Genomic DNA, 57,671 nt, shown 5'->3' on the forward strand with positions numbered 1-57,671 from the left:
TTACCCGTGAGACCTCCAGAGAGAAACATGATGCCAAGTTTACATTTGAACAAATTATTGGGGAGTCATCTGCAATTAAAGAGGTTGTTCATAACGCACAACGCGCAGCAAGGACGTCATCATCTGTCCTCATCTCTGGCGAAACTGGTACTGGAAAAGAATTATTTGCCCAAAGCATTCATAATGGTAGCCATAGATCAGCAAAGCCGTTTATTAGTCAAAACTGTGCCGCTCTACCTGATTCCTTAATTGAAGGTATCTTATTCGGGTCTGTAAAAGGCGCTTTCACTGGTGCTACTGACCATCCTGGTTTATTTGAACAAGCAGATGGCGGGACGTTAATGCTTGACGAAATTAACTCATTGAACGCATCATTACAAGCAAAACTACTGCGAGCCATCCAAGAAAAATCCATTAGACGAATAGGTGACACTAAGAATCGAATGATAGATGTTCGAATTATCGCCACAGTGAATGAAGACCCTTTGCTCTCTCTTGAAAAGAACCGTCTACGAGAAGATCTATACTATCGTCTAAGCGTCGTATCACTGACAGTACCACCTCTAAGGAAACGAAAAGAAGACATCTCATTATTAGCCGACCATTTTGTCCAAAAGTACAATCATCGCTTCCAATTACATGTTCCAGGGCTCGCAGATGAAGTTAGCCACTTTTTTAAACAATACGATTGGCCTGGGAATGTCCGGGAATTAGAACATATGATTGAAGGGGCCATGAATTTAATTGATTACGACGAACCGATTCACACCATCCATTTGCCTGTTCACGTGCGCAAAAAATTCCCACTCCCTGCTAATGATATGACAATAGGCGATTCAAACTCACTTAAACAGAAAGGAGTGGAAGCGGCTGTCAAACCTCTTCATGCTTATATAGAAGAAGTTGAAAAAATGTATCTCGCTAACGTCCTTTCTATCTATAACGGTAACATTAGCCAAGCGGCTGAAAAATTAGGTATTAAACGTCAAAGTTTACAGTATCGGCGAAGAAAATATAATTTATAGAACGACATTCAACATACAAATGACATCTGCAAAAAATAATTTATACCTTGAACTTCTGGTATAGGCGGAGGCCTTCTTGAGGGGGAGCCTAAGGGGCCATTGACGTAAAATCACCCATTCAGGGAAGCAATTGATTTTAAGTTACTTGGATATCATCCTTATTGGAAAGCCATCCGTTTCCTCCAGACCCTCTTTAACCTGACATAATAAAGGCTGTTAAGAGGATTCCTCTCAACAGCCAAAGTGGCACTTTCTTATAGTAGGTTTCTTTTAATTGTCAGTTTCAAACTATAAGCCATACCATCCATTGATTAACTTAATTTTCTCCCATATCATACGTGATAGTGTCTCCACTATCTACGTTGATAATTTCCAGTGAATCAAGGGTAAAGGATTTAGCGGTTAGCTTGAGTGCTTCAAAAAACAGGTGAAGTTTTTCTTCTTCTACGTCTCCATCTTCGATAATACGGTAACCAACTCTAGCTGTATCACCAGGAATCGTTACACTTGTGACTTCAACAGGTGCAGGAATAGCTGATTCATACCAACCTTCCTCTTCTTCTGTCGTAGCCATTTTTTCCACCGTTTGTTCAAATGTTAATGGCGTCCCATCTTCTCTCATGACTTCTCCTGCCATTCTAGCGCTTATTAAACCTACCTCATTATTTTCTTCAACGAGATAATAACCTCTGTTATGTGTCGTCACATCGAGAGACTGCGCCATTCCTCGGGGACCAAAAATGAGACCAGGCTCTTCATCAACAAGAAATTCTACTTCATTGTAACCGTATAATGGGACAATTTCTTGAAACATTTCTTCGATAAAAGCATATTCTTGTGAACTTAATGCTTGGAGGGCTTCTGTATCCGTAAAGTGAAGCTGGACTGTGTCACCACTCGACGTCACATCCTGTAGACTATTTAAGTAGTGACCTGATGTTGTATCGCTCTCTTTAACTGAAGTAAGCAATGCCTTCTCTCTATTAACCGACTCATCTAGTTCATATTCTTCCACCGTAATATAGTGGTTAGCACTACTTCCCTCTCCAACAGAGTAGCTCTTTGCAATATAAGCAACGCTAGCAACCCTTGCCGGTTTAGTCATCACTTGTGCTGGCTCATCATGTTCATTGAGCATTTCGTTATCATCATCTTCTATAGATGGTGTTTCAGGGGCTTCTGGAAGTTCTTCCTCGTTGTTATTAACAGCCACCTCGTGAGAGTCAAGATCAGTATCATTTAAATCATTGTTTTCAACAGGAGCTGTTTCGTTCAAATTTGCCTCTTCTTGATTCATATTATCGGTCGTCAGTTGATTATCACTTGTAAAGAATGGAGGAATAATAAGAATAGCTAAAAGTACTGCTGCCGCAGAAGCCATTGCCGGAAAGACCCAGGGCTTCTTTTTCCGCGGTGAAAAGCGTGTGGGCAATTCTTTTTCTGTCCTACTCGCTATCGCCTGGAAAAGGTCATCCTTAGTTTGTCTATCTTGGACGGGAGGAAGCTTTGTCAACGTTTTCTCTACATCTTCTTCCGACCACTTTTTGTTGTTCATTTACTTACCTCCTTCTCACCCATCGCAGCATCAGCCTCTTCCAAATGTCTTTTCAATGCTTTAATCGCACGGTGTTGAGTCGTTTTCACTTTACTTTCAGTCCAACCTAATATATCAGCTGCTTCAGCTATAGAAAGGGATTGAATATAGCGGAGTAAAACGACTTGTTGTTGATCTTGACTACACTTTTCTAGCATTTTATAAATGTGCTGCACTTCTTCTTTTTGAACAACGATTTCTTCAGGTAAAGGGTCGTTGTCTTCTATTTCAAACTCGCGTTCACTCCATTCGTACTCTTTACCTTCTGATTTACGCTTTTTACGGGACTGCTTTCTTATCCAGTCGATAGCCACATGCTTCGCAATGGAGTAAAGCCAAGTCTTCTCACTGCTTTTCCCTTCAAACGTTTCGTAAGAATTTAAAACTTTTATATAAACCTCTTGCACGAGTTCTTCCGCTGTTTCTCGGTTCCGTACAAGGTAAAAGAGGTATTGGAAAAGTTGGTGGTGATAGGTTTGATATAACCGCTCAAACTCCTCTCTCACATTGTTCCCTCCCTGACTAATATATTGGTCGACATTTCGCTCTTTCTGTTACATATCAATTTGAGAAAAAAATTTATGAGAGAAGCTGGCATTTACCTTGTGAATGCCCATACCCAGTAAAGTGCCCCTCCTATAAATCCTATTACAAGTAAAACAAATGCTAATTGCCAATTTTTAAGCTTCATTTTGTCACCTTTTCATTGAATAGAGTCTCATCACATTATATAGAAAAATAAAAAGCTTAGCTATAACATGCGGGAACATTCTCCATAGAAACCATAATAATAGAGAATTGTCGATAAAAGTCGTGTGAATATTGCTATAAGATAAAATGGACTATTAAACATCCCACTACTCGTTACTATTAGTGTGGTTAAAATTCTCCTTTATCATTAGTTCTTTGGTGTGAATCACATCAAAAAACACTTATTTCATCCACTATGCAGATGAAATAAGTGTTTTTTTACAATAACAGGTGTTATTTACCGTTATTCTGAGGCACGCTTTGCCACATCAATCGCCCGATTTGTTCCCTCTACCGCTTGTTTTAAAGCTTCTTCTGGACTAGTTCCTTGATACAATGCTTCGAGTGACGTCACGACCTGTTCCCGCGATTCAGGAAAAACAGTAATCAAAGCTCCCTGAGTAGCTGACGAAGGAATCGTATCTTGCAATTGAGCGATAGGGACTGTTAACTGTGGGTATTTTTCATGTTCTTCATGGACGATCGTTTCTTCATAGGCATCAGGATTTGTTGAGAAATAACCTGTATTCACGTGCCACTCTGCTTGCACTTCAGGCTCATTAAACCATTTCATAAAATCCCACGCCGCCTCTTGCTGTTCATCACTAATGCCACTCCCCATCCATACAGATGCACCACCGATGACGACTCCGTGTCGCTCGACTTCATCAGCGTGTGGCATATAAGCTACCCCGACTTCAAAGCTTGCGTTATCTACCATTTCTTTCGTCCCTGCGGAAGAGTCCATATACATAGCGACATTTTCCGTCTGAAATGCGGCACGTAAATCATCCCAATCACGGCCATAATAATTAAATACTTCTGAGTCATTCATATTCGCCAGCCATTCAAATGCTCGCAGCCCTTCTTCTCCACCGAAGAGTGCTTCGTTCGCATCTCCTTCTCGGCCGTTCTCTTCATCCACGTAATCTGCCCCTTGTGTTGAGATGAGCTGTTCAAAAAACCAACCATGCCCAAGCATAGAAAAGCCATAAGTATCATCATTTGTTAATAATTCTGCTGCTTCAGCTACTTCACTAAACGTACTCGGAGGGTTTTCAGGATCTAACCCCACTTCTTCAAACATCTCTTTATTGTAAAAAAGAGCTGGGGTCGAAGAATTAAATGGCATTGAGTACAACTGGTCATCGACCATATAATAGCTTAAAATATTTTCTTCTAACTGAGTAATATCATAATTATCACGGTCAATCCATTCTTGAACAGGGATAATATAATTACTCTCAATCATATATTTGGTGCCAACTTCAAACATTTGTATCAGGCCTGGAGCTGTGTCAGTTCCTCCTACTGTTCTGAACTGTGTTAAAAGTTCTTCATAGGACCCTTGATATTCAGGGGTAATGTGATAATCCGATTGTGAAGCATTATAATCACTAATTAATGCTTCCAACGTATCACCAAGTCCTCCCCCCATCGCATGCCAAAATTCAATCTCAATCACGTCGTCTTGTTCGTTAGTTTCCATATTTGAATCATTGTTTTCTTCTTGCTCTACTGTAGATTCATCCGCAGTCACTTCTTCATCATCATTAGTTTGACAACCTGTCACCACTGTTAACATTAACGCCAAAGTCAAAAACCACTTAGTCCTCTTTTTCATATCATCAACTCCCAGTATCATTATTTAAGTGCCCCTTTTGTTAAACCTTTTTGTAACTGTTTTTGGCCAATCATAAGTAAAATTAATGTAGGTAAAATAACAATGACAACACCCGCCATCACAATTCCCCAATTAGTTGCCACTTCATCTGCCTGCAGACGCCTCAATCCAATTTGCACAGTGCGAACAGAATCATTAGTCGTCACGAGTAATGGCCATAAATACATGTTCCACGTTGTTAAAAATCCAAAAATACCCAAAGTCACAAAACTCGTCTTAGCGTATGGGATCACCACCTTATAAAAAATTTGAAACGTGGATAACCCTTCCACTTGAGCCGCTTCATAAAGTTCTTGAGGGACCGTCTTAAAATGCTGCCTTAACAAAAATATCCCGAAGGCAAGGGCGAAAAAAGGCACTGTGAGGGCAAGGTAATGATTCATCCATCCGAACGATTGGATCGTTAAAAAATTAGGAATCATCGTGGCTTCCCATGGGATAAGGAGCGTTGAAATAACTAATATGAACACTCCTCCTCGCCCTTTAAACGGCACGAACGCAAAGACAAATGCAGCTAGTGCACTAACACACAACATACCGAGTGTAGTCACTGTAGCCACTATAAAACTATTTAATAAATAATGACCAATAGGCACTGATGCAAACATATCTACATAATTTTGAAAGGTTGGATTCGTAGGGACCAAAGAACGTTGCAAAATATCATCACTCGTCATAAAACTAACTGAGAAAGCATACATGATTGGAAAAAATAGGGCCAAGCCAGAAATACTTAGAAGGACATATAACATGCCTTTTCTCATCACTGGTAATGCACCTTCCTTTCTCCAAACTTAAATTGTAGGAGTGTCAACACGAGAACCGCTAAAAATAGAACAACGACTTGCGCACTAGCTGGTCCAAATTGATAGTAAACAAACGCTTCACGATAAATGGAGTAAATAATAAGGTTTGTTGCTTCCGCTGGACCGCCACCCGTTAAAATATCCACTTGTCCAAAGGATTGAAAAGAATTAATAAATGTAATGGTAATAATAAAGAAGAGGGTAGGCGACAGCATAGGTACTGTAATTCTACCCAGTTGATAAAAATAGCCAGCACCATCGATCCTAGCACTTTCATATAAATGATCATCAATGTTTTGCAAGCCACCTAGCAGGATTAGAAAAGCAAAACCGGTATTCATCCACACTGTTGTTAAAGCAACTGAAACAAGCGCCATTGTTGAATCCTGAAGCCAAGAAACGGACGGTAAATTAATTGCTCCCAAAAAAGCATTTAATATTCCCGCTGTAGGGTGAAACATAAACAGCCAAATAACAGCTGAAGCGGCTACACTCATTCCCAAGGTGGAGGCAAAAATAGTTCTAAAAAAGCTGATGCCTCGTAGCTTTTCATTTGCAATAATAGCCAAAAATAAAGATATAATCACACTTGTTGGCACTGTATATAAAACGAATAATAACGTTACCTTCATACTTTGTCTGAACGTCTCGGATTGAAATAAATATGTATAATTTTCAAAACCTACAAAGGCCGTTGCTTCACCCTGAGCATCAGTGAAAAAAAAGCTAAGAAAAAGTGAATTAAGCATGGGATAAAACATAAATAAACCAAACAGTATAAAGGATGGGAGTAAATATAGAGCAGCGGTCCGGTAATTTTTCGAACGTTCCCATCGTGATAATGTCGTCTTCACACCATGCTTTTTTACCGCCTCCGATACTGTGAGCGGTTGCTTAACACCCTCTGAGTCATAACTCGTTGCCTCACTCACTTATTTCCACCTCCTATGAATATAAAGTTGATGCTACAGCCAAATCATTTACAGCCTTAACTGTTAACAGCTTAGACGTCTCCATATGAAATAATTGTATGTCCTTTTCATGAACATAAAAACGGATGCTCTCTCCTTTATTAACTGGCCACTGTCCAGACACTTTTGACTTCCACACAGTGTCACCACAATCAAATGTCACAATAGTTTCATCTCCCAAAAGTTCCACTTGGCGTATCTTCCCTAACAGACTGATATAATGTGTGTCGTCTACTGGTACCTCTATTAATAGTTTTTCAGGCCTGATGCCTACGCGCACTTGCGTTTCTAATAATGATGTTTTTGCCCCAATCACTTTTGTACTAAAGCCATCTTTAACAATTAATCTCCCTCCCTGAGTTAGATCACCAATAGCCATGTTCATTGGAGGTGCTCCGATAAACTCAGCAACAAACGTATTAGCAGGGGCATTATATATATCCATAGGACGCCCGATTTGTTGAACTTCCCCTTCTTTCAATACCATAATTCGATCTCCCATTGTCATCGCTTCTACCTGATCGTGTGTCACATAAATCATCGTAATGCCTAACTCTTGCTGCAACTGACGAATTTCAGCACGCATTTGCCCACGAAGTTTAGCATCAAGGTTAGACAAAGGCTCATCCATAAGACAAATAGGCATATGACTGACCACGGCTCTAGCTAACGCTACACGTTGTCTTTGCCCACCTGATAATTCCCTTGGCTTCCTTTTTAAATACTCTGTCATACCAAGCATCTCTACTGCCTCAAGACAGCGCCGCTTCCGCTCGCTTTTAGATACCTTCCTTACCTTTAGTCCAAATAAAATATTCTCTTCAACTGTTAAATGAGGATATAATGCATAATTTTGAAAAACCATGGATAACTGCCGCTTATTTGGCGGCATATCATTAGCTAACTCATCGCCTATCTCTAGACGGCCTGCCGTTATTTTCTCAAGTCCGGCCATCATACGTAATAATGTACTTTTCCCACACCCTGAAGGCCCTACTAGAACAAAGAACTCACCTGGCTCTATCGTGACACTAGCGTTTTTAACTGCAAATGTTGTACCATCGTAGCTTTTACTCACGTTTTTCAACTGTACACGGGCATCCGTCATTTACGCATTCACTCCTTATTAATTCACTTTCCCTCTCACCTGACTCTCTCCAAAGGATAAAACACAAGTATTAACTGCTTATTAAGAACACTTATAGTTAACATGACAAACATTAAGTGGACTTTAATTTTATGACATACTATTAAGGTAATCGTGATATGAGATAGGAATGGTGACTGGAAATTTATCTATAATGAATAACAAAAAACTGGTGGGTGTCTTAATACGACACCCACCAGTTTAATTTCCAATATAAGTATCTTGTTACAGCGTATCTGTTGCTTCTTTTTTAGGAATAATATCGAAAATATCACCTGTCTCAAAAAGGGCAATGACATCATTCAGCCAGTCATAATAAGCTTCTGCTTTTCCAAGCTTCATTAAATCCTGCTTTATTGTCTCTTTGATATCATCATGACTTGTCCGTTCACATAACTCTGTCAACATATGCTTCGTATCTTTAATAGCGGTCATATTCATTTCCGTAGCGTGCCGCCAACGGGTAATAAAAACGTTAGAAAACGATTTATACCAATCATCTTCGGTTTTGTAGAGGTCCTTTCTAACACCCCGTTCCCATACTTGTTCAACCATATTTGCCTCTGATAAGGCTCTAATTCCTGTACTCATACTTGTTTTGCTCATTCCTAATGCGTCACTCATCTCATCTAACGTCATCGGTTTATCAGCAAAAAACACGGTTCCATAAAGCCTGCCAACGGACGGTGTAATGTTATATAAATGAATATTCTTAGCAATTTCTGAAATAAAGCGGTTTCTCGCATTCTCTAATTGAGCATAATCTAGCTCTAAATCAGTATTATGTCGCATTTGTGGTCCCCTCCATCTGTCATGTCATGTATGATGTTAGCAAAATATACTGAAAAAAAGATAGTAGTGTTTCATATATCATACGGCAGTATTTTAACGTATTTAACAGATACACCTATGTAATGTTCGTACAGTTTTTTCTGTACAAACTTTTACAACAAAATAGAGAGTATATGCAGTTTGAACATCTATATTTTAAACGGTATAGTAAGAAAGGTCGAGCAATCATAATAAAAAGGTACCTTTATGTAGCGCTTTCTTTACATCTATTACCAAACAAAACTGAGGTGTCTAATGTGGCAAAAATTAAAGTAGAGGGTCTGACTAAGATTTTCGGTAAACGTCCGAAGCAAGGTCTTAAGCTCTTGAAAGATGGAAAAACAAAAAATGATATATTAAAAGAAACAGGTTTGACCGTTGGGGTTAATCAAGCTTCCTTCGAAGTACAAGAAGCGGAAGTCTTCGTTATCATGGGGCTGTCTGGGAGTGGTAAATCAACTCTCGTTCGTCTTCTTAACCGTCTTATTGAACCGACAGATGGCCAAGTTTGGATCGATGGGGAAGATTTAGCTCAAATGAACGAAAAGCAACTTCGTGATGTACGGAGGAAGAAACTTAGTATGGTCTTTCAGAAGTTTGGTTTATTCCCTTTTAGAACCATCCTTTCTAACGTTGAATACGGCTTGGAAGTTCAAGGTATAGCAGAGGACGTCCGCCGACAAAAAGCGATGGAATCATTAGAGTTAGTCGGATTAAAAGGATATGAGAACCAATATCCTGATCAATTATCAGGTGGTATGCAACAACGTGTTGGATTAGCTCGGGCTTTGGCCAATGATCCAAGCGTTCTATTGATGGATGAAGCTTTCTCGGCTTTAGACCCTTTAATTAGAAAAGACATGCAGGACGAGCTGCTTGATTTGCAAGAAAAAATGCAAAAAACAATTATTTTTATTACGCATGACTTAGATGAAGCATTACGAATCGGTGACCGTATTACGATTATGAAAGATGGTGAGATCGTTCAAATTGGTACCCCTGAGGATATTCTCACAAATCCAGCTGACGATTACGTGGAACGCTTCGTTGAAGATGTGGACCGCTCTAAGGTTTTCACTGCTGAAAACATTATGGTACGCCCAGAGACGGTGAATGTTGAAAAAGATGGCCCACGTGTTGCTTTACAACGTATGAAAGATGCTGGTATCTCAAGTATTTACGTGATTAAACGTAATCGAGAGTTACTTGGAATTGTTCATGCTGACCAAGTATCTAAAGCGGTGAAGGAAAATGCAAAAGACCTAAAGCCACTTATTCAATCAGATATTCCAACTGTAAAACCAGATACACCAATGCATGACTTATTTGACGTTGTATCTACGTCACCGATTCCAATGGCAGTCGTCGGTGAAGATAAACGATTACTAGGTATCATTATTCGCAGTACAATTCTTTCTGCTCTTTCTGGAAATGAGGTGAACGGGCATGATAGCTGACTTATGGCGTAATTTTATTCAATGGATCGCAAACATAACTGAACCTGTTTATGATTTCTTTGATGGTCTTTTAGCTTTTTTACCCGCAATTGGATTTGGTGATTGGGTGGCATCCTTTGTTGACTGGCTTCGAAATGATGCGCCTCTATCTGAGCCATTTTTCGATGGCTTGCGTAGCTTTATCGCATTTGTTGCAGACGATATTTTCTTAAGTATCTTTCAGCTCATTCCGCCCATTATCTTTATTTTAGCATTAACCTTTCTAGCATACAGGTTGATGCCTCGGTCTTACGGGTTACCGATACTTGTCTTTTTCGGGTTACTTTTAATCCAAAGTATCGGCTACTGGAATGACATGCTTATTACGCTGTCACTCGTCTTAACAGCAACCTTAATTTCAATTATTATTGGGATTCCAATCGGGATATGGATGGCCCGTAACGACACAGTGCGCGCTATCGTTACACCGGTTTTAGACTTTATGCAAACAATGCCGGCATTCGTATACCTTATTCCGGCCGTTGCATTTTTCTCAATTGGTATCGTGTCAGGTGTTGTGGCGTCAGTGATTTTCGCCATGCCCCCTACAGTGAGACTGACAAACCTTGGTATTCGCCAAGTACCGACTGAGTTGATTGAAGCATCTGATTCTTTCGGATCAACACCGAAGCAAAAATTGTATAAAGTTCAATTACCAATGGCTAAAACGACTATTATGGCTGGTGTGAACCAAACGATCATGCTTGCTTTATCAATGGTTGTTATTGCCGCAATGATTGGAACTGACGGTATTGGACGTCAAGTGTATTATGCCGTAGGACGAAATGATATCTCTATGGGATTTGAAGCAGGTATCTGCCTCGTTATTCTTGCAATTATTCTCGATCGGTTAACACAAGCTTTTAACAAACCAAAGAATGCTTAACAGCGAGTTTTAAGATTTTCGATCTTTTTAAAAGGCCCTGTCTATGATATGTGTTGATTTAAACTTCTAAGATTTTCACACCACTCCACTGTCTAGCTGGCCTTTAATAAAAGGTTACACATAAAACTATTCTTAAAAGGAGAGGTCATGTATGAAAATGAAAAAACTTGGCGTATTAGCCGGAATGTCATTAGCATTAATTGCCGCAGGTTGTGGAACAAACGATGGCAATAACACAGAAAATAACAATAATAACGAAGGTGCTGGGGCTGACGTAGGGGAAGAACTTAACTACACGATTACAGGTATCGATGCAGGCGCCGGAATTATGGGAGCTGCTGAAGAAGCTCTTGACGTTTACGATCTTGATGAATGGCAAGTTCAAGCAAGTTCTGATGCTGCTATGACACAAGCACTTGGCGATGCTTATGACAATGAAGAGCCTATCATTGTGACTGGGTGGACACCTCACTGGAAGTTTGCTGCTTATGACTTGAAATACCTTGAGGATCCAGAAGGCGTTTTCGGTGAAGCTGAAGATATTCACACTTTCGTACGTGAAGGTCTTGAAGAAGATATGCCTGAAGCTTATCAAGTATTAGATAACTTCCAATGGACTGAAGAAGACATGGGAGAAATCATGATGGACATCCAAGAAGGTACTGATGATCGTGAAGCAGCCCGTGCATGGGTTGAAGAGAATGAAGATAAAGTTAATGAATGGACTGAAGGGGTCGATCCAGTTGACGGTGAAACCATCGACCTTGTGTTCGTAGCATGGGATTCTGAAATTGCGTCTACTAACATGATCGCTGTTGTTCTTGAAGACCTTGGTTATGAAGTCAACATGGACCCACTTGAAGCAAACTTTATGTTCCAAGCAGTTGCAGAAGGTGAAGCTGATGCAATGGTGGCGGCATGGTTACCTGGTACGCATTCACACCTTTTAGAAGATTACGGTGATGACATGGTTGACCTTGGTGCAAACCTTGAAGGCGCTGCTATCGGCCTTGTTGTTCCTGAATATATGGACATCGATTCAATTGAAGATCTACAATAATAAACATTAATAAAATGCGGAGGGGCGTTCAAAAGTAACTTTTGAACGCCCCTCTCTTATCATAACTCCTCAAACGAGGCACACTACTGATTGACTTCTATACTGCCATTGCTCGTTCTGCTTTCAATCATATGTGTTCCATTCCCTATGACGGCTTCACCTCTCGTCCCCTTTTCTTGCCCTTCCCAAGCAAGATTTCCATGAACTCGGCCATTCGAGGTGCTACCACGGAAGGTCACATGACTGTCTTCTGGTAAGCTAAGAGTGATTTTTCCATTTGAAGTACTTAAATCCCAATCACCACCGATAACCGTACTTTCAGCTGTTATGGCACCATTTGTCGTTTTCAGTGACGCATCTTTCATCATGTCTTCTCCCGTTATTTTCCCATTGGACGTGGAAACATCAACATTGCCGTCAATAGTTGTGAGTTCAATGTGTCCGTTTGTATTTCGAACATAAAGATCCCCAGTTATATTTGCCACTTTAACATGACCGTTTCTCGTCTCTATGACAACATCATTTGCCACATTATCTACCTGTACAGCACCACTCATCAACTCTGTCCGAACAATAACATGATCAGGGACGTTTATGACAATATCAGCTTTGAGATTTTCATCTGTGGGAAACCAACTGTTTTCCGTCTCAATCTTATAACTAAAAATGCCCCCATCTTCCTCAGCGATTCTCTCACTATTAAAGTGACGCTCTAATTCAGATTCGGTAGAGCTATTTCCTGTCACTGTACCTTCAATGACTATGTCATCACTCTCCGTCCCTTCTATGCGTACCTTCCCTGCCGGTAGTTCCACATAAATTTCTTTAATCGTATTGCTGAGAGGATAGTTTTCTTGAATGGTAATACTTTCGCCTCGTTCTAATAATTGAAAGAGAGCAGACCATCCGTTTTCATTCTCCGCATAGCTTTGATAAAAATTACCGATTATGATCACAATAATCAACAACGTTATAGATCCTTTATCAAACGTAAGTCTATCCTCTTCTTCTCTTTTTTTATAAAAAAAGATGATTTCTAGTAAAAATGAGATAATGAGTAATGGCCATACATAATCAAACACATGACTATAAGGGAGTCCTGTCCAACGTTCTGTTAACAGCAAGATACCGAACAACACGATACATAAGCCTAACGTTCTTCTGCCAATTCTAGTTATCATCACTTTTCCTCCGATCTTTCCCATGTTATTTTACTGTATTAATTTCAGAAGAGGAACCGCCTTACGGAATATTTCATATAAGACTTTAGACGGAATGTTGTGTCAATAGAAGGCCTCGTCTGCTTATAAATTTAATCTCCTTTTTAAACTATGGTATAGTGGCAGTTGTGCAAGAAAATTTGGACAAAAACAGCTCATATTTATGTAACTTTCAAAAATCGACAGCGTCTAACTTTATGAACTAATACAAATTTAAAGGGGTTTTAAATATGAAAAAGTTAACAGGGTTATGTCTTGCGATAAGTTTCATTATCGTATTGGCTGCATGTAATCAAAATGAGAACACGACTGGTAATGAAAACAATACGTTAAATGACACTAATGACGTGACGAATCACGAAGAGAATGCCAATAATGACGAAAATGCTAATAACGAAAACGATACGACTGTCAATAACAGTTCGGTTGAAGAAGAAGCAAATAATGAAGCTAAAAACGCTGCCACTGAAGAAGTCGATACTATTGACAACCTGACCCTCTATTTTTCCGATGATCAACTCATGCATACGTATCGCGTAGAATCAGGTGTGAGTGTTGCTGCTAACGAAGCTGGGGCATTAGAAGCTATGCAGTTATGGGCAGCAGGTCCAACGCATGAAGATTTATATCCTCTTTTACCTGCAGGAACAACAGTCGATTCTGTTGAATTCAATGACGATGTCGCCCATGTCTCTTTCTCAGTTGAGATTAATGAAGCTAACTTCGGCTCAGGCGGTGAAGTTATGATGACAGAGCAAGTCGCCATGATGATGGAACAGTTCGGCTATGATGAAACAGTTATCCTTATCGATGGCCAAGAGCCAGGTGAAATTTTAAGTCATATGGAATATTCTGAACCGATTCCTGCTAATGACCCTGAAGATTATGAATGGATAGATTAATTAAAAAAGAGACTTTCCAACCTTAACTCTTTTATGGAAAGTTAGTTCTCTGAAAACTTTTCGCTTCTAGCTTAAGATGTCTCAAAAAGCGCAGGATTACTGCCTTTATGAGACATCTTTTCTTTATTTTCTGAAATGATGATGTCACATTTAAAGTTCATGGAGGAGATAGGTGATTACTTCATAATTTTTAAAATGAGAGGTGCTGGCCAATTTTGAGTCGTCCTATGTTCCATTTATTTAGGGGGTACCATTAAAGGATTTCATTTAAATCAAGATGCACCGTACTATTAGTATTTTAGCAAATACTCTCCTTAAGGTGAGGGAGGCTAAATGATCTTAATAGAGATGCTCAGTTATTGTAAAAATTTGATTGACAAATTTAAGAATGTTATTAAACTAAAACATAGTTCTACCTCAGACTTCTCTTTAAATTTCTTCTAGACCTCGTTTTCTTTTCAATTCTTTTTTTACTCGCATTAAGACCCGAAAAAATAACCTTTCCAAAGTTCAAATAAATTAATACTCAAGATGGCATACGTATGAAGATTAAAGGGGTTATTTTGGGCCATTGCCGTTATTCTTTTTAAAGTAAATATTAGGAAAAGATCGTTCCGTGACTGAAGTTAACACTAGACTTTGATAGTGGAAGAGATTGGGGAAAGAACAGTAGTTTAGCCCGCTAGTTTTGTCTAAATGATTTATCATTAAGTGCCTTGTAAAAGGCATGATCATCGATAGGAGGATGATGTTATGGGATTTTCAGAAGACTATCAGACCTTTATGCATACTCACTTGCAGGCAAGAACCGGTGAACGATTGCGACGCTTACAAGAAGGGCACAAACATGCTGAAAGGTTGTTTTTAAAGCAAGTGTGGTGGCCATTATTCCATCAATTTAGTTATCTGTATCCAGAGTATGAAGTCCATGATTTTAAGGACGGTCAAAGATTTTTGGATTTTGCTTATATTCGTCCCGGCATCCGTATTTGCCTTGAGATTGACGGCTACGGCCCTCACTTAAAGAACATAAGCAGATGGCAATTTTCCGACAGTCTAGAACGTCAAAACCAGCTAGTAATTGACGGATGGACCGTGATCCGCTTTTCATATGACCAAGTTAAAGAGAAACCTCGTCGATGCCAACAAATTGTTCAGCAAGTGATCGCCCGCTGGCTAGGAGATGAGTTGGACCAGACCAGTCTCTCTTTAGTAGAAAAGGAAGTGCTGCGACTAGCAATTCGAAAAGGAGAAGTCATAAAGTCATAACCCCTATAGAAGTCCAAAAGCATTTAAATCTAAGTGACAAGACCGTAAAAAAGGTGCTTTCTCAACTACTCGAAAAAAAGATGCTGCTTCCTGCATCTGGGATCATGAGAATCCGCTCTTATCGATTGGGAGAGCAGATTAAGAACCCGATCTGAGAAATAAAGCTAAGCTTCCATTAGTGGGGATTTTACTGCTCCTTAAAGAGTGAGATAAGCGGAAAAAATTCTCTTAAATAGGCATTAGCCATGATAATCGCTTAAATAGACGGAGAGATTCCGCTAATGATCCGAAAAATCTGAGAAATGGGGCGTTTTGCTTTGCATAACCGGAAAAATTCCCCCTATATTCCCCAAATTGAGCTCTCTTCTGTATCTAACCGAAAAATATCCGCTTATTTTACTCTCACTAAAAGACTCTAATCTAAATAAAGAGGTGAACAGGTCCATAAAAGATTTTTACGCCTAGCCTACTATATGAGGATTGCACTTGTCTTTTTGTCCCTAATGCAATGCTTTCAGACATGGTAAGTAATGATGGCGAGCGAACGTTATAAAATTGATTCGAATGGCATTTATGTCACAACAGCTTGTAAAAACAATACTCATCCACAGGTTCTCCATCAATAATTAACGACTGTTTTCTATCTCCTTCTATAATAAAACCCATTTTTTTGTACAAATTAACGGCCTTGCTATTATCTTTTATGGCTGTTAATTCCAACCGTGTCAATCGCTTTTCTTTTGCCCAATTAAATAACCTTTTAAATAATTGTGACGCAACACCTTTCCCCCGATGCTCTGAACTAACACCCAAAACTATGTAAGCCCCATGCCTTGTACGATTAACAGTTCCTCCAAAAGCTCCTATGTAGCCAATAAGCGCCTCTTTTTCTTCACATACAAAAATGGTTGAGTTTTGTTGAGCTATTATTTTCTCCAATTGTTTTTCTTGTTCCGCTACCGTTGTTTTTCTTTCCCCTGGTTCATATAACATCCATCCTGACTCATCTATTTCATTGCATAAATTAAGAAATGCATGAGCATCTTCCACTTTAATCGGTCTGATTAACATGTTCGTCACCTCACTCTTTTTCATTTATTCTATCATTATACTTTCGATTGTGTGTCTTAATAGATTCAAAATAATGTTACATCATTATGATCGTTTCTTTTAAAGAGTGCAAGACTGTTAAATGTTAATTATAATTAAGAACATGATTGGAAAAAATGGGAGGTTATTTTCAATACTAAAAAGTACATCTCAATTAGTATTACACAGCTACCCTGGACTCATTGCACTCGTCACAGCCAAACATGATTCTCATGCAAATATGATGGCGGCTGGTTGGCATTCTTACATGTCCGTAGCACCCCCAATATACGGGGTAGCAATAGGAAAAGAACGATTTACATATGAGCTTATTCAAAAAAGCGGTTCCTTTGCTATTAACTTTGTATCTGCAGAATATGCTCACTACATTGAAGTTTCTGGTAAAACAAGTGGACGAGACGGGGATAAGCTGGAAAAAATGATGGCAAAGTGGCAGGCTGGTGAAGCGACTGGTGCGCCTATTCTCGAAAATGCCTATGTGGCTTACGAATGTACTGTAAGGGACTGTAAAACATATGGGGACCATGATTGGATGAGTGGTGATATAAAACGGTTTTACAAAAATAACGATTTGTTTGAGGAAAATGGGTTACCGAATTTCACAAAACTGCAAATCCCACTTTTTCTCGGTCAGTCTCATTATTTAATTGCAGATAATGGCACAACGACGAAACACATTCAGCTTGAACCTGAAAACACTAAATCGGAATAGGCGACTCTCTGACTTTAAAACATAGCCGTTTTTATTCATCATTAACGCTAATAGTGGCTTTCCACTCAGGGAGAGAGCGTGAAAGGCTAAGAGAGCAGTATGGACACTGCTCCCTTAGCCTTCTTTTATTTTTTTAAAAGTCGTAAGCTATTCAGTGTGACAAGTAAGGTTGCTCCCATATCTGCCATAATGGCGATCCATAAGGTCAACCATCCGAAAGGAACGAGCATAAGGGCTAGTAACTTCAATCCGAGTGAGAACGCAATGTTCTGCTTTATAATAGTTAATGTTTTTCTACTTAACTTAATAAGATAAGGAATTTTTTTCAAGTCATCACTCATAAGGGCGATATCAGCAGTCTCTAATGCCGTATCAGTTCCTGTCCCACCCATCGCTATACCTAAGTCTGCCCTAGCTAATGCAGGCGCATCATTCATGCCGTCACCTACCATAGCAATCGTCTTTCCCTTCTTTTTTAAACTTTTAATCTCCAGTAGCTTCTCGTCAGGAAGGAGATTAGACATCACACGAATCCCTCCTGCTTCCTGACCAATCGCTTCAGCAGTGTAGCGCTGATCACCAGTAAGCATCACCAATTCCGAAACCCCTAGCTGCTTCAAAGCAGAAACGACCACTCTTGCTTCCTCTCTCACATCATCTCTGAGTGCCGCCAGTCCATAAAGGCGTGAGGATGTCCCAATGACAACTGTTGTTTTCCCTTGTTGTTCAAGACGTTGAAGCTTATGTTGCATCACCTCGCTAAGTGTGTGAGGGTGATACTCTTGTACATAGGAGGGACTGGCTGCAAAGACGGTTTCCCCATTGATATCTGCCTTTACCCCTTTTCCTGTTATAGCCTCAACATTGGCTATTGGAAGATCTTTTAGCCTTTCCAAATGCTCAGAAGCGTAAGAGACTAATGTCTTTGCTAGTGGGTGATTCGATTGCTTTTCAACGTGATAAATAATCATTAATAAGTCATCTCCAGACACGCCATCCTCAGGCAAAATATTTGTAACTGCCGGCATCCCCTTAGTCAAGGTCCCTGTTTTATCAAAGGCTAGCGAATTCAACTTACCTGCTTTTTCAAGGTAAACGCCACCTTTTATAAGAATACCTTGTTTTGCGCTGTTACCGATCGCTGTCACGATCGCCACAGGTGTGGAAATTACTAATGCACACGGACATCCAACAACGAGTGTGGCAAGCCCAAGATAAATCCATTCCTCCCAAGGAGCATTCAGCAAGAGTGGTGGGCCAATCATGAGAAGAAATGCCAGTAACATAATGGCTGGTGTGTAATAAGACGCAAATTTATCAATAAATTGTTGTGCAGGGGCTCTTTCACCTTGAGCTTCTTCTACAAGATGTATAATTTTCGCTAACGTCGTATCTTTCACATATTTTGTGACGCGAATTGTTAATAGACCTTCTTCATTTAATGTTCCTGCATAAACTGGGTCATCGATCGTTTTATCTACAGGTATACTTTCTCCTGTAATAGCCGCCTCGTTTAGTGTGGAGGTCCCAGCGATGATATCACCGTCCAACGGAATTTTTTCCCCTGGTCGTACACTGATCTCTGTTCCTATCCTCACATCTTCAACTAACACCATCTCTTCTTGACCATTAGTTATAACTCTTGCTTCTTTAGGACCTTTCTCAACTAAAGATCGTATAGATTTTCTTGCTTTGTCCATCGAATACGTTTCTAAAGCTTCACTAATAGCAAATAACACGACGACAACAGCGGCTTCCCCCCATTCCCCAATTAAGGCGGCCCCTATAATGGCAATGGTCATGAGCGTCTTCATATCAAAAACGAGCTGACGTATATTTTTTAACCCTTGCCAAAACATGGCATAACCACCAACGATGATACTTATTAAAAATAATGTGACAGGAAGCACATGCTGGTCGTGTAATATAAAGTGAAAAGTCCACCCAAACGCAGCTAGTATAGCTGATAAAGACACTTGTAATCGATTTTTATGCCAAAAAGAACGGCGTTCCTTCGTTTCTTCCTCATCAGTTGATCTTACCTTTAAATTTTCAAATGCCCCTGCTTGCTCAAGTTCTGAAACGGATACCTCACCATCTATGACAATTTTTTCAGCAGGAAAATTTACTTGTGCATCTTTTACACCTGGGAGATTTTTCACGTTCCTTTCAAACCGAGCGGCGCAGTTTGCACATGAAAAACCATCTATTTTAAATTGTTGTTCATTAGACATCCGCTTTACCTTCTTTTTCATGCTCGACTGCGGTCCGAATAAGTTGGATCACATGTTCATCATCTAACCTGTAATAAGCAAGCTTGCCTTCTTTACGGAATTGTGCAAGTCCTTGCTTTTTTAACGCGCGTAAATGGTGAGACGCTGTAGCTGTAGAGCTTCCAATAACTTGAGCGACATCACATACACACAATTCCTTTTGTATCGTCAATGCATAAGCAACTTTTAATCGAGTGTCATCTGCCAAAACCTTAAAAATTCTGCTCGTTCCTTGAACGATCGTATCATCAATTGCAGCTTTAATATCAGCTACTTTACTTTCATCTACACAATAGATATCACACGTATCTTTCATCCGTTATGTCCTCTCCTTCATTATTAGACATTCAAATATCTGTTTGACTAATAATTATTATACGGGTGACTACTGTTTTATTCAAATATTTGTTTGAATGTTCATATACCTGTCATATTGCTACCTAATGAATACTTCATGCTCTTCCCATCTTCACATATCATCATTCTCCCCCTCCCGAATGAGTCTGGGATAAAATGGATAGATGAAGCAGAACGGTGTTTATTTGGCTAGGAGTAAATTTTCTAAAGAAGAAAAATCGAGGCATTAAAGCTGTTTTTAAAGATGGAAAAGACATAGGTGAATGTAGTCTGTCATGCTAATCGGTAGTGAAGTGGATTCTTTTGATGAAGGTATTAAGCAGAAGTTGTAGAAGATATTAACTAACTAGTTCATCGCTAGTTAGTCATTTTATCATAGATAACCGTTGATAAAACTCCCGGCTCAAAATAGAGAGGAGAGCGAACGCTATTTAGGCGGGAGGTCACGCTTATGTCCTGATTCACTCTAAAATCAGTGAGAGAAGAACAAAAACAGTCATTGATTGAAAGCCGTTTTATAGGAGGGTTAACATGTCGATTTATGTATTTGCGATTTTAGGATATATTGTGTTATTTTTAACAGCCATTGTATTGATAAGATCCCTATTTAGTTATTTTAGAAAAAAATTTACTAGTCGTGATAATAATTAAGTTCAACATTAATAAAACAAGATAAAAAATTAGAAAGCTGTCTTTAAAGAAACACCAAGACTTTTTGGACTGTCCTCAGGGCAGTTTTTTTCTTAAAAGTAAGATCAAGGCGTTTATTAGCTATTTGGGGATACCATCATCTCTAATAAATCCCTAAACGCTTCCTCTGAGTCTATACCGGCTGCTTTCCTAACACTTAGATCATAATATCCCCCGCCATTAAGCCAGTTTGCCCGCCATTGACGGCCATCATGAATAACCATGACAGTCGTACCATCCACCTCCCAAGTTTCCGTTTCTTCAAAATCTGTCAGCACATTTAAAAATCCATTCGTACTTATTATCAATCTGGCATATTCTTCATCCGAAGTATGATAATATAATTGACGATGGGTCCCTTCATTTAACGCTTGTTCTCGATTATATTGATCAATCATCTTATCTGTTATTAGGTTTTCTGTGGCATTTCTACCAAAGTTAAATTCATACCGATAAGGGATCCCTGCATATTGATGGTTCTCCGGATCTTCGTCTCTGTATGTCAGTCTCACACGTGATGAGATCGCCGTTACATTCCACGATTCAGGGAAAGCAAATCCCCCATATTTAAAACCCTCTACGATATAATTGTAAGGGAATGGTTCCTCCGAATCAGCTGCTTCTCCGAAGGTACAGGCAGATAATAAGCATAACGCTGATAATGTAAGAAATAGTCGTTTAAATTTAGCCATTCTGTTTCCCCTCCCTCCTCATCATTATATGTTAGCCATCGCTATTTTTCACTATAAAGGACGTTTTATGCCATATCGTGCAAAATGGTCGCATATGTAGGTATGTTATTTTAGGGTTTTGTGAATCAATGTTACACTATATAAGAAAGTTATTTATAAGGGAGATTAACGCTCATGACCCACCAACAACCATTCTCAGAACATGACTTTTTAGCTAGAAGTGACGATATCCAACCTCTTATTGCAACTAATGTCACTTATTATTTTAACAAATGGCATGCATCGCCCGCTCCTTTTTCATTTAGTGGATGGAATTGGGCTGCTTTTCTCTTAGCACCATTCTGGCTTGCCTATAGACACATGTATGGAAGTCTACTTATCACTTCTCTCATCTATTTTATGTGTCAACTTCTCGTTACGTATCTACCGTTAACGACTTATTTAGGTTTAAGCCAAGAGCTTAGTGACACTCTCACCGTTGTCTGGCAAATCAGTTATCTTATTATGATCCATCTTTTTTTCGGTTGGAAAGGAAATGCGCTTTATGCCCGTAGAATAGCCATGCTCGCTCAATGGAAAAAGGGGCTACGTGACAAGCCGCTAGCACCTTTATTTTCTAAGTCAGGTACGTCAATGGTCACTGCCATCATCATACCTTTCTTGTTATTACTGGGCGGAAGCCTCTCCTTATTTGCGGTAAAAGATGCGCTGACGCCATCCCTTCCGCCTGGTGTGTATATCTTTTCTGATAGTGAGCCGTCCCCATCAGACATGAGAAATACCACATTAAATCCGTCTTTTGAAAAATATTCTGCGAGAATTAACTTCGTTTATATTGGGGAAGAACCTGTAGAAGGGCGACCGTTCACTATACGCCTTTATCATAAAGCTGATGAGGGGATGGAGTGGGTGCTTGAAAGAGAAAGAGAATATGACATTTTCACATCTAATCGCGTTGTACTAGATGTGGTGGATGCCGAAGATCCTGCTGTTAAAACAGGGCGTTATCGTTTGATCATCTACGTGGAAGATGAGGTAGAAGCAGAAGAACAATTCACCATTGTGCCTCCTAGTCAATGATCATGTTTAAGGTGGAAAGGTCAACATGACCTCTGTATAAAACGGACCTTCTATCAGTGGAAGTTTTCGTTCTTTTCCCACTGCTTGGTAGTTGATTAATCAGGACATTAGCATCCGTTATCTCCCGCCTGAATAGATTTATCTCTACTCTCTATTTTGAGGCGGGAATTTTACGGACGGTTATCTGTGATAAGCATTTTGCGCTGCCCCTGCTTCGAACATACACATCATTTTCTTCAGGCGGCTGACAAGTTTTCCATGTTGAGAGAGAATAGGCTTCTCTCTCAACTGTCAAGATATATAAACAATATATAATCATTTGCAGTTGACCATGACTGACACTTTTTGTCTCAGCCTCACTTTCTTTGACCTAGACACTGTTTCATCATTTACTCCGTATCTTTAAGCAGGTCACTTACTGACAATGGCGATATAGTGCCTTGGTGAAAATAAAGTTGCCATATCCCATCAACCTGCTTCCATATAGAACTGCGCCATGTGTTACGATTTCTCGTTTTATCTACTATAAAATAAGTTGATAAAACGAACCTTCAATCAGGGGGAGGTTCGTTCTTTTTCCACTGATTGGTAGTGGAGTCAATCAGGACATTAGCGTCCGTTAGTTCCCGCCTAAATAGAGTTACCTCTCCTGTCTATTTTAAGCCCGGAGGTTTACGGACGCTTATCTGTGATAAAACGACATCGGGTGCTAACGGATAAAGTTCATACTGATGTAGTGACATCTCCGACAATACAACTCCAGTTTCAAGACACTCTTTTTTATCATACCTATACCCTGAACTCCCTATTTCAAAGAACTGGTCTGCCAGAATTGCCTCTAGTTTTTCACGATTATGGCGAACAGCTAGGTTTATGTGGCTTTCCTCTAACTCTTTTAAATGTTCCTTTAACGCCATATCCACTTCTGCAACACCTTACTTTCCTTATGTCTCCAGAACCATCTGTTATTTTATAATAATTCTTTATTTTTCTTGTAAGAACGTTTTAAAGAAATATAACTCGATAAAAACCATACTAAGCTAACACTTATTAATAATCCTAACAATTCAATACCTTCAGTTAGACTTGTAAGTCCATTCATGAAAATAATATATAACGATAGGAAAATAACAACAAAACCCATTGTTCTTATGACTATCAATCTGAACGCTTTTCTATACGTCTCTTCTGTTGCAACATCCGTATATTCGATACCTGATACTATATATCTTCCACACACGTAAAAGAGGAAGAGTGCAATAGATGCCAATAAGATTACTTCTATATTCACATTAAAATACCTGTTGCCGACAGTCATTACGATAAGAAAAAGAAAGAGCATTATGGCGCCTTCTGCGAAAAAATATAACATCTTGAGTTTCTTATATTCATCATTTGGTAATAAGAAAGAGATCCAAGAGTCCATTAAGCTTCTACCTCTATCCCTCTCTTCAACTAATCTTAGTGCCATTAGGAACTTTCCCATCTACATTTAACAAGATAACATCCCCTTTTTCCGGAATTCCTCCCATGACAAGCACTTCTGATGAAAATCCAGCGATCTTCATTGGTGGAAAGTTAACGACAGCCACTACCTGCCTGCCAATAAGTTCTTTCGGGCTATATCGTTTTGTAATTTGAGCACTTGATTGTTTCACCCCAAGTTCAGCACCGAAATCAACCTTTAATTTAATAGCAGGGACACGTGCTTCAGGGAAGGGCTGTGCTTCTATAACTGTTCCAACTCTCATATCTAGCTTTTGAAAATCGTCAATGGTTGCCATACCTATCACCTCTATCATTATTTGTGTAAGATTATTCTCTCATACAACCAAGCTACACATTAGAAACAACATTTTTTTAGTGTGCTCTATTAATTAATTCTTAAGAGTTGCCTGTTTCCCTTCAAAACCGTGACATTTTTCTAAATTTTATACGTTGCTGTCCCGTCTAGGATCAAATTTGATGACACATGTCCGCTCAAATGACATCACTATCCCACAGTCATTTTGCTCTTTTTCTTGGGTGATATTTCCCAAACCTACATAATAATAATGGTGTTTCACTTGATAAATAAACGGGAAAGTGTAGTTATTATCGCCAGTGTCATTTATCTATTATTGGTCTACATAACGGAAGGAGGATCATCCAATTGGATGCCATCTACTATGGAAAAATACGAATATAAAACAAAAAAACCAAACATCGTCTTTTACGTTTCAGCACCACTCGTAGCATTATTTGTGCTGTGGGGGGCAATAGGACCTGGCTCATTAGCAAGCATATCAGAAAGTGCCCTTATATTTACATTGGATAATTTCGGCTGGTTTTACATGTTATCTACCGCTTTTTTTATCGCCTTTGTTTTATTTTTGGCCATTAGCCCTTTTGGCAAGTTAAAGCTTGGCAAACAGCACGAAAAACCCGAATATAAATTTTTCACATGGCTCGGCATGCTATTTTCTGCAGGGATTGGCGTCGGTTTCGTCTTCTGGGGTGTCGCAGAACCCGTGTTGTATTATTTTGACCCACACCCTGACTATGTTAATGCTTCAGACGGTGTGAGAGCTGCTGCTGGCTTACGCTATGGCGTCTTTCATTGGGCGCTCCATCCATGGGCAATCTTTTCTCTCGTCGCTTTAACGTTGGCATATGTGCAATTTCGTAAGGACCAGCCTGCGTTAATTAGCTCAGCGTTTCATCCTATTTTAGGAGATAAAGCTTACGGAACTTTCGGTAAAGGGATCGACACGTTAGCTGTCCTTGCTACCTCAACTGGTGTGGCAACCACCTTCGGGTTGAGTGCCCTCCAAATATCCGGTGGCCTCTCTTATCTTATTGAAGGGATACATAACACTGCCACAACCCAATTTACGATTATTGCAATCGTAACGGTTTTATTTATATTTTCTGCTGCTACAGGTGTAAATAAAGGAATCAAAATTTTAAGTACGATTAACTTAAGTATCGCTGCTTTACTGTTACTTTTTGTGATTATCGTAGGACCCACATTATTTATTGCACAAAATTTCGTAACGACGCTAGGTGGCTACATAGCAAATGTCACGCAAATGAGCCTAGATCTTGACCCTTTCGGTGATGGGGAATGGTTAGGAAACAACACGATTTTCTTTTGGGCTTGGCATATTTCATGGGCACCTTTTATGGGAATCTTTATCGCTCGCATCTCACGAGGACGTACAATTCGTGAATTTGTAGCTGGTGTGTTAATTGTTCCGTCTGTTTTAGCAGCCATTTGGTTCACATCTTTCGGAGGTTCTGCACTTGATATGATTTTAGCAGGTAATGAGCAGATCGGGATCCTTGTAATGGAGGAAGTGGAAGTTGCCTTGTTCACCACTTTAGGCCATTTACCACTTAGCTTCATAACGAGTCTTCTCGCTGTCTTATTGATCATTATCTTTTTTATTACCTCCGCAGACTCTGCTTCTTATGTTCTTGGAGCTATGACCAGTTCCGGTAGCCTCAACCCGAAATTGAGTATAAAAATTATTTGGGGGTTTCTTATCGCTGGTACGGCCAGTGTTTTATTAATAAGTGGCGGACTAGAAGGTTTACAAACAGCCTCCATTGTCGCGGCTCTACCATTTGCTTTTATCATGCTCGTGATGATGTTCTCTCTCCTAATTATGATGGGAAAAGATTTAAGAATGGATAAGCTGCGAAAATCAAAGCGCGAACGAAGGAAAGTGAAAGAAGAAGTGTACAGTGGTATGAAGGATACGATTTATGATGATTTCAAAGAAGAGGCTTATGAAGAAATTAAAGAGGACATGTATGAGCAAATGAAAGACGACGTGTATGATGACTTTAAAGACGATGCGAGTAGCACACTAAAAACTAAAGTGTATGAACAAGTTAAAGAAGACGTCTATGAAGATTTTAAAGAGGAAGCTTATGAGGAGATTAAAGAGGAAGTCTACGAACAAGTCAAAGACGATGTTTACAACGAGATTAAACAAGAAGTTTATGAACAATTTAAAGATAAAATATATGAAGATTTACGAGAAGACACAGGCGATCAGTTACCGAGTAATGAAAATGACCAGAAAAAAGGTGAAGACGTCATTCGTAAAAAGAATAAAAGAACAGATAACGACCATTAATCTTACTATTCTCTCCAGCCAGAGGACTGATCTAGTCTCTCTGGCTGTAGACATTCATATCCGTTAACTCTTTTTAACCTGCCGTAATCAGCATGGCGAGAACGAAACACATAATACTTCCTATAATAGAGCTACCAACATATAAAGCACAATCCCGCCATTTCTTTTTTCTGATAAGAGTAGAGGTTTCTATACTAAACGTTGAGAACGTTGTAAACGCACCAAAAAAACCAACACCAATAAATAAATACCGAAGATCATCATAAACCATTGAGGGCACTTCCCGATAGACCCATCCGAAAAACAAACCGAGTCCGAATGCACCAAGAATATTAACGATAAGCATCGCGGTAGGAATACGTCTCTCCTTCGTCCTAGCTTTTATTAAATTTCCAAGTAAATATCTCGAAACCGCCCCTAGGCCTCCCCCTACTGCAACTAATAAAACCGTCATAATAAATCACCTGCTTTTTGCCGTCTTGATGCTACCTCTTCACCTGCTTTTAACCCGGCTAACGCAAGGATGACACCTCCGAAAAGGGAGATGATTATGTAAACAGCAGCTGCCATAAGAGAGCGTTCACCGCCTATAAATACAGTATCAGCCGCTAGTGTTGACATGGTCGTAAATCCGCCACAAAAACCGACACCTATCCCCTCTTTCCAAGCACCCGGGAGCACTTTTACAGCTCCCCATCCTGTGAGAGCGCCAAGTAAGAAGCTTCCTAGTAAATTTTCTAAAATAGTTCCTAATGGGAATAGCAAGTTTATCGTTTGTAAATTAATTGCATAACGCAGTAGAGTACCCAGAACCCCCCCAATAAAAATAGATAGTAGAATCGCTAACTGCTGTTTCATTAAAATCACCTTTATCTTAAACATCATCAATTGCTTTATCACTATTATAAGTCATCCCTATGTATTATAAAAGTTTCGCCCTATTACCGGCCTATGCTTATAGACTTATTTATGTTTTAATAGTTTTCATCACTTCGAAAATAAGGTACAATGTAAGTATAAATATTCTATAAATTTACAATCTTTTAGATATTAATAATGGATTTATTATTATTTTATGTGAACTTGTTATTCACTAAAAAGAATAACGCGTGGCGGAAATTTTACATAAAATAACTTCACTCACTATTAAATAGAGGGGCGGTGATTGCTTTGAAAGATGCTCTTATGTTTCAAGGCAAAAGTGTTGAATCAGCTATAGAAAAGGCGCTAAATGAACTACAATTGGAGAAAGACGATGTTTATATTGAAATTATTGAGGAAAGCTCTCAGAAGCTATTTGGCTTAGCTAGATCCAAAGCAAAGATAATGGTTTCTAAAATAGATAAACCAGAAGTTGAAAGCGTAACCACCGATTGGGAAGAGTGGCTTATAAATGAGATGAAAGAAAACCCTTCTTTTGATTTGCGACAATCTGCCTTACCCACTGACATTATCAACACGTGGGAAGGCAAGGCGTGGATTAAAGACAGTAATTTGTATTACCAAGATTCTGAGACAAAAAAGCCTGTGGTTGAATTAACAGATGGCATCACTTTAATGAAAAATGGTGAAAAGGTTGAAAATCAGACGACCCTTACTAAAGGTGATCAACTGGAAATTGATTTTGAAACGACTATCGTGGAAACCGAATGGTCCATTGAAGTAAATGAAGAGAAACAACAGGCCATTCTCAGTGTAACGCCTGGCTATTATCTTGTTGCTTATTTAGAAGACCATCCCCCATCAGAGAAAATAGTCTTAAAGCCAAACCACCGTAAACAACCTAACAATCAATTAACTGTGGAAGATGTCTATCAACAACTTGAAACAATGGGCATAAATACAGGTATAAACAAGGCAATGATCCAAGAAGCTTGTATCACCTTAAAAACGGAAACATTTATTATAGCTGAAGGTGTACTTCCTAAGCATGGTGATGATGGTAAAGTACACTTCGAAATAGACCTAAAAGAACGTACAAAAGCGTTTGCCGAAAAGCATGACGGGACAATCGATTTCCGCGAATCCATTTATATCCCCTCTATTGAAAAAGGAGAGCTATTAGGAACAGTAGAAGATCCGACTCCAGGTGAAGATGGCGTAAGTGTATTCGGTGAAACATTAAAGGCGGAAGCTGGGGACCCTATTCTTCTAAAACCCGGACAAGGGGTTACATTTTTAGAAGAAGAAAATAAAATCATCGCTGTAGAAAATGGCCGACCTAAAGTGGATCGAACAGGTCAAATGCTCAAAGTATATATTCTACCAAAACTCCAGCACCGTGGAGACTTAAACTTAGAGGATGGTAACATTCATTTCGTAGGTGATGTTGAAATTTCAGGCCACGTTAATGAACATATGGTTGTAAATGCTGAGGGATCAGCATGGATTCACAAAAGTGTTCTTCACAGCTCCGTTCAAACACGAAATAAGATTACCGTTGGAGCAAATGCCATCAAAAGCTCGTTAGTCGCCGGTAAAAACAGTTTAGTATTCGAAGAGATGACTAAAAAATTAGCTCCGTTTATGGAAGTACTTACGCCATTTACGCAAGTGGTTAAACAGCTTGTCCAGACTGAAAACTTCCAACAAACTTATGCCATTAACCAAAGTCTTGGACCTGTGATCAAACTGCTGACTGAATCCAAATTTAAAACGCTTATTCCGCTTGCAAAGGATTTATTAAATACCATTAATACGAAACAAAATGTGTTAGATAAGAGCTGGCAAAGTTTTGCTGTTTCCTTATACAAAGGTATCCTCATCTATCACCACAACCAATTTAAAACGATAAAGGATTTAGAAAAGTTTGTGCATGCCGGGGCTAAATTATTAGAAGTATGTCAAAGCCCACTTCAAAATCACTCTTCTATCGTTGTTCAATACGCCATGAACAGTGAACTTCATTGTAATGGAGATATTCATATTCAAGGTAAAGGTTGTGTTCATACAATCATTCACTCAGATGGAAATGTTCAAATTGATGGACAGATGATTGGGGGAAAACTATTCGCTAAAGAAGGTGTGGAGATCGGTGTGGCAGGATCTGCTGGTGGTGTTAAAACATTGATTGAAGTTCCTTACGATCAAACAATTAAAATAAAAGAAGTTCACCCTGATGTCACCCTAAAAATAGGTGATCGGCAATATGTCTTTACTAAGAGCCATTCAATGGTTCGAGCAAGGCTCGATGCTGATGACGTTGTGACCTTATATTAGCAGGCTCAAACGAACCTTCAATCAGTGGGCGTTTCGCCTTCTCCCACTGATTGGTCGTTGAGTCAATCAGGACTTTACCGACTGTTAGCCTCGTCTAAATAAAATTACCCTTCCTCTCTATGTTGAGCCGCAAGCTTTATACACTAAAAGCACTTTGCAAAATTCGCTTTAAGCGAGCTAATGTAAAGTGCTTTTATTTGCCAAAAAATTATTGACGTTTGATGTAAAAATCCCTCCTCTATAACCTACTGTTATAGGCGACAGTCACTTCTATCCTTTTTGTCAAAGCTTAATTAAAGATAGTAAAAAGACGCTACAATTAAAAAGCTGTTCCAAAATTTCCTTTTGGAACAGCTTGATGTCAGTTCTTAACCATCAATAGACTCTTTAATTTTATCATTGAATCCAAACATCCACGTTAGGATAAAAGCAACGCCAAGTGCAATCACATTGGTAATAACGTAAAGAAGAAGGCTTGGCAGTTCATAAATGTATAACAGTGATCCCGGGATAACCGTTATAGCCATTCCTGATGCTTGTAAGTTGAACAATGCTGCAAAGAAACCACCGGCTGCGCCACCAATCAGCCCCATAATGAATGGTTTGATGTATCGTAGGTTTACACCGAAAATAGCTGGCTCTGTAATACCTAAGAAAGCTGAAAAAGATGATGGCAATGCCAAAGCTTTTAATTTTTTCGACTTTGTCTTCAGACCGACCGCAAGTGCTGCTCCACCTTGCGCAGCAATACCTGCGGTAATAAGAGCATTAAATGGATTTAAATCATACTGATTTAGTAGTTGAATCTCAAACAAATTAAAGATATGGTGCACCCCGGTAATAACGATCACTTGGTGAAGTCCACCGACAATCAATCCGCTTAAGCCAAGTGGCAGTTCAAGTACTACAAGAGTTCCTGTCATGATACCGCTTTCTACCAATGAAAAGATTGGTCCTATAACAAACAACGCAGCAGTGATCATAATTAACAACGTAAGAAACGGTGTAAGAATTAAGTCTAAAGCTTCTGGAACTCGTTGTCTTAACCATTTTTCTAATTTCGCTCCCACTATACCTGCGATAAATGCCGGTAAAACTGATCCTTGATACCCAACAACCGGGATGAATCCTAGAAACATGAGTGGGTCAGCATCTCCTGAACCTACCGCATACGCATTTGGCAATACAGGGTTCACGAGCATAAGACCGAGTACAATCCCTATAACAGGACTTCCTCCAAATACCCGAAACGTTGACCAAGCAATAAGTGCTGGTAAGAATGCAAATGCTGTATCCGTTAACACTTCAGTAAACAATAAAAAGTTTGCTGGAATATCCTCAGGGGTCATTCCGAATAATCCGAGAACTTCTGGTTGGGTAATTAACCCTCTCAACCCCATGAATAAACCGGTTGCTACAAGAACTGGAATAATTGGTACAAAGATATCCCCGAACGTTCGTAACATACGCTGAATCTTTGTTCCTTGTTGCTTAGCTTCATTTTTTTGCTCTGATGTTGATGACTCTGGTGCTCCTAAATTAATGACTTGTTCATAGATACGGTTAACCGTACCCGTTCCAAAAATGATTTGAAATTGTCCAGAGTTATAGAAAGCACCTTTAACTTTATCCACACTTTCTACTTTTTCTTGATCAATTTTCTCTTTGTCTTTCAACATGATCCGAAGTCTTGTGGCACAGTGGGCAACTGATGAAATGTTGTCCTGTCCTCCGATAGCTTCTATAATTTCTTTTGCAATTTGACGATTTTCATCAGACATTGAAAAACACTCCTCTCATAATAATTATCTACAAGAAAATAAAAATAATGCATTTAGACTATGGAATCGATTCCACATTATAAAAAAAGAAGATAAACACCAATGTAACCGATTCCACCTCTATAATAAACTATCTCTTTCAATAAGTCTATAGTCCATAGAAATTTTTTTTGTAGAAACCTCCTTTGTCCTAATTTGAGTTAGCATGAGCTTTGCTGTTTCTCTTCCAGCCTTCTCATGAAAATAATTCACTGTTGCTAGCGGTGGTGTGACATACTCAGATAAATCAGATGCTCCAATACTCATAACAGACATAGTATCTGGAACAGCGACTCCTTCTTGTTTTAGTGTTTGCATCGCACCTACTGCTAAGCGATCTGTCACCGCAAAAACGGCCGTAGGTTGTCTGTCTGATTTTTTCAACATACGTTCCATCGCCGCAGCACCTGAATCAATATTAAACACACCTTTTTGAACCCAGCCTTCTTCCACTTCCAATCCTGCTTTCTTCATGCAATCATAGTAAGCTTTTTTCCTTTCTATTCCAACAGCCGGGTCCGCTTCATCCACACCTATAAAACCAATACGTGTATGCCCTTTTTTTATGAGCAATGAGACAACATCGTAAGCTGCTTCATAATCTTTATAAAGAACACACGACACACCTGGAATATCTTGCCCTAATGCTGTAACAGGTATAGTCAAACTTTGAATCATCTTAACTAACTCATCATTTGTATTTGTCGCTACTAAGATAATCCCTTCTACACGCCTGCTCTGTAACAGCTGCAAATGCTCTAATTCTTTTGCTGCCACTAAATTAGCGCTGGCAAGTAAAATATGGTAGCCATTCTCACTTAATACATACTCGATTCCCTCCACAATACGACTGATTGTTTCCGTACTTACTTTTGGTAAAAGGACACCGATAACCTTCGTTTTCTTCGTTCGTAATGACTTAGCATGCTCACTAGGAACATAGCCTGTTTGTTCGATTACCTTTAATACTTTTTTCCTTGCCTTCTCGCTCACATAACCAGAACTATTTAAAACACGTGAGACTGTCGTTCGTGAAACTCCTGCTAAATCTGCAATATCATTTATCGTTACCATCTCGTCCATCTCATTCACCTCGTTCACGCCAACAAAGTAGCGCCTCCTCGATCATCCGTTAAGTCATTGCTCCACCATATTATCAAATATAAGCGTTTTAAACGACATATATAGGCCATTTTATTTCGCAATCATGTAAAAAACCTGCCCCCTCATATGAGCGGAGCAGGTACGTATGTGTTAGACAATTAATTAGAGTTTAACAACGTTAGAAGCTTGTGGCCCACGATTTCCTTCGACGATTTCGAATTCTACCTCTTGACCTTCTTCTAAAGTTTTAAATCCTTCATCTTGGATAGCTGAGAAGTGAACGAATACGTCATCTCCATCTTCACGCTCGATAAATCCAAAACCTTTTTCTGAGTTAAACCATTTTACTTTGCCTGTCATAATAACGGCCTCCTTAAATAAAATCTTTGAATACCGCAAAACGTTTCATGCCTTACAAAATACTTAGTTGAGGCCGAAATGTGTTTTTCGAATTCAAATAAAACTTACTGCTTAACTTTATCATACAATCCAATTAAAGGCAAGGATGAAGAGGTTTATTTTCAAAAGAAATCCTTTAAGTATCAATACGTTATGCGTTTTCACTCCATCGCTTTCCCAATGACTAATCACCATTTCCTTGAATGTCTATTGTTTGAATTTTAAAATGCCCATACTCTGGTGGCATATTTTCTTCAGGCCATTCCCCTATATGCATAAAATATTCGGCTGTGAGATACACATCATAAATCCCCGGTTCAACAGTCAGTTCTATCGTAAATCCACCCCGTTCATCTTCATGTCCCAATGTGGTTTTCTGATCAACATCCACTGGCTCACCTTCATACTGATAGATAATCTCGTCTTCCTGCTCCACTTTATCTATCCATGCTATACTACTACCGAACTGAAAGGTTGCTTCTTCTTCTCCCTCATAAACAACATACGGTGTTAAGTACAATGTGCCACCTGAATAAACAGAATCTAACCCTAATGTCACATCATCATGCGGATTTAAATCATCACAGCTTCGAAATGTGATGACGGATAGTAGCATGACAACTAATGATAGTGATTTCATCATAAACACCTGCTTTTATTTTTAAATGGAAAGCATATGTTTATTGTACACTAAATTAGCACTATTTTTATACTGTTAGTCCGGTTAAGACGGGCTTCAACCACTTAAAATTTCGGTGATTATTTCAAACTTAGACGGATGAGAAAGTACGTGTGACACCACTTAATGCCGCTTCATCTGCGATAACTGTTAAATGTGGATGACCTTGTAAAGCAGTGGCAGGTATGTCTTCCGATTGATCACCTTCTATCAATGCTTTAACCGCCTCTGCTTTTTCCTTACCAGACGCTAAGAGTAGAATTTGTCTGCTTTTCATAATGGTTTTAATGCCCATCGTGATTGCTTGTCGTGGAACATCATTTTTTGAAGAAAAATAACGAGCATTCGCTTCAATAGTAGAAGGTGCTAAATCAACGATTCTTGTCCGTCCATTAAAGGGGCTACCAGGCTCATTAAACCCGATATGACCGTTCTGTCCAATCCCAAGCAGCTGTAAATCTACTCCTCCAAGGCTTTCAATTAACTCTTCATATCTTGTACATTCCTCCACCACATCATCAACATATCCATTTGGTAGGTGTGTATTCTCTTTTGGAATTGGGATATGTTTAAAGAATATATCCTGCATATAATAATGATAACTTGCTGGTGAATCAGCGGGTAAACCGATATATTCATCTAAATTTACAGTATGAAGATGATTGAGCGATAGCGCCTTTTCGTTGATTTTCTCGCGTAAAATCTGGTATAGGCCTTCAGGTGTTCCTCCTGTAGCCAACCCGAGAACGTTCAATCGCTTCTTTATTAGTTGTGTTAAAATATGATCTGCCCCTTCAATACTCATCGCCTCATAGTTTGCTACCTTTATAATTTTCATACTTTTTTCCTCCCTTTCTTTTAGCCAAATACCTTCTCTCCCATCACATACGTTTGTAGTACTGTCATATCCGGAGATAATACAGTAAAGTCTGCATCTTTCCCAGCTGCTAGACTGCCTTTTCGATCATCGATACGGAGTTGTCTAGCAGGATTTAATGTAGCCATTTGCACTGCCTCTTCCAACGAACAGCCAGTAAATATCATCATATTTTTTATAGCGTCATTCATTTTCAAAACACTTCCTGCCAATGTCCCATCTTCTAAAGTGGCTCTATCGTGCTTCACGGATACTTTTTGTCCTCCTAGAGTGGACTCCCCTTCAGCCAATCCTTTTGCTCTCATAGCATCCGTAATTAAAATAAGCTTATCCGGCCCTTTTGATTTGTACGCAAGCTTAACCACGGGAGGAGAAACATGAATACCATCTACAATTAGTTCCGTGTTTAACTCATCATGCAACAGAGCAGCACCTGCCACACCTAAATCTCGATGATGAACCCCTTTCATCCCATTAAAGAGGTGAGTGACATGATTCATCCCTTTCTCGATAGCCTCGACCATCTCATCATAAGTGGCATCCGAATGACCTATTGAAGCAATGATTTGTTGATCACATAGAAGAGAGATCAACTTGCCACTTGGATCCTCTTCAGGTGCCATCGTCACAAGCTTAATATAATGGCCACTAGCTTCCTGAAATGCTTGAAAAGGCGCTGTATCAGCTTGCTGAATAAATTCAGCTGGCTGGGCTCCGGCACGCTTTTTAGAAATAAACGGTCCTTCCAGATGAACACCTAGAATCTCGGCTCCTCGTTTATCTTGTTGGAGGATAACCTCTTTTACAACCTTTAGTGCCTTTAGCTTGGCCTCTGGTTGTTGCGTAATGGTCGTCGCTAAAAAAGAAGTAGTGCCTTCTGCTGGAAGGGCGTGTCTCATTGTTTGTAAAGCCCCCGCTTCTCCATCCATGACATCAGCACCTGCAGCCCCGTGTATATGTATATCAATGAAGCCTGGCACGATCGCTACAGGCTCAGATTCATTAAATCTAACTTCCTCATCGATGGAAGCAACCTCCGACTTGGTTTTAATGGACACAATTTGGCTGTTTTTAATTGAGATGACTGGCTCTTTTATTTTCCCTGCTTCACTATATAAAATGGCATTATTAAAACAAATTGATTTCATATATCTTCTTCCTTTCCTCATGTAAGAGGGTAATTAACCTTCCCCATCTTAACGAGATCACTATAAAAAGTGTATCACACATATGTTTAGTTGTCTATACCACTAAACGTAATGTATGCTCTTGCACCACTTGACGTTTAATTTCTTTAGATTTTTAATACAAGCAGCTTAGATTTGCTTTTCTCTAATATGCCTATAAAATATTCAACTAAGCATTGTTAATCCTTATAAACAATTTTGGGGCTGTTTTTTTCACATACACATAACACGATACACATACCAAATGAGCACAAGTTTAACGATGACCAATCGCCTCAGAAAGTCTCCACGTCACTCCCTTGCAATGATGACATCGTTAAACCCTGTAACTTCACTATTGGAGACTAAGCGAGTTTTGGATTGGTAGTGTGTTTTAGGCTGAAAAAGATGTAAGAATATGCTTTTCGATAAAGTCAGCCAGCCCATCATCCTCACAAGGAAGCGCAATAAAATCTGCTACCGCTTTTACACCATTTCCAGCATTCCCCATAGCCACACCTGTGCCAGCTTCTTTAAGCATTTCCATATCATTAGGTCCATCACCGATGGCGATCACGTCATGTTTTGTAAGTCGGTATTTATTCATAACATACTGTATCCCAGTCCACTTTGACACACCTTTTGGTCCTATTTCGATTCCGTCCTGCCACCTAATGATGTCATTCTTATGTTGAATAACCTGATCGAGTGAACGATCAAGTGAGCGAGCCATCACACTATATTTCAGAGCATTTTCACATCTAATTTTTGTTAAGTCGCCTACATAAACGGGGCCTTTATGCCCTTCTTGTACCCATCTTTGCACCACACTGTCTAACTCTTTACAATACATACCATGTGTAGTGTGAATAATAACGTTACCAGAGGAATTTACAACTATATCATGTAATGTTTTTTCAAGCCAGAATGTTCTAAGGATTAATGGGTCTAACGAAAATGACTCATAAATAGCTGCTCCATTAAGGCATATCATTGGTGTCTTAAGACCTAGCATCTGATGATATGGTACAGTAATGTCCATTTGTCTACCTGTGGCAAGAAAAACGTAAACACCTTGTTGTTTTAAATGATGAATAACTTGTAAATTTCGCGGTGAAATAACATGATCATGTGTTAATAAAGTGCCATCCATATCAATAAACACTGCCTTAATTTTCATTTGTTTTCCTTCCTTTCCGTTTATCCTCTCCTTTTTCATTATAATGTCCTTTTATTAACCTCATTTTAATGGTATGTTTGCATAATATGTCATACATTAAAATCTTGTAAATCTCCCCCCACTTATTAACACCTTCCGTCTAATAGTAAAATCTGACGAGAGATCGCCAGGCGAGAGAACTATTCCATTGCTTGTAAAGTGACTCTATCAGATTTGTTCTTTAAATAACGCGTTAGGAGCTCAGCACATAAAATCATGGCGAAAATAACGAGTGTAATTCCGAGCACCTCATCGTAAGCCATGATACGGGAAGCTCGGACTAGCTCCCAACCAATCCCCCCTGCTCCTACGACCCCTAATACAGCAGCATATCGAATATTAATGTCAAATCTAAAGATGGACCATGAAATAATAATTGACATGACACTTGGCATGACCCCTTGCATAATGACCTGGAACTTAGAGGCTCCCGTCGCTTTTAGTGCTTCAATGACGCCTTGATCGATTTCTTCTATTGCTTCAGCGTATACCTTCAACAGCATACCAATACTGTTGACAGCAAGAGCTAATATGCCAGGAGTCGGTCCAAGGCCTATAGCTACGATAAAGAGTAACGCCCATATTAATGCAGGAACCGCTCTAACGAAGGCAGCAAATGCTTTCACTCCGTAACTAATACTTATATGAGGTGCCACATTTTTAGCAGCAAACATCGCTAATACAATGGAAAAAACAATTCCCCATAACGTACCCATTACAGCTACTTGTAGAGATTCAATAGCGGCTCCAGCAATGTCAATCGGCTCAGAAATAGCCGGAGGAAACATACCAATCAGTAAAGATTCCACCCTTGATGGCGCTTCAAAGAGTCGTCTATCTAAAATGCCAACTTGTACGAGACTAAATATAAAAATGATAAGAAATAAACCGCTATATATCACTTTTGTCAGCTGTTTTTTTTGATTCACATAAGGTGTCATAATAACTTCTCCCTTATTTTAGCTGTGGTAAATTCAACACTCAGAATGAGCACAAAGATCATGATAATGCCGACACTCGCTTGTTTATATTGAAACAAATTGATATTCCCTTGCAGGGTATAGCCAATGCCCCCTGCCCCTATTAAGCCTAAAACAGCCGCTTCGCGAATATTTAAATCCATTTTATAGAGAGACCATGCCACAAACCCTGTTTTAAACTGAGGCCACACACCTTGACCCATTGTTTGAAACCAGGAAGCACCAGTGGCTTTTACTGCTTCCACTTGGGCGCTATCAATCTCTTCTAGAACATCAGCAAATGCTTTTCCTAAAACGCCAATGCCTGAAAGTCCTAAAGCAAGGGTTCCCGCCAGTGAACCGATCCCAAACGCAACGACCAGTGTCATCCCCCAAATGATGGCGGGAATGGCTCTTAAAAAAGCAATAAATGCCCTTGAACTAAACGCTAATACAGGATGAAATGACGTATTTTTCGCAGCCATAAATCCAAGTACGAGTGAAAAAACAACAGCAAATATCATGCCTACGAAGCTCATATATAAGGTTTGGAGAGCTGGCTGGATATAACGACCGGCAGCTGAAAAATCTGGTGGTAGTAATTCCGTAAATATGAACGCGGTCATATTTGCTGCACCTGTATATATAAATGAAAGACTAAACCCTGTGCCATGCCAAGCCCATACTATTAAAGCTGTTATGATTGTCAAAATAACTAACCGGTTTTGTAAGACCATTTTCCTTCGCCGCTTTAATTCGGGCATTAAGTCACGCTTCGTTGTTTTATTTAATGGCTGAGTAAGTTGTTTTGCTAAAGAGCTCATGTCTTGTCTTACCCTCCTTACGCGGAATAATAAAGATAGTCAGTGATGCCATCAGTTAGTTCTCTTGGCGTGCCATCAAACACTATTTCTCCTGCCTTCACACCAATAATTCTATCTGCAAATTGCTTCGCAAAATCTACTTGGTGAAGATTTACGATTGACGTCAGGCCATCTTCCTGACAGACACTTTTTAAATAGGCCATGACATTTTCAGAAGAAGATGGATCAAGACTTGCAATCGGTTCATCAGCCAATAGTAATGAGGGTGATTGCGCAATTGCTCGTGCTATCCCCACCCGTTGCTGTTGACCTCCAGATAATTCGTCCGCCCGTTTAAACGCCTGATCTTCCAAACCAACCCGTCGTAAGATCTCTAATGCTCCCCGCGTATCTGCTTCAGAAAACCGTCCTAAACCGCCTTTAATTGTTGATACATAACCGAGACGTCCATGCAAAACATTTAAATAAGCTGGAGAGCGTTTAACGAGATTGAAATGCTGAAAGACCATGCCAATCCTTCTGCGAATGTGTCGTAACTGTCGCCCTTTAGCAGCAATCACATCTTCTCCTTCAAATGAAATACTGCCATCGGTCGGCTTATTAAGGAGATTGAGAGACCTCATAAGTGTGCTTTTCCCGGCCCCACTTGGCCCGATAATTGAAACAAGCTCACCCTTTTTTATTGTAAAGTTAATGCCTTTTAATGCTTCAGTGCCATCTGGAAAAACCATGGTGACGTTCTTTACCTCTAATAGTGTTTCTTGCATCGCGCCATCTTCCTTTCTAAATCTACATGTCTAAACAGGGGAAGCATTATTCCAACAATTCTTCCGGACTCATCCCTAGAGCTTCTGCTGTTTCTTGAACAACATCGTATGTGTCATGATCGATTTCAAAAAAGCCGCCATGATACTCATTTGCTTCAAGAAATTCTTGTCCTACTTCACTGTCTCCCATCGTTAAAAAGGCTTCCTTAACCGCTTGTTTAAAAGAATCAGGTAAATCTCCTTGAATCACATAAGGGCCGCCTGGAATTGGTTCTGACTCATGAAAAACTTTTAATTGATCAAAGTTTTCATGGTCTTCAACTCTTTCAAATACGAGTTCTATGCATGTGCTACACACGCCAGCAGCTTTTACATCTCCATTCAAGACAGAGTATAATGACGCTTCATGACTTCCTGAGAACACCACATCAGAAGGGAACTCATCCACATTATCTAAGGTTAAACCTAGTTCATTAATTAACATCGCTTTTGGAAATAGATGACCAGATGCTGATGCAGGATCGGCATATGCTAATGATTGACCTTCAATGTCTGCTAGAGCGTCAATGTTATGTTCCTCCAAGGTAATCATTTGCGCATAGTAATAAATATCTTCTGCCGTTCCTCCTTCTTCATTTACAGGAATAGCAAAGGCTTCACCATTCGCTCTTTCATGCGCTACTAGATATGAGAAAGGCCCGAAGGTAGAGGCATGCAGATGACCATTTGCCATCGCCTCAATGAGAGCTGTATAGCTCGTAGCATTGTAAAATTCCACATCGATACCTAGCTCATCTTCTAAATAACTGATTAACGGCTCATGACGCTTCATTAACTCTCCTTGATCTTCTATCGGCAAAAGACCAAAAATGAACGTTTCTGGCCATCCTTCTCGCTCATCACTTGCTGCCTCCACAGCATCATTATTTCCCTCACTGCTTTCTGTTTCGTCAGCAGAAGGTTCAGAGTTCTCTCCACACGCAGACATGACTATTAACATGATAAAAGCAGTTAAACTTAAATAAACCTTTGACATAATTGCAAATCTCCTCCTTGTTTTCGTTTAAATACGATCAATTGCTACGCTCCTTATCGTATCGAAAACGTGTTAACAGAAGTTTGAGAGAATGTATGGTTTAGGTGAAAATATTGGAGCTAGTGTTAAGATATATAAATAAATTGTCATAATACATATGTCATTTCAATGAACAGATGACTTATTAAGCGAAAAACGAAGTTAAAGAGAGAATAAGTGAGATGATACACGATTACATGGCATTTTGTGTTTTTCAGAAAACCTGTTAAACTTCTCTTGTTCTTGCCGACCGAGCTTCTTACGGAGAAGCTCACCTATTTTTAACTAAAAACAATTGAAAGAGGTGCACGTGTGAGTTACGTAGAAAAACTGAAAAATGAATGGCTTGGAAATGTGAGAGGTGATGTCCTTGCAGGGATCGTTGTTGCTCTCGCCCTTATTCCTGAAGCTATTGCCTTCTCAATCATTGCGGGGGTCGACCCGATGGTAGGTTTGTATGCAGCATTTTGTATCGCTGTTGTTATTGCGTTTATAGGAGGGAGACCTGGGATGATTTCCGGGGCTACTGGGGCCATGGCTTTGCTAATGACTACCCTTGTGGCAGATCACGGGCTGGAATATTTATTGGCCGCCACTATTTTAACAGGAATTATTCAATTGTTATTCGGAGTATTTAAACTTTCCGTTTTTATGAAATTCATTCCTCGTTCCGTGATGATCGGCTTTGTTAATGCACTAGCAATTTTAATTTTCACAGCACAATTGCAGCATTTTGTTGGAGAAACATGGATTATGTATGCGTTAGTGGCGTTAACGCTAGCGATTATATATATCCTCCCACGATTTACAAAGGCGGTTCCGTCAACATTGGTCGCTATTATCATTGTGACAGCCATCGCTATCACAATGAATATGGGTATTCGTACAGTAGGAGATATGGGAACGTTAACCCAGTCTTTACCTATGTTTGCTTTTCCAACTATTCCATTAAACGTTGAAACACTTATGATTATTCTTCCTTATTCTATTGCTTTAGCCATTGTTGGCTTACTAGAGTCTTTGTTAACAGCTTCCATTGTGGATGATATGACAGATACTGAGAGTAATAAAAACAAGGAAAGCCGTGGGCAAGGTATAGCCAATATTATTACTGGATGTTTTGGTGGGATGGCAGGTTGCGCTATGATCGGTCAGTCTGTTATTAACGTAAAGTCCGGTGGAAGCGGGCGGTTATCATCACTCGTTGCTGGCGGGTTCTTAATGTTTCTTATCATCGTACTCGGTGGTGTTGTGGTGCAAATTCCGATGGCGGCACTCGCCGGTGTCATGATCATGGTATCCATAGGTACTTTTGACTGGTCATCAGTGAAAAACATTCACAAGATCCCACGTACCGATGCCGTGGTCATGATCGTCACTGTTAGTACAGTCGTTTATACACATGACCTATCTATCGGTGTACTAGCCGGTGTTGTATTAAGTGCCTTTTTCTTTGCATGGAAGGTATCTAAAATTCGTGTGGAAACGTTTTTGAATTCAGAGAAAAACGTTAGAACGTATCATATTCACGGTCAATTGTTTTTTGCCTCTGTGACAGATTTCCTGGAAAAAATCGATTATAATGATAATGTAGATAAAGTTGTGCTTGATATTTCCAATGCCCACTTATGGGATGATTCTGCGGTCGGTGCCATCGACAAAATTGAAAGTAAATTTGAGCAACGAAACATTGCCGTAGAATTAATAGGTATGAACAAAGAAAGTAACGATTTAATCAACCGTATCGGTGGCTTAAGTAAAGCGTCAGGGCATTAAAACGGGGGGAAAACGATGTTTAAGAACTTATTACTAGCGATTGATGGCTCTGACCACTCTATACGGGCTGCGGATAAAGCCATTTCTCTCGCTCTATTAGAAGAAAATGCATCAATTGAGATTCTTTACGTTGTAGCAGGTAGTAAATCGAAGACAGATGTGTTACACTACGGTGATTCAGACAGCGCGTCTCGTAAACGGCAGGAAATGCTTCAACCATTTGAAAACAAGATCAGAGAAGCTGGAATTGCTACTAAAACGACAATTTTACACGGTAGCAATGGCGCAGCCGAATCCATTATTGCGCACGCGAACAATGGCGATTATGACGCTTTAGTTATTGGGAGCCGAGGTCTTGGGACAGTGCAAACGATGGTTTTAGGCAGTGTCAGCCATAAAGTGATTAAGCACGTTAAAGCCCCTGTTCTCATGGTGAAATAACGCGCTATATGACATAATCAATCCCGGTACAGATCAGCCTGTACCGGGATTTTATAGTTTATTAATCAACGCGTTTACTGTCGTTTAACAAATCTATGTTCAGTTAAGATAAAAAGAAGATTTAGTGTGGCGAATTTGGTTTCCTCTCACTATCCTTCTAACGCTTTTTCTATAATAGACTAGTAAATAGTGCGACGACAAACAGTACTTCAAACAAAGTATTAGCTTAGCTTCTGCAAATGACTCCTGCCATTAATAACCCTCTCAATTTGATTAAAGTGATGACGATCATGGTCCGCTAAGTAGCTCAAATAGTCATACAATGATAGCGATTTATCACCCAACAAAAACGTGGCACTTAATTGACTATCAGGTATTTCCTTAATCACTTTATAAATGCCTTTTCTATTAAGAATAAACTTATCAATCGTGACTTGCTGCGGCTCAGCTCTACTAATAGAAGCTGCCATAGTATTTGTTATTTGTGGGTCTGGTGCTTCCGGCAGGGCTTTTTCTAAAAATATATAGGGTAATCGCTGATAGAGCACGAATTCATCCCATGGCTTAAAATGCCCGATGATTTCAGCGATCGTCCATTTACCTTCGCTAATTTCACTTCTCCATAATTCGTCCCTTAAAGCTCGTAAAGAGTTAACAAATTTGATTGCCTCTAACTGATGGTTGATCATTTCCCTTTTATGCTTTTGCATGAAAATCAACTCTTTTCTTAGATGTCAATGTTGAAAATAGGCTTTCTTCTAATCAACTGCACTAACTAGGAAACCCATCAGTTTAAAGGCTGATGGATTAGGAACTATTCGTACACCTTCATTAATCTCAATCTCTTTACTAGGTCTATCTTTTCACATACACTTGTTTAGCCGTGTGAGTTCAGGAAGACGCCGGCTGCTTATTTTCAAATGCTATCTCTTCTTCCCCCCCGGTAAAGAAGAGCTTACGGTCTTTATACATAAAGAAAATTGAAAGAGCAAATGCCAATATATCCGCTAAAGGAAAGGCAATAAACACACCCCAAACCCCGAAAAACTGCGGTAAGATTAAGACGAGAGGCACTAAGAACAAAATCTGACGGGCCATCGACAATATAAGAGCTGGCTTTGCTTTCCCCAACGCCTGATATAAACCACCACTTACAACTTGCGCCCCTATTAAGAAGGCGCACGCAAATATAATGCGCATTCCTATTGATCCTGTCTCAATAACTGCTGTATCAGCAGTAAACACTCTCATTAACACATTTGGAAAAGCCATCATAATAATAAAAACAGCAATGGAAAAAACGGTCACGACTTTAAATCCTACTAAGATCGTTTCTCGCATGCGCTCTAATTGTTTCGCCCCAAAATTGTACCCGACAATTGGTTGCATTCCTTGAAGTATCCCCATCATCGGCATAAGAGCAAACATGGAAACCCTCTGCACGATACCGAAAACGCCAACATAAAATTCACTGCCATGAATGATTAGCATACTGTTGATGGCTACCATCATCACACTGCCGGCCACTTGGCGGACAAACGCTGGCATGCCAATAACCACCACTTCTTTCGTAATCGACCAACGAGGCAGCATTTCTTTCACGACAATCAACAATGAGCTTTTACCACTTAAGAAGTACCATAAGACTATAAATGAAATACTTGCCTGTGCCAAAACGGTGGCGATTGCGGCACCTTGAACCCCCATATCCAACCAGATGATAAAAATCGGGTCGAGAATAATATTAAGGACAGCCGGCACGATCATCGTCATCATCGCAAATTTCGAATTTCCTTCTGAACGAATAATGGCGTTGGTAGCGAACGCAAACGAGAAAAAGACGGTACCTAACATAATTGGAAAAATATAATCATGAGCACCTTGCATAAGCTCTGGGGTAGCCCCAAACATGCGGAGGATAGGCTCCAAGATGGTAAATGAGCTTATAACCCCGGCCATACTCACTATAACAACTAATGATATGACAGTGTTGAACACACGGTTTGCCTCTGCTTCTCGTTGTTCACCTAGTCTTCGAGAAATGAGTGAAGCCCCCCCGATACCGAGTGCGGCAGCTACAGCCATTACTATTAGCATAATTGGAAAAGCAATGGTGACTGCAGCGACACCATCAATCCCTACTGCGTAGGAAATAAAAATAGTATCAACCACATTATAAATAGACATAACAAGCATGCCAATAATTGCGGGAATAGATAATTTTCTAAGCAACTTAGGAATAGGTTCTGTTCCTAACTGCATACTTTGATCACTTTGTTTCATGGGTGTTCCCTTCTTTCTTAACAGCCTGTGACGAGACATCGTCTGTCATCGCTTGTAAATTTTGCTTCATTAATTTTAGCCAATTTATCAGCATGCTCTTTTCTTCTTCTGAAAAACCTGTTAGTAACTGCTTTTCAACACGTTTAATTTCATTAGCTAAATCTTTTTCTAATTTTTTTCCCTTATTTGTAAGACTAATCACTTTAGTGCGTCGATCAGCTTCGCTAGCATCCTTTTTAATAAGCATGTTCTTTAACAACGACTCTACTATCCCATTCATTGTTGATGCTTGGATGTAAAGGCGTTTTTGCAAGTCAGATTGTGTTAAGTCGCCGTGCTTTGCTAATAAATAAAGAGCTTTCGCCTGTGCTCTTGTAACGCCATAGTCCGCTAGATAACGATTATGTTGATTATGGATAAAATGTGAGACAACACTCAGCTGATAGCCTGCAAAATCCTCTATCTTTTGATCCATTAGTTAGCCCCCTAAGTAATTGACTTACTTACTATATCAAATGGTTTATGAGAAGTGCAATAAATTTCACCCTATTTAACATAGTTCTTTTTCATTCCCTTCTAAAAAATATCATTCATAAGCTTTCATTAAACTAAGTAGGAGAATAGGAGTGAGGTAAGTAAGGGATAATAGATGAACCATCACCTCTTACTCTTAGCCTTGTTAAATGACTGTGTTTAATGGTCACAACCATAGGGAAATAAATGAGTAAATATGTTAACGATTTTTTCCTCATCAATATTCCTTATTTATAATAATTATTATTTGATTTTATTTTTAATTTGATATATACTATTAAATATAAAAGAGATAATAAAAGGATAACAACTAAAGGAGTGCTTTAACTATGGCAAACAAAAATTTAACACAAGAAATGAATAAGCAATTAGCGAATTGGAATGTATTAAACACAAAGCTCCACAATTACCACTGGTATGTTACTGGTCCAAGCTTTTTTACACTTCATGAGAAATTTGAAGCTTTTTACAACGAAGCTGCCACAAATATTGATGAGATTGCAGAACGGATATTAACAATCGGTGAAAGCCCAATTGCTACTTTAAAAGAGTATTTGAATGAAGCAACTATCAAAGAAGCGACAGGTGATGAAACACCAGCTGACATGGTAGCAGCGTTAGTAAAAGATTTTGAAACAATTAGTGACGAATCAGCACAACTTATCGAAGTAGCTGAAGATAACCATGATAATGTGACAGCGGACATGTTCATTGCCATTAAATCCTCAATTGAACAACACATTTGGATGCTGAACGCTTATCTAGGTAATAAAAGAAGCTCTAGACGCCGTACAACAGTTTAATTGATATAAACTTTCCGACACCTGCATCAGGTGTCGGTTTCATTTATGTCTTGTATTAACATCTTGATTTATCTGACTCGCAGCTTGATTTATCTGACTCGCAGCTATTGTACTCAATAGTTGCTGAAACAAAACGGCAGGTTATATCAGGAAACAACTGTATCAGCCTTTCCTTGGGCAATTTATCCCACCCCACTCTATTCAGAAGACGTGACCTTCCCTGTGAATGAAAAAAGGCTCCAAAAACTATTGTCACGGACCATTTTAGTTATATTTGGAAATATATTGACTTTTATATGTCATTATGTTAAGATTGGTTTTGGTTGAAGAAGGTGCGTCGTTATGATGAACCGACTATGTCAAGTGACACTGATTATATTCATTAGGTTATAACTAACCTTCTGGAATCCTGCGAATACGTGGAAACGCCAAAAGTTACACTGGCGCGGTTACGGAACCGCAAGGATGAAAGAGAGGCAGGGCTTTCATTATTTAAGTAATACAAGACTTCTGCTGCAGGAATTTACCGCGGCGTGTATTTAATCAAAGATTTTATCATAGCGATAACTAACATATGAACACCATTTAAAAAACTATTCTGAAACCGATAAAAAGCAGGATCCTTAGGGACTCCTGCTTTTTCCAATTTGTGATATTACCTGGTTCATTCACACATGACGTCTATCATTAAAGAAGTTATCATATACCATAACCGCACATTTTCTTTTATACCTCCTCCTCCCACATGTTAAAATAAAACTTTATTTCTATTAAAGGAGCGATTATATGTCACATAGTAAAAAATTACTTATTGCCTCTGCCTTATTTGGCGTTATTGGCGTTATGATGGGTGGGCATATGGCAGGGGCTGGTTCTTATGCATTAAGACCTGTCCATGCCCATGTCCTCGTCGTTGGATGGCTAACATTATTTGCTTGGAGTCTTTTTTATAAAATTTATAAACCTAAACATAAACTGTTAGCAACGCTTCATGTTTGGACTGCTTTAATTGGGACTTTCGGTTTAAATGCAGGCATGTATGTCTTCATGGTTGGGACAATCCCTCTTCCTGAAACATTCTCACTCATTTTTTATATCGTTAGCGGTTCGATTCTTTCCTTAAGCTTCATCTTTTTTCTTCTCCTTACCCTATTACAGCCTGATACTGAAGGAGATCCCACTACCAATGGTTAAATGCTGGAACAGTAAGGAGCGTCCGTATTTGGACGCTCCTTACTGTTCCTTTTAGTTTTCAAGAGCCTCCACAGCTTGTTTCACTGAGCCAAATGTCGTAAAACGAGATAAATCGATGTTATAGCGATTTGTTCTCATAGCAATTTTCGGTGTAATGCCTGTTATGATTAAGTGTATTCCTTTTAACTTTAATAAATCATTGAGTTGGAAAATGCCGGTCGTTGCACTCTCGTCCATATTCGTAAACCCTGAAAAATCAAGAATAAGTGTCTCTATCTCATCCTTCTCCATTTCAGTTAAAACATTATTGACAATAATCTCTACGCGACGTTCATCAATATCTCCGATTAATGGCAAGACAGAAACCCCTACTTTCACTGGTACGAGAGGAACTGAAAGAAGTTCAATTTCACGATGGTATTTTGCCAATTGTTGTTCTGCTAGTTTCACATCTGTAATATCCTTTTGAATACCGACAAAATAATGTTTATCCTCTTCCTCTAAATAAATCGGGTCTATATGGAGCAGGTTCCAAAAAGACTCACCATTCTTTTTGTAATTTAAGATTTGAACAGAAACGGCTTGGCGATTTTTTATTGCCTCATTTAATTTATATACTGTTTCTGGATCGGTATCCTCACCTTGAAGTAAGCGGCAATTTTGTCCAATGACCTCCTCTTGAGAATACCCTGTTAAAGCCGTAAATCCTTCATTGGCATAGATAATGGGATTATCCTCTTGATCTGGGTCTGTCACAATGAAAACTAAATGAGTTTTTTCTAATATTTTGTTCTTTAAGTTCTGAATGTTAGGCATGATAGGTCTCTCCTCATTAAATATGTAACTTAAGGATTATTCTTCATCCATCATACCAGAAAAAGGGGCTTAAAACACGGTCAGAGCTCACGCATATGACAGTAGCCTTATTTAGCGCATTATATGTTCTTTCACTTGCTGTGAACATGAGAAAAGAGTTCTGATAATACGAGTGTACAGGCACCGATTAATGACCCTTCGTCACCTAACTCAGATACGACAATTGTCGTTTTAGCCGCTTCATGAGTTAACGCATGAGATTGAATCACATCTTTAGCCGGTTCGAGAATCCATTTGCCGGATTTAGAAACACCGCCGCCAATAATCACCATACTAGGATTAAGAAAATGGATAATGTTTAGTAACCCAAACCCTAGAAACGTCCCTGTTTCTTCCAGAACCTGCCTAGCTATTTCATCGCCTTCTTCAGCACATTTAAAGATGAGTTGGCCGTCCAAGGCTTTCAAATCTTCTCCTGCTTGCGCTACTAGCGACGTCTTTTTTCCTTCTTTAATATAAGTATGAGCTCGTTCCTTGACTGCCTGGCCAGAGGCTAACGTCTGAAAGCATCCATTGTTTCCACAAGAACATTTTGGGCCGTTAATATCTATTCTTGTATGACCAATTTCACCAGCGAGGCTATTATTGCCATGGAACAATTGATCATTTAAAATAATTCCTCCACCAATACCTTCCCCAACATTTAAACAGACAAAATGATCGACGTCTCTTCCTGCCCCAAACCACTTTTCGCCTAGGGCGAGTGCTTTCGCATCATTTTCTACTCTGACCGGGAGATTGAATGCCTGTTCCAACACCTGTTTAACAGGGACATGTTCAAGTTTCAATGTAGGAGCATGGATAGCGACCCCTTCTTCATGATCAACAATACCATGCATCGCTACGCCAATCCCTATTATTTTGCTTTTCTGAGTTATGTTTTCAGTAAGAAAAGTATCGATCCCTTGCAACAAAAGGTCTAGGAAGCGCTCTGTTGTTAGCGCATGTGTATGTGGCATTGGAAGAAGTTTACGTTGTATTACGTTTGCATCCAGATTAGTGAGTGCCAATCTCACTTTTTTGACACCTACGTCCACACCTATAATGTAACGACTATCTGAATTAATCGTGAGTAATATTGGCTTTCGTCCACCATTTGAAGAACCTGCTCGACTTTCTACTACTAATTCCTCATCAAGAAGTTCACTGACAATATTCGTTACCGTGGGAGGGGTTAACCCCGTTTGTTTGGCAATTTCTGATCGGGGAATGGCACCACTGGTTCGAATAATATTTAAGATAAGTGAGCGATTTAATGATTTCATCAATTGAAAACTTCCTGTTAAATGTGTTGCCATTCTATCCCTCTCCCTTTTTCAACGTCATCGCTATGACGTGAGACTTCTCATAAATGTCAAAAATGCCGCCTGCCCTTTTTTGTCTCGTTTGAACACCCCTGAATGTGTAAGAATGGTTTTGAAAACATCTCCAAGCGCTTCTTTTAAAATAGGCTGAGCGTTAGTTTGATTCATATCTGGATGACGTCGTTTTAATTCTAGAGCCCAATTTAAATGCTTTGCAATTGGGGCGCGTGAAGCAATGTCCTTTTCTGGATTCGCTGTGAGAAGAGCGGCTGTAAGTTCTTCTAACTCGTCTTTTAACCTGCCTGGAAGAACGGCCAATCCCATCACTTCAATTAATCCGATGTTTTCTTTTTTAATATGATGGACATGATCATGCGGATGAAAAATTCCCATCGGATGGTCTTCAGACGTACGGTTGTTCCGCAATACGATATCCACTTCAAATTTTCCATCTCTCATACGTGCTATTGGTGTTACCGTATGATGCGGTATATCTCCAGTAGTAGAAATAATGTCGACACTTTCATCATTATAGACAGACCATTTTTGAAAAATCATATGACACGCTTCAGCCACTTTTTCTTTATTTTTTCCTTTTACTCTTATGACCGACATCGGCCATCTCAACTTACTGACTATCACATCTTCAAAATCACGAAGCGTCTCTGATTCCTCTTCCTCCGCTCGCGCCATTGGAAATTCGTACTTCCCTGCTTGATAATGATCGTGACTTAAAATCGAGCCGCCAACTATAGGAAGATCTGCATTAGAACCTATAAAGTAGTGAGGAAATTGATTGACAAAGTCAAGGAGCCTATAAAATGTTTTGCCCGTTATTCTCATTGGTTCATGCTTCGCTGATAACACAATGGCATGTTCATGGTAATAGACGTATGGTGAGAATTGAAGGTGCCATTCCTCCCCCTGTAACTGTACTGGTATCGTACGTAAATTTTGACGAGCTGGATGGTTTAACCGCCCTTCATAACCCACGTTCTCTTTGCATAAAACGCAAGAGGGATAATTAGCCGTTGCAGCTTGTTTTGCCGCTTCTATTTCTTTAGGGTCTTTTTCCGGTTTTGAAAGATTAATCGTTATGTCCAGCTTACCGTACTCTGTCTCAGTTCGCCAGCTGACATTTTTTTCGATCCGATCACGTCTTATATAATGAATATCTTTATTCAATTCATAAAACCAGGCAGTTGCCTCTTCTACATTTTCATCCCGTTTTAATTCATGAAAATCAGCCATTACTTCCGATGGCCGTTTCATAAACACAGCCATTAGCTTTGTATCTAACAAATCACGTTCTGTCACTGTATTATTGTTTATTATTCCATTTTCAGCAGCCCAATTTAGAATCTCGTCTAAAATAATAGGGAGCGCTAGATCTTCTGATTCATAGTCGAGGGGTGAGATACGTGATTCGGCTAATTGAAGTATAGCTATCAGTTGATTTTTACAAAAATCAGCATCCTCTGCTTCAATCAATTTTTTCCTTACAGCATAGTGTATAAGTTCGTTTAAATACTTATCAATCATGTTCTCAACCTCCTTTTTTAAGAGTCATAACCTTCAGGGTGGCGCTGATGCCATTGCCATGCTGTTTCAATAATCGTTTCTAAGTCTGCATATTGTGGTGTCCAACCGAGAGTTGATCGTGCTTTCTCTGAAGAGGCTACAAGAACGGCTGGGTCACCACTTCTTCTCGGAGCAATTTCCCGGGAAATGTCTTGTCCTGTCACTTTTTCCACTGTATCAATGACTTCTTTCACACTGAATCCTTGACCGTTACCAAGATTAAACGTATTAGAAGACCCACCTTCTCTTAAATAGGTTAAGGCAAGTAGATGGGCTTGAATTAAATCGTTCACATGAATATAGTCACGAATACACGTGCCGTCCTCTGTGGGGTAATCATCGCCGAACACCATTATTTTGTCACGTTGTCCAAGAGCCACTTGCATGACGATCGGGATGAGGTGCGTTTCCGGTTTATGATCCTCACCGATATCCTGTACTGGATGGGCCCCTGCCACATTAAAGTATCTAAGCGCTACATAAGTCATATCATAAGCTTCAGAACACCACGCTAGCATTCTTTCTATGGCTAACTTAGTTTCACCGTATGGATTTGTCGGTTTTGTTGGTTCTTCTTCTTTAATTGGCACATTTTCCGCCTCACCATATGTGGCAGCTGTTGAAGAAAACACAATATGCTTCACATTGTGTTGATACATTTTTTTCACTAAGGATAATGCCCCTCCTACATTATTGTCATAATAATCAAGTGGCTTTTCCATACTGACTCCGACGAGAGAATCTGCTGCAAAATGGAGAACAGAGTCTATCTTATGCTGAGTAAAAACCGTATCTAATAGCGATTCATCACGTAAATCCCCTTTATAAAAAACGGCTTCCTTTAACACAGCTCCTGCATGGCCAGTTTGTAAATTATCAATGACAACGACGTCTTCACCTGCAGCTATTAATTCTGCTACTGCGTGACTACCTATATAACCTGCTCCACCACACACTAATACTGCCATATGCATCACCTTCCTTATTTAAGCTTTGTAAGCTCCTGAGTTCCTCCGCCAATATCAGCTACATAAAATGTCGTCTCTGTGCCCGTTCTTTGTTTATAAGCTTTCGCAATACGTTCAAGTGTTTCATCTAACCCCTCTTCTTTGACAAGGTTAACAGTACAACCACCAAAACCTGCGCCTGTCATACGCGCACCCAATACATTTTCTTCTTGCCACGCAGATTCTGCAAGTGCATCCAAATGTTCGCCAGTCACTTCATAATCGTCCTTAAGTGACCGATGAGAGGCGTTCATCAGCTCACCAAATGTCACTAAATCACCTTCATTTAATTTTTTGTGAGCCTCAATTGTACGGGCATTTTCTTCCACAGCATGCCTCGCTCTCTTCTTCGCTATAGTATCCGTTATCTTTGACTGATAAGTGTCAAACTGATCTGGAGTAAGTTCACATAAATATCTAATCGATACAGCTTGTTGAAGGTCTGCCAACGCTTTTTCACATTCCTGACGCCGTTCATTATATTTAGAGTCTGCCAAGCCTCTTCGTTGATTAGTGTTGGCAATCACAAGCTTAAACCCATCAAGTTTCATAGGGGCATACTTGTATTCTAATGTGTTACAATCGAGCAAAATAGCATGATCTTCCTTTCCCATCCCAATAGCAAACTGATCCATAATACCGCAATTAACACCAATATACTCATTTTCTGCTCTTTGACAAAGTTCTACCATATCAACACGGTCGATGCCAAAGTCATTCATTGCATCCCATGATACCGCCATGGCCAATTCAATTGAAGCTGAGGAGGAGAGTCCTGCTCCGTTAGGAATATTTCCGTAAAAGTAAGCATCGAAGCCTTTTTCACCTTTGTAACCTGCTTGCTCAAGAACGGTAAGGACACCCTTTGGATAATTGGCCCAGTCATCCTGATCACGAAATGCTAACGCATCTAAATGGCCATCAATAATACCTAATTCTTCAAAGTTAGCTGAAAAAAATCGCAGCTTACGATCGTCACGAGGTTGAATAGCCACATAGTTGCCAACACTCAAGGCACATGGAAACACATAGCCACCATTGTAATCTGTATGTTCGCCAATTAAATTAACTCTCCCAGGAGAAAAGAAAACCCTGGGTTTCTCATTTGTCTTAAATGTTTCCTGAAACCCTTTCACTAACGCTTCCAGCATAAAACCACTCCCTCAATTAAATTTCCCTCTACTTTCTTTATTAATTTATTTAATTAACTATCTATAATGCTATTATATACAATGGCTGTAAAAGATGAAATATGTATTCATAAATTTATTTATTTTTTACACTAGGAGCCTTTAAATCACATATTATAATGAAATTTTTAAGGAGTCATTTAAGAGAACGCACTGATTGGATGTCTCCTAATGTAAAATATTCGATTGTTGAGACAAACTCCTCAAAACAGCTCGTTAAGCAGCACGCTTTGCCTTTACATCATCGCAAGTACGTTTTCCCATAGCTTTTCACAATGCTTTGAGTGTCTGTACTCTAAAAATCAGGGCAACATTCTATAATGAACGTTTAAGTTCTTCTATATAAATCTCTACCTCTTTAATATTAATATCTTCTAGATTAGATAACATGCCTTTAATAACAGGATATCTAGGTGTTTCTCGATCCAGTTCCTCTTCTATCACGTCGAGTGAGACTAGATAGTTTTCGTTCTGAGAACTTTTCCGTAGCTCATCCTTTATTATCGTTACGAGCTCGGTGAGCCTAGCACCCGTAAGTGACACGTTCCCCATATTTCGAGGAGGATTCACGTCGCTCTCTTGTAAGAGAGGCTTTTCGTTACTATTAATCATTCCTTCTACAATATTATCTATGCGATTTACGATATATTTTACTAACTTTTCTATCTGTAGCTCCCTGCCATTTTGTAAAAGCATGCGTATGAATGTATGTGCTATACCTTCTAACATAATAGCCAAATCCCACAAATAGGGTGTCACTTGTTCGCCATATATCATCTGTAAACCACGGCGATAAAATGCTCTTCTTTTAGTTTGTATATGCAAGATCCTTCTTTTAACGGTGGCATTTAACCGTGTAATTTGTTCATAAGCATAGGTGATTATAAATTCTCTATGTTTATAGATCCCTTCATAAAGGTGAGTCAATTGCACAATGAAAGTTTCTCTTGGTTGTAGCTTCATATGATCTACTTCTTGTATACGTTTTTCAATCATGCGATAGTGATGCGTTAATATAGTGACTAACAATGCATCCTTTGATTTAAAATACGAATAGAAGGATCCTTTAGAAATGCCACATTCATCTACGATATCTTGAACAGAAGTAGCCTCAAAGCCTTTTTCAGAGAAAAGCTTCATGCCCGCTTCCTGAATACGCTCCTCTTTATGCTGATCCACGGAGATCCCCCCTTTTTATACCCTTGCTCTCACATTTATTGACTCATCGGTCATTATCAGTATACCTTTATTAAAATAGACCGTCAAAAAGAAGATTTTTCTTGCTATAATAAATGTGTTAGGCTAAACTAATTAAAATGACCAGATAGTCAAATAATGATACAAGCAACTACCTAATCGTATGTATGAAGACGATAATCACTTTACTTAAAAAATGGCTACGATAGTTAGAAGTAGATGTTAATTACTAGAGGGATGTGTGATGCTCATGAAATTTAAAATGGTCGATTTACCGGGAGTCGGTAAGAAATTAACTTTCATTAACGGAAAGAACCAAATGATGGGGATGGTCATTCACCATAGCGGGAAACGTGAACTCTATTTCTTCGAAGATGCCGACGATGACGAAGCAGTCTTTACCTTTGATTTGTCATCTGAAGAAACGAGACATTTAGGCACACAATTATTAAGTGCCACACTGGATCCAGTTATGAATGAAAAAATAGAAAGGCTACAAATCTTACGTAAAAAAGTGATTGTTGAATGGCTTGAGATAAGTAAGAAATCATCATTATTAGGGGCGTCATATGAGACACTCACAAACATGTTGCCTAGTGGTGTCTCCATCGTCGGTATTTTCCATGATGACGAGTTTGAAGTGGACCCACCAAATGATATGGCGATGCAACAAGGTCATACAATTATGATTGTGGGAAAAAGGGATCCTGTCGAAGCATTCATTGACCTTTGTGAAAGTGAGGATGATTAATAGTTATGGCTCTTCCTGAATTATTTGGAGCTGGAATCGTTCTTCTTCTTTTATTTTTCACAGGCTTTTTTGGTGCAAAAATGAAGATTCCCGATGTCATCGTTTATATTTTATTAGGAATTGTTGTTAGTGGTTTTTTATATGAATCACACACCTTACATTTTGCAGGAGAAATAGGCATTGTATTACTTTTCTTTATGTTAGGTATGGAATTTCCAATTAAACAATTAATGAGTGTGGCTAAAAAAGTGATGGGGGCTGGTATCCTGGATGTAGTGTTAAGCTTCGGCATCACTACCGGTATATGCCTTTTAATGGGTGTAGACGTGATTTCTTCTTTACTCATTGGAGGCGTTGCTTATGCCACCAGCTCTTCGATTACAGCAAAAATGCTGGAAAGTTCAAAACGCATGGCCAATCCTGAATCAGAATTTATGCTCGGACTTCTCATTTTTGAAGACTTAGTCGCACCTATTCTAGTAGCGGTTCTCGTTGGACTCACAGCAGGAACAGCTATTACAACTGGCACGTTATCAATACTAGTATTAAAAGTAATTTTATTAGTTGCCGGTGCTGTGTTACTTGGTTACTTCCTGTTTAGTAAGCTAGGGCCTTTTTTCGACCGCCATATGACGTCAGATGTCTTTATTTTATTCGTTATCGGTGTCGCCCTTTCGTATGGCGGATTAGCTTTATATCTTGATTTATCAGAAGTACTAGGCGCATTTTTAGCTGGCATTATGTTAGCAGAAGTCCGTAGAACCCACGAACTTGAAAAACTTGTTGTTCAATTTAGAGATCTATTATTACCGCTTTTCTTCTTATATTTCGGGACGACGATCAGCTTTAGTGAAGGCATTCCGATGGTTGGCTTACTATTACTTATTACTGTTTGGTCAATCGCTGCAAAGATCATTGTTGGATTTATCGGTGGTCAATGGTATGGTTTGTCCAAGAGAGTGTCATTAAGAGCAGGCCTTTCACTCACACAAAGAGGGGAGTTTTCTATTATTATCGCTACCCTTGCCGCTGGTTCGATTAAAGCATTCAGTAGTGTCTTCATTTTATCATCTGCTATTATCGGTATCATTTTATTTCAATGTGCCCCGATGATATCTCGTAAGCTATATGGACGAAAAAAATTACGAGAACAAAGTGCCATGTGAGAAAGTTTTTAATTATATAGTTGAATCGATTTCATAAATCATGGTTACATCGTTATTTTCGAAAGTTATGATTCTTTTCACTACAGATGGCCGCTTTCCGTGGGGCTCGTCTTCAACTGATTCTGCCTTTGTAAAGCTCAGTCAGAATAGATTTTCAGATGGCGCTTCTTCCCACAGGAATCGCCACCTTTCGTTCCAATTCTCCGTTTCTAATAACCAACATTTATTGTTAATTTCCAATAATAGTCGTTATAAGCATGACCTTGCATTATGACATTCATTCAGTTAAATAGAATCATCAAATAAATACCCTGATCATTGCCAGCACCAACAATGATCAGGGTTCTTCAATTCAATCCTATTCTTTTTCTGTTACGGGAATGACCGTTCGTTTCATAAAGAGCGCTAAAATAAATGCTACGATGGCAAAAATGAAGCCTACTTGAAATGACCTTTGAACACCCGCTGTAAGGGCATTAGAAAGTGCGAGCTGTGAAGAGGGATCACTAACACCCTCTAAATACCGTGCTTGCCCAGCAGACATAACCCCAATAAATAAGGCGATGCCAATTGCTCCACTAATTTGCATCAACGTATTAATAACAGCAGTGCCATGTGGATAATAGTCTGGCGGCAGTTGATTTAAGCCATTCGTTTGACCTGGCATCATAACCATGGCTACCCCTATCATTAATAAACTATGCAAGATAATAAACATATAGACAGGCGTATCAGCCGACACGTTAGTAAAGAGAAACATCACACAGACTAGCAACAG

General features: G+C 39.3%; 54 protein-coding genes (2 of these 54 running past the window's edge). 16 read left to right on the forward strand and 38 right to left on the reverse strand.

All coding sequences use genetic code 11. From position 1 onward, the window contains the following. Nucleotides 1-1,025: the 3' portion of a sigma-54 interaction domain-containing protein gene (locus tag BK581_RS10050; protein WP_078578042.1), read on the forward strand. Its footprint begins 373 nt before the window's first position; the window shows 1,025 of its 1,398 coding nt (coding positions 374-1,398); its start codon lies off the left edge, out of view; its stop codon occupies nucleotides 1,023-1,025. A gap of 316 nt (nucleotides 1,026-1,341) precedes the next feature. On the opposite strand, the gene BK581_RS10055 is transcribed toward BK581_RS10050, so the two are convergent. From BK581_RS10055 to BK581_RS10085, 7 genes are all read right to left on the reverse strand, one after another. After that, nucleotides 1,342-2,580: a hypothetical protein gene (locus BK581_RS10055; RefSeq protein ID WP_078578043.1), complete on the reverse strand. Its 1,239-nt coding sequence runs from the start codon at nucleotides 2,578-2,580 to the stop codon at nucleotides 1,342-1,344. Beyond that, the gene (sigX, locus tag BK581_RS10060; RefSeq protein ID WP_078578044.1) at nucleotides 2,577-3,125 is read right to left on the reverse strand and encodes an RNA polymerase sigma factor SigX; all 549 of its coding nucleotides are present in this window, start codon (nucleotides 3,123-3,125) and stop codon (nucleotides 2,577-2,579) included. Before sigX ends, BK581_RS10055 begins: the two co-directional genes overlap by 4 nt. A gap of 488 nt (nucleotides 3,126-3,613) precedes the next feature. Beyond that, nucleotides 3,614-4,993 (reverse strand): ABC transporter substrate-binding protein, encoded by a 1,380-nt coding sequence (locus tag BK581_RS10065; protein ID WP_078579910.1) that lies wholly within the window; start codon nucleotides 4,991-4,993, stop codon nucleotides 3,614-3,616. Between the two features lie 20 nt (nucleotides 4,994-5,013). Beyond that, nucleotides 5,014-5,817 carry a carbohydrate ABC transporter permease gene (locus tag BK581_RS10070; RefSeq protein WP_078578045.1) on the reverse strand — a complete coding sequence of 268 codons (804 nt, stop codon included), beginning with the start codon at nucleotides 5,815-5,817 and terminating at the stop codon, nucleotides 5,014-5,016. Next, the gene (locus BK581_RS10075) at nucleotides 5,817-6,713 is read right to left on the reverse strand and encodes a carbohydrate ABC transporter permease (protein WP_245829207.1); all 897 of its coding nucleotides are present in this window, start codon (nucleotides 6,711-6,713) and stop codon (nucleotides 5,817-5,819) included. Before BK581_RS10075 ends, BK581_RS10070 begins: the two co-directional genes overlap by 1 nt. Nucleotides 6,714-6,804: 91 nt before the next feature. After that, nucleotides 6,805-7,938, reverse strand: coding sequence for an ABC transporter ATP-binding protein (locus tag BK581_RS10080; protein ID WP_078578046.1), 1,134 nt, complete (start codon nucleotides 7,936-7,938; stop codon nucleotides 6,805-6,807). A gap of 264 nt (nucleotides 7,939-8,202) precedes the next feature. Beyond that, complete coding sequence (locus BK581_RS10085; protein ID WP_078578047.1) at nucleotides 8,203-8,769, reverse strand: GbsR/MarR family transcriptional regulator; 567 nt, start codon at nucleotides 8,767-8,769, stop codon at nucleotides 8,203-8,205. A gap of 296 nt (nucleotides 8,770-9,065) precedes the next feature. On the opposite strand from BK581_RS10085, the gene BK581_RS10090 reads away from it, so the two are divergent. The 3 genes from BK581_RS10090 to BK581_RS10100 all read left to right on the forward strand — a co-directional run bounded on the left by BK581_RS10090 (nucleotide 9,066) and on the right by BK581_RS10100 (nucleotide 12,250). After that, nucleotides 9,066-10,265 (forward strand): quaternary amine ABC transporter ATP-binding protein, encoded by a 1,200-nt coding sequence (locus BK581_RS10090; protein WP_078578048.1) that lies wholly within the window; start codon nucleotides 9,066-9,068, stop codon nucleotides 10,263-10,265. Continuing rightward, nucleotides 10,255-11,190 (forward strand): ABC transporter permease, encoded by a 936-nt coding sequence (locus tag BK581_RS10095; protein ID WP_078578049.1) that lies wholly within the window; start codon nucleotides 10,255-10,257, stop codon nucleotides 11,188-11,190. Before BK581_RS10090 ends, BK581_RS10095 begins: the two co-directional genes overlap by 11 nt. 151 nt (nucleotides 11,191-11,341) lie before the next feature. Continuing rightward, the gene (locus BK581_RS10100) at nucleotides 11,342-12,250 is read left to right on the forward strand and encodes a glycine betaine ABC transporter substrate-binding protein (protein ID WP_078578050.1); all 909 of its coding nucleotides are present in this window, start codon (nucleotides 11,342-11,344) and stop codon (nucleotides 12,248-12,250) included. 83 nt (nucleotides 12,251-12,333) lie between these two features. On the opposite strand, the gene BK581_RS10105 is transcribed toward BK581_RS10100, so the two are convergent. Further along, nucleotides 12,334-13,431, reverse strand: a complete 1,098-nt coding sequence (locus BK581_RS10105; protein ID WP_169837655.1) for a DUF4097 family beta strand repeat-containing protein — start codon at nucleotides 13,429-13,431, stop codon at nucleotides 12,334-12,336. 269 nt (nucleotides 13,432-13,700) lie between these two features. On the opposite strand from BK581_RS10105, the gene BK581_RS10110 reads away from it, so the two are divergent. Beyond that, nucleotides 13,701-14,372 carry a GerMN domain-containing protein gene (locus BK581_RS10110; protein ID WP_078578052.1) on the forward strand — a complete coding sequence of 224 codons (672 nt, stop codon included), beginning with the start codon at nucleotides 13,701-13,703 and terminating at the stop codon, nucleotides 14,370-14,372. A 753-nt stretch (nucleotides 14,373-15,125) separates the two neighbouring features. Then, nucleotides 15,126-15,641, forward strand: a complete 516-nt coding sequence (locus BK581_RS10115; protein WP_245828989.1) for a DNA-binding response regulator — start codon at nucleotides 15,126-15,128, stop codon at nucleotides 15,639-15,641. A gap of 576 nt (nucleotides 15,642-16,217) precedes the next feature. On the opposite strand, the gene BK581_RS10120 is transcribed toward BK581_RS10115, so the two are convergent. Beyond that, complete coding sequence (locus BK581_RS10120) at nucleotides 16,218-16,712, reverse strand: GNAT family N-acetyltransferase (protein WP_078578053.1); 495 nt, start codon at nucleotides 16,710-16,712, stop codon at nucleotides 16,218-16,220. A gap of 121 nt (nucleotides 16,713-16,833) precedes the next feature. Here BK581_RS10120 and BK581_RS10125 point away from each other — a divergent pair, with 121 nt between their 5' ends. Continuing rightward, nucleotides 16,834-17,463, forward strand: coding sequence for a flavin reductase family protein (locus BK581_RS10125; protein WP_245828992.1), 630 nt, complete (start codon nucleotides 16,834-16,836; stop codon nucleotides 17,461-17,463). Between the two features lie 125 nt (nucleotides 17,464-17,588). On the opposite strand, the gene BK581_RS10130 is transcribed toward BK581_RS10125, so the two are convergent. The 3 genes from BK581_RS10130 to BK581_RS10140 form a co-directional block, all read right to left on the reverse strand. Then, nucleotides 17,589-19,718, reverse strand: coding sequence for a heavy metal translocating P-type ATPase (locus BK581_RS10130; RefSeq protein ID WP_095995545.1), 2,130 nt, complete (start codon nucleotides 19,716-19,718; stop codon nucleotides 17,589-17,591). Then, a complete protein-coding gene (locus BK581_RS10135; protein ID WP_078578055.1) occupies nucleotides 19,690-20,052 on the reverse strand; it encodes an ArsR/SmtB family transcription factor in 363 nt (120 codons plus the stop codon). Before BK581_RS10135 ends, BK581_RS10130 begins: the two co-directional genes overlap by 29 nt. Nucleotides 20,053-20,860: 808 nt before the next feature. Next, entirely contained in the window at nucleotides 20,861-21,475 is a 615-nt protein-coding gene (locus BK581_RS10140; protein WP_078578056.1) for a hypothetical protein, read from the reverse strand. Between the two features lie 174 nt (nucleotides 21,476-21,649). On the opposite strand from BK581_RS10140, the gene BK581_RS10145 reads away from it, so the two are divergent. Beyond that, a complete protein-coding gene (locus tag BK581_RS10145) occupies nucleotides 21,650-22,555 on the forward strand; it encodes a DUF2628 domain-containing protein (protein ID WP_078578057.1) in 906 nt (301 codons plus the stop codon). A 653-nt stretch (nucleotides 22,556-23,208) separates the two neighbouring features. On the opposite strand, the gene BK581_RS10155 is transcribed toward BK581_RS10145, so the two are convergent. From BK581_RS10155 to csaA, 3 genes are read right to left on the reverse strand one after another with little or no spacing between them, the layout of a single operon-like run. Beyond that, nucleotides 23,209-23,472, reverse strand: a complete 264-nt coding sequence (locus BK581_RS10155) for a DUF4440 domain-containing protein (RefSeq protein ID WP_407690350.1) — start codon at nucleotides 23,470-23,472, stop codon at nucleotides 23,209-23,211. A 53-nt stretch (nucleotides 23,473-23,525) separates the two neighbouring features. Beyond that, nucleotides 23,526-24,026 (reverse strand): DUF3278 domain-containing protein, encoded by a 501-nt coding sequence (locus BK581_RS10160; protein WP_169837657.1) that lies wholly within the window; start codon nucleotides 24,024-24,026, stop codon nucleotides 23,526-23,528. Next, complete coding sequence (gene csaA, locus BK581_RS10165; RefSeq protein ID WP_078578059.1) at nucleotides 24,007-24,339, reverse strand: chaperone CsaA; 333 nt, start codon at nucleotides 24,337-24,339, stop codon at nucleotides 24,007-24,009. Before csaA ends, BK581_RS10160 begins: the two co-directional genes overlap by 20 nt. Before the next feature lie 372 nt (nucleotides 24,340-24,711). On the opposite strand from csaA, the gene BK581_RS10170 reads away from it, so the two are divergent. Then, on the forward strand, nucleotides 24,712-26,682 hold the full coding sequence (locus BK581_RS10170; RefSeq protein WP_322788433.1) for a BCCT family transporter: 1,971 nt from the start codon (nucleotides 24,712-24,714) through the stop codon (nucleotides 26,680-26,682). Nucleotides 26,683-26,755: 73 nt separating this feature from the next. On the opposite strand, the gene crcB is transcribed toward BK581_RS10170, so the two are convergent. Continuing rightward, entirely contained in the window at nucleotides 26,756-27,136 is a 381-nt protein-coding gene (crcB, locus tag BK581_RS10175; RefSeq protein WP_078578060.1) for a fluoride efflux transporter CrcB, read from the reverse strand. Beyond that, nucleotides 27,133-27,540 carry a fluoride efflux transporter FluC gene (locus tag BK581_RS10180; protein ID WP_078578061.1) on the reverse strand — a complete coding sequence of 136 codons (408 nt, stop codon included), beginning with the start codon at nucleotides 27,538-27,540 and terminating at the stop codon, nucleotides 27,133-27,135. The genes crcB and BK581_RS10180 overlap by 4 nt, the downstream gene beginning before the upstream one ends. Nucleotides 27,541-27,843: 303 nt before the next feature. Between BK581_RS10180 and BK581_RS10185 the strand changes: the two genes are divergently transcribed. After that, on the forward strand, nucleotides 27,844-29,901 hold the full coding sequence (locus BK581_RS10185; protein WP_078578062.1) for a flagellar assembly protein A: 2,058 nt from the start codon (nucleotides 27,844-27,846) through the stop codon (nucleotides 29,899-29,901). 368 nt (nucleotides 29,902-30,269) lie between these two features. On the opposite strand, the gene BK581_RS10190 is transcribed toward BK581_RS10185, so the two are convergent. From BK581_RS10190 to BK581_RS10240, 11 genes are all read right to left on the reverse strand, one after another. Further along, nucleotides 30,270-31,682 (reverse strand): sucrose-specific PTS transporter subunit IIBC, encoded by a 1,413-nt coding sequence (locus BK581_RS10190; RefSeq protein ID WP_078578063.1) that lies wholly within the window; start codon nucleotides 31,680-31,682, stop codon nucleotides 30,270-30,272. Nucleotides 31,683-31,802: 120 nt separating this feature from the next. After that, the gene (locus tag BK581_RS10195) at nucleotides 31,803-32,804 is read right to left on the reverse strand and encodes a LacI family DNA-binding transcriptional regulator (protein WP_322788434.1); all 1,002 of its coding nucleotides are present in this window, start codon (nucleotides 32,802-32,804) and stop codon (nucleotides 31,803-31,805) included. A 183-nt stretch (nucleotides 32,805-32,987) separates the two neighbouring features. After that, the gene (gene cspD / locus BK581_RS10200; RefSeq protein ID WP_211273978.1) at nucleotides 32,988-33,188 is read right to left on the reverse strand and encodes a cold-shock protein CspD; all 201 of its coding nucleotides are present in this window, start codon (nucleotides 33,186-33,188) and stop codon (nucleotides 32,988-32,990) included. A 220-nt stretch (nucleotides 33,189-33,408) separates the two neighbouring features. Continuing rightward, nucleotides 33,409-33,867, reverse strand: a complete 459-nt coding sequence (locus BK581_RS10205) for a hypothetical protein (protein WP_169837661.1) — start codon at nucleotides 33,865-33,867, stop codon at nucleotides 33,409-33,411. A 127-nt stretch (nucleotides 33,868-33,994) separates the two neighbouring features. After that, on the reverse strand, nucleotides 33,995-34,741 hold the full coding sequence (gene nagB / locus BK581_RS10210) for a glucosamine-6-phosphate deaminase (RefSeq protein ID WP_078578066.1): 747 nt from the start codon (nucleotides 34,739-34,741) through the stop codon (nucleotides 33,995-33,997). Nucleotides 34,742-34,761: 20 nt separating this feature from the next. Further along, complete coding sequence (nagA, locus tag BK581_RS10215) at nucleotides 34,762-35,928, reverse strand: N-acetylglucosamine-6-phosphate deacetylase (protein ID WP_078578067.1); 1,167 nt, start codon at nucleotides 35,926-35,928, stop codon at nucleotides 34,762-34,764. A 412-nt stretch (nucleotides 35,929-36,340) separates the two neighbouring features. Further along, complete coding sequence (locus BK581_RS10220; RefSeq protein ID WP_169837663.1) at nucleotides 36,341-37,126, reverse strand: HAD family hydrolase; 786 nt, start codon at nucleotides 37,124-37,126, stop codon at nucleotides 36,341-36,343. Nucleotides 37,127-37,305: 179 nt separating this feature from the next. Beyond that, on the reverse strand, nucleotides 37,306-38,106 hold the full coding sequence (gene phnE / locus BK581_RS10225; RefSeq protein WP_078578069.1) for a phosphonate ABC transporter, permease protein PhnE: 801 nt from the start codon (nucleotides 38,104-38,106) through the stop codon (nucleotides 37,306-37,308). Beyond that, nucleotides 38,103-38,948, reverse strand: a complete 846-nt coding sequence (gene phnE / locus BK581_RS10230; protein ID WP_078578070.1) for a phosphonate ABC transporter, permease protein PhnE — start codon at nucleotides 38,946-38,948, stop codon at nucleotides 38,103-38,105. Before phnE (BK581_RS10230) ends, phnE (BK581_RS10225) begins: the two co-directional genes overlap by 4 nt. A 17-nt stretch (nucleotides 38,949-38,965) precedes the next feature. Then, nucleotides 38,966-39,715, reverse strand: coding sequence for a phosphonate ABC transporter ATP-binding protein (gene phnC / locus BK581_RS10235; RefSeq protein ID WP_078578071.1), 750 nt, complete (start codon nucleotides 39,713-39,715; stop codon nucleotides 38,966-38,968). A 46-nt stretch (nucleotides 39,716-39,761) separates the two neighbouring features. After that, nucleotides 39,762-40,751, reverse strand: a complete 990-nt coding sequence (locus BK581_RS10240; RefSeq protein WP_078578072.1) for a phosphate/phosphite/phosphonate ABC transporter substrate-binding protein — start codon at nucleotides 40,749-40,751, stop codon at nucleotides 39,762-39,764. A 351-nt stretch (nucleotides 40,752-41,102) separates the two neighbouring features. Between BK581_RS10240 and BK581_RS10245 the strand changes: the two genes are divergently transcribed. Both BK581_RS10245 and BK581_RS10250 read left to right on the forward strand, forming a co-directional pair. Beyond that, entirely contained in the window at nucleotides 41,103-42,566 is a 1,464-nt protein-coding gene (locus tag BK581_RS10245; protein WP_078578073.1) for a SulP family inorganic anion transporter, read from the forward strand. 15 nt (nucleotides 42,567-42,581) lie between these two features. Then, entirely contained in the window at nucleotides 42,582-43,007 is a 426-nt protein-coding gene (locus BK581_RS10250; RefSeq protein WP_078578074.1) for a universal stress protein, read from the forward strand. 221 nt (nucleotides 43,008-43,228) lie between these two features. On the opposite strand, the gene BK581_RS10255 is transcribed toward BK581_RS10250, so the two are convergent. The 3 genes from BK581_RS10255 to BK581_RS10265 form a co-directional block, all read right to left on the reverse strand. Further along, the gene (locus tag BK581_RS10255; RefSeq protein WP_078578075.1) at nucleotides 43,229-43,717 is read right to left on the reverse strand and encodes a DinB family protein; all 489 of its coding nucleotides are present in this window, start codon (nucleotides 43,715-43,717) and stop codon (nucleotides 43,229-43,231) included. A gap of 181 nt (nucleotides 43,718-43,898) precedes the next feature. Next, complete coding sequence (locus BK581_RS10260) at nucleotides 43,899-45,290, reverse strand: MATE family efflux transporter (RefSeq protein ID WP_078578076.1); 1,392 nt, start codon at nucleotides 45,288-45,290, stop codon at nucleotides 43,899-43,901. After that, nucleotides 45,277-45,765, reverse strand: coding sequence for a MarR family winged helix-turn-helix transcriptional regulator (locus BK581_RS10265; protein ID WP_078578077.1), 489 nt, complete (start codon nucleotides 45,763-45,765; stop codon nucleotides 45,277-45,279). The genes BK581_RS10260 and BK581_RS10265 overlap by 14 nt, the downstream gene beginning before the upstream one ends. Before the next feature lie 388 nt (nucleotides 45,766-46,153). On the opposite strand from BK581_RS10265, the gene BK581_RS10270 reads away from it, so the two are divergent. Further along, nucleotides 46,154-46,627, forward strand: a complete 474-nt coding sequence (locus tag BK581_RS10270; protein WP_078578078.1) for a Dps family protein — start codon at nucleotides 46,154-46,156, stop codon at nucleotides 46,625-46,627. 786 nt (nucleotides 46,628-47,413) lie between these two features. Further along, nucleotides 47,414-47,821: a hypothetical protein gene (locus BK581_RS10275; RefSeq protein WP_078578079.1), complete on the forward strand. Its 408-nt coding sequence runs from the start codon at nucleotides 47,414-47,416 to the stop codon at nucleotides 47,819-47,821. Between the two features lie 51 nt (nucleotides 47,822-47,872). On the opposite strand, the gene BK581_RS10280 is transcribed toward BK581_RS10275, so the two are convergent. The 6 genes from BK581_RS10280 to BK581_RS10305 form a co-directional block, all read right to left on the reverse strand. Continuing rightward, nucleotides 47,873-48,637: a YtvA family blue-light photoreceptor gene (locus tag BK581_RS10280; RefSeq protein WP_078578080.1), complete on the reverse strand. Its 765-nt coding sequence runs from the start codon at nucleotides 48,635-48,637 to the stop codon at nucleotides 47,873-47,875. Between the two features lie 131 nt (nucleotides 48,638-48,768). Continuing rightward, on the reverse strand, nucleotides 48,769-49,995 hold the full coding sequence (locus BK581_RS10285) for an ROK family transcriptional regulator (RefSeq protein ID WP_078578081.1): 1,227 nt from the start codon (nucleotides 49,993-49,995) through the stop codon (nucleotides 48,769-48,771). Nucleotides 49,996-50,025: 30 nt separating this feature from the next. Further along, complete coding sequence (gene galT, locus BK581_RS10290) at nucleotides 50,026-51,543, reverse strand: UDP-glucose--hexose-1-phosphate uridylyltransferase (RefSeq protein WP_078578082.1); 1,518 nt, start codon at nucleotides 51,541-51,543, stop codon at nucleotides 50,026-50,028. Nucleotides 51,544-51,560: 17 nt separating this feature from the next. Next, on the reverse strand, nucleotides 51,561-52,550 hold the full coding sequence (gene galE / locus BK581_RS10295; RefSeq protein WP_078578083.1) for a UDP-glucose 4-epimerase GalE: 990 nt from the start codon (nucleotides 52,548-52,550) through the stop codon (nucleotides 51,561-51,563). 14 nt (nucleotides 52,551-52,564) lie between these two features. Further along, nucleotides 52,565-53,740: a galactokinase gene (locus tag BK581_RS10300; protein WP_078578084.1), complete on the reverse strand. Its 1,176-nt coding sequence runs from the start codon at nucleotides 53,738-53,740 to the stop codon at nucleotides 52,565-52,567. Nucleotides 53,741-54,094: 354 nt separating this feature from the next. After that, nucleotides 54,095-54,958, reverse strand: coding sequence for a TetR/AcrR family transcriptional regulator (locus tag BK581_RS10305; protein WP_078578085.1), 864 nt, complete (start codon nucleotides 54,956-54,958; stop codon nucleotides 54,095-54,097). A 262-nt stretch (nucleotides 54,959-55,220) separates the two neighbouring features. Between BK581_RS10305 and BK581_RS10310 the strand changes: the two genes are divergently transcribed. Together BK581_RS10310 and BK581_RS10315 are read left to right on the forward strand one after the other, a co-directional pair. Continuing rightward, the gene (locus tag BK581_RS10310; RefSeq protein ID WP_245828996.1) at nucleotides 55,221-55,727 is read left to right on the forward strand and encodes a cation:proton antiporter regulatory subunit; all 507 of its coding nucleotides are present in this window, start codon (nucleotides 55,221-55,223) and stop codon (nucleotides 55,725-55,727) included. Between the two features lie 5 nt (nucleotides 55,728-55,732). Then, nucleotides 55,733-56,893, forward strand: a complete 1,161-nt coding sequence (locus BK581_RS10315) for a cation:proton antiporter (RefSeq protein ID WP_078578086.1) — start codon at nucleotides 55,733-55,735, stop codon at nucleotides 56,891-56,893. Between the two features lie 358 nt (nucleotides 56,894-57,251). Here BK581_RS10315 and BK581_RS10320 read toward each other — a convergent pair whose 3' ends face one another. Next, a protein-coding gene (locus BK581_RS10320; RefSeq protein WP_078578087.1) for a DHA2 family efflux MFS transporter permease subunit crosses the window boundary here: on the reverse strand, nucleotides 57,252-57,671 show its 3' end. 1,047 nt of this gene lie beyond the right edge of the window; only the last 420 of its 1,467 coding nucleotides appear in the window; its start codon lies beyond the right edge, outside the window; its stop codon occupies nucleotides 57,252-57,254.

It is taken from the genome of Salipaludibacillus agaradhaerens (assembly GCF_002019735.1).
In the GTDB taxonomy this organism is placed as follows: Bacteria; Bacillota; Bacilli; order Bacillales; family Salisediminibacteriaceae; genus Salipaludibacillus; species Salipaludibacillus agaradhaerens.

Excerpts from the sequence above, each read along its gene's own strand:
- BK581_RS10055 (WP_078578043.1), bottom strand. The coding sequence starts at position 2,580 with ATGAACAACAAAAAGTGGTCGGAAGAAGATGTAGAGAAAACGTTGACA.
- BK581_RS10065 (WP_078579910.1), bottom strand. The coding sequence starts at position 4,993 with ATGAAAAAGAGGACTAAGTGGTTTTTGACTTTGGCGTTAATGTTAACA.
- BK581_RS10070 (WP_078578045.1), bottom strand. The coding sequence starts at position 5,817 with ATGAGAAAAGGCATGTTATATGTCCTTCTAAGTATTTCTGGCTTGGCC.
- BK581_RS10080 (WP_078578046.1), bottom strand. The coding sequence starts at position 7,938 with ATGACGGATGCCCGTGTACAGTTGAAAAACGTGAGTAAAAGCTACGAT.
- BK581_RS10085 (WP_078578047.1), bottom strand. The coding sequence starts at position 8,769 with ATGCGACATAATACTGATTTAGAGCTAGATTATGCTCAATTAGAGAAT.
- BK581_RS10095 (WP_078578049.1), top strand. The coding sequence starts at position 10,255 with ATGATAGCTGACTTATGGCGTAATTTTATTCAATGGATCGCAAACATA.
- BK581_RS10100 (WP_078578050.1), top strand. The coding sequence starts at position 11,342 with ATGAAAATGAAAAAACTTGGCGTATTAGCCGGAATGTCATTAGCATTA.
- BK581_RS10105 (WP_169837655.1), bottom strand. The coding sequence starts at position 13,431 with ATGATAACTAGAATTGGCAGAAGAACGTTAGGCTTATGTATCGTGTTG.
- BK581_RS10110 (WP_078578052.1), top strand. The coding sequence starts at position 13,701 with ATGAAAAAGTTAACAGGGTTATGTCTTGCGATAAGTTTCATTATCGTA.
- BK581_RS10115 (WP_245828989.1), top strand. The coding sequence starts at position 15,126 with ATGGGATTTTCAGAAGACTATCAGACCTTTATGCATACTCACTTGCAG.
- BK581_RS10120 (WP_078578053.1), bottom strand. The coding sequence starts at position 16,712 with ATGTTAATCAGACCGATTAAAGTGGAAGATGCTCATGCATTTCTTAAT.
- BK581_RS10125 (WP_245828992.1), top strand. The coding sequence starts at position 16,834 with ATGTTAATTATAATTAAGAACATGATTGGAAAAAATGGGAGGTTATTT.
- BK581_RS10130 (WP_095995545.1), bottom strand. The coding sequence starts at position 19,718 with ATGAAAAAGAAGGTAAAGCGGATGTCTAATGAACAACAATTTAAAATA.
- BK581_RS10135 (WP_078578055.1), bottom strand. The coding sequence starts at position 20,052 with ATGAAAGATACGTGTGATATCTATTGTGTAGATGAAAGTAAAGTAGCT.
- BK581_RS10140 (WP_078578056.1), bottom strand. The coding sequence starts at position 21,475 with ATGGCTAAATTTAAACGACTATTTCTTACATTATCAGCGTTATGCTTA.
- BK581_RS10145 (WP_078578057.1), top strand. The coding sequence starts at position 21,650 with ATGACCCACCAACAACCATTCTCAGAACATGACTTTTTAGCTAGAAGT.
- BK581_RS10155 (WP_407690350.1), bottom strand. The coding sequence starts at position 23,472 with ATGGCGTTAAAGGAACATTTAAAAGAGTTAGAGGAAAGCCACATAAAC.
- BK581_RS10160 (WP_169837657.1), bottom strand. The coding sequence starts at position 24,026 with ATGGCACTAAGATTAGTTGAAGAGAGGGATAGAGGTAGAAGCTTAATG.
- csaA (WP_078578059.1), bottom strand. The coding sequence starts at position 24,339 with ATGGCAACCATTGACGATTTTCAAAAGCTAGATATGAGAGTTGGAACA.
- BK581_RS10170 (WP_322788433.1), top strand. The coding sequence starts at position 24,712 with ATGCCATCTACTATGGAAAAATACGAATATAAAACAAAAAAACCAAAC.
- crcB (WP_078578060.1), bottom strand. The coding sequence starts at position 27,136 with ATGACGGTTTTATTAGTTGCAGTAGGGGGAGGCCTAGGGGCGGTTTCG.
- BK581_RS10180 (WP_078578061.1), bottom strand. The coding sequence starts at position 27,540 with ATGAAACAGCAGTTAGCGATTCTACTATCTATTTTTATTGGGGGGGTT.
- BK581_RS10190 (WP_078578063.1), bottom strand. The coding sequence starts at position 31,682 with ATGTCTGATGAAAATCGTCAAATTGCAAAAGAAATTATAGAAGCTATC.
- BK581_RS10195 (WP_322788434.1), bottom strand. The coding sequence starts at position 32,804 with ATGGACGAGATGGTAACGATAAATGATATTGCAGATTTAGCAGGAGTT.
- BK581_RS10205 (WP_169837661.1), bottom strand. The coding sequence starts at position 33,867 with ATGATGAAATCACTATCATTAGTTGTCATGCTACTATCCGTCATCACA.
- nagB (WP_078578066.1), bottom strand. The coding sequence starts at position 34,741 with ATGAAAATTATAAAGGTAGCAAACTATGAGGCGATGAGTATTGAAGGG.
- nagA (WP_078578067.1), bottom strand. The coding sequence starts at position 35,928 with ATGAAATCAATTTGTTTTAATAATGCCATTTTATATAGTGAAGCAGGG.
- BK581_RS10220 (WP_169837663.1), bottom strand. The coding sequence starts at position 37,126 with ATGAAAATTAAGGCAGTGTTTATTGATATGGATGGCACTTTATTAACA.
- phnE (WP_078578069.1), bottom strand. The coding sequence starts at position 38,106 with ATGACACCTTATGTGAATCAAAAAAAACAGCTGACAAAAGTGATATAT.
- phnE (WP_078578070.1), bottom strand. The coding sequence starts at position 38,948 with ATGAGCTCTTTAGCAAAACAACTTACTCAGCCATTAAATAAAACAACG.
- phnC (WP_078578071.1), bottom strand. The coding sequence starts at position 39,715 with ATGCAAGAAACACTATTAGAGGTAAAGAACGTCACCATGGTTTTTCCA.
- BK581_RS10240 (WP_078578072.1), bottom strand. The coding sequence starts at position 40,751 with ATGTCAAAGGTTTATTTAAGTTTAACTGCTTTTATCATGTTAATAGTC.
- BK581_RS10250 (WP_078578074.1), top strand. The coding sequence starts at position 42,582 with ATGTTTAAGAACTTATTACTAGCGATTGATGGCTCTGACCACTCTATA.
- BK581_RS10255 (WP_078578075.1), bottom strand. The coding sequence starts at position 43,717 with ATGCAAAAGCATAAAAGGGAAATGATCAACCATCAGTTAGAGGCAATC.
- BK581_RS10260 (WP_078578076.1), bottom strand. The coding sequence starts at position 45,290 with ATGAAACAAAGTGATCAAAGTATGCAGTTAGGAACAGAACCTATTCCT.
- BK581_RS10265 (WP_078578077.1), bottom strand. The coding sequence starts at position 45,765 with ATGGATCAAAAGATAGAGGATTTTGCAGGCTATCAGCTGAGTGTTGTC.
- BK581_RS10270 (WP_078578078.1), top strand. The coding sequence starts at position 46,154 with ATGGCAAACAAAAATTTAACACAAGAAATGAATAAGCAATTAGCGAAT.
- BK581_RS10275 (WP_078578079.1), top strand. The coding sequence starts at position 47,414 with ATGTCACATAGTAAAAAATTACTTATTGCCTCTGCCTTATTTGGCGTT.
- BK581_RS10280 (WP_078578080.1), bottom strand. The coding sequence starts at position 48,637 with ATGCCTAACATTCAGAACTTAAAGAACAAAATATTAGAAAAAACTCAT.
- BK581_RS10285 (WP_078578081.1), bottom strand. The coding sequence starts at position 49,995 with ATGGCAACACATTTAACAGGAAGTTTTCAATTGATGAAATCATTAAAT.
- galT (WP_078578082.1), bottom strand. The coding sequence starts at position 51,543 with ATGATTGATAAGTATTTAAACGAACTTATACACTATGCTGTAAGGAAA.
- galE (WP_078578083.1), bottom strand. The coding sequence starts at position 52,550 with ATGGCAGTATTAGTGTGTGGTGGAGCAGGTTATATAGGTAGTCACGCA.
- BK581_RS10300 (WP_078578084.1), bottom strand. The coding sequence starts at position 53,740 with ATGCTGGAAGCGTTAGTGAAAGGGTTTCAGGAAACATTTAAGACAAAT.
- BK581_RS10310 (WP_245828996.1), top strand. The coding sequence starts at position 55,221 with ATGCTCATGAAATTTAAAATGGTCGATTTACCGGGAGTCGGTAAGAAA.
- BK581_RS10315 (WP_078578086.1), top strand. The coding sequence starts at position 55,733 with ATGGCTCTTCCTGAATTATTTGGAGCTGGAATCGTTCTTCTTCTTTTA.